Consider the following 57671-nt stretch of genomic DNA (forward strand, 5'->3'; position numbering starts at 1 on the left):
CAACCGCCTTACTCCCTCTATCAACCGCCTTACTCCCTCTATCAACCGCCTTACTCCCTCTATCAACCGCCTTGCTCCTTCTATCAACCGCCTTGCTCCTTCTATCAACCGCCTTGCTCCTTCTATCAACCGCCTTGCTCCTTCTATCAACCGCCTTGCTCCTTCTATCAACCGCCTTGCTCCTTCTATCAACCGCCTTGCTCCCTCTATCAGCCGCCTCGCTCTCTCTATCAACCGCCTTACTCTCTCTATCAACCGACCCAACTCTTCTATCAACCGCTTCTCCTCTTCTATCAGTGTTCATGTTAAAATAGGGGTGATGATGAAGCTAATAGAGGAGGGATCCACATGTTTATAGTGACAAACTGTATTAAAACAAAAAAGGGATTTGCCGAAAAGATGGCTCCGAGGTTCACTAAAGAAGGGCCTTTGCAAGAGATGAAAGGATTTAAAAAAGTGGAGGTTACTCTAACACAAAACCTACCTGAACATGATGAAATGAGAGTAAACATGTATTGGGAAAGTCTTGAGGATTTTGAAGCGTGGAAGAATAGTGACATATTTAAAGAGGCACACAAAGGTAGTAACTCTGACCAGAAAACAGAAGAATCCCCAATCATAGATAGTGAGGTTACCATATCTAAAGTAGCATCTGTACTTGAATCATTAAATTAATAACTCTAAGAAAACCTCTATTCGTTGTATTAGAGGTTTTTATTTTCGCTTAAGACCTCCTATGCTTCCTGTTTAAAACCAATATCCCTGGAAACAATAAATAGAAATAAATGCTGTTAGTTAAACGTGTGTTTATATATATGCCTTACTCTTTCTAAAAGCTCTTGACATAAAAAAACAAAGATAAATTAAGTATATTTTTGGAATTATGTTAATTTAGGGGAGTATATTGACTCTGTTTTTCTCCTTTGCTAGATTAAACTTTAGGCTCTATATGTAGTTAGCTTTTATAGCATTTATCAAAATTAATGATAATTACAATAACCAACACTGGATAAAACATTAAGCACTATTTTGAAGAAGTTTAGGAATAAAAGCAGTTCCTACTGATGAAAGTAATTTCTCAAATGTTAACTATCCCTAATTTTAGGGAGTTTTTTATTGCTTAGAGGGGATTGGAAACATGAAAAATCTGATAGTTATAATAGGTTCATTAATAATTGCTTTTGCTTTTAATTTCTTTCTGGTTCCTTATGAGATCCTCAGTAGTGGACTTAGTGGAATCGCCATATTACTAGGTTTAATCACTCCATTTGATATAGGAATGCTAAACTTTGTCCTTAACTTACCTGTTCTTATTTTAGGCTATATAAAGCTTGGAAGAGAGATCACATGGAATACGCTTATTTGTGTTTTATCGTTATCAGTCTTTTTATATATTTTGCCTGTAACCACTGTTACAGACAGCATTCTATTATCTGCAATATTTGGGGGAGTAATTGGTGGTGTAGGTATAGGATTGATTTTAAAATTCTCCGGCACTTCTGGGGGATTAGACATTATTGCTATCATTGTTTCTCGCTCCAGTAATATGAGTGTAGGACTTCTACTTACTGCGATGAACGGAATCATCGTCCTTTTCTCCGGATCTATTTTCAGTTGGGATTTAGCCCTTTATACCCTTTTATCTATCTTTATAACTGGCAAACTGATTGACACAATTCACACCAATCATATTAAATTGACGATGCAAATTATTACAACCCAAGGTGACCCAATACGTAAAGAGTTATTGGATTCCATTTATCGAGGAATCACCATTACAGATGGCTTTGGCGGCTACACTTTAGAGTCCAAACAAATACTAACGATGGTAGTTACTAGGTATGAAACAATAAAAGTAAAAGAAATTGTACGCAAACATGATGAAAAAGCTTTTATTAATATCTTTGAAACAGTAGAAGTAGACGGAGAGTTTGCTAAAAATTAAGGAGATATGCAATGAATAAAAAATATATCGTATTCTCTGGCTTTATGCTTTTTTCATTATTTTTTGGAGCAGGTAATCTTATTTTCCCTCCTATATTAGGATTGGAATCCGGGAGTAACTTTGTTCCTGCTATCATTGGCTTTCTGATTACAGGGGTTCTACTCCCATTCATGGCTGTGATATCGATCTCTCTTTCTGACAATGGATTAGTCTCTATCGGGAATAGAGTACATTCTATTTTCGGAATATTGTTCGCAATAGTCATTTATCTATCCATAGGTGCTTTCTATGGTATCCCCAGAGCTTCCAATGTGGCGTATGAACTAGGATTTATTCAAATTTTCCAAGTTGATAATGATTTTATGTTACTGCTATTTACGCTTATCTTCTTCTTAGTAACCTATGCGATTAGCTTAAATCCAAAGAAAATTATTGACCGAGTTGGGCAAATTTTAACTCCTATTTTGTTGGCTGTTTTGGCAATTCTATTTATTCAAGCCTTTTTCCAGTTCAGTAATCCTATTTCACAGCCGATTGAGAAATATAATTCATCTCCTTTTATTAATGGTTTCCTAGAAGGTTATTACACCATGGATGCAATAGCAGCACTAGCTTTCGGAATTGTTATTGTAAATGGGTTGAAAGATAAAGGAACAAAAAGTAAGACAAGCTTAATAAAAGGAACCATCGGAGCAGGTGTACTTGCAAGTATTAGCTTAATAATTGTGTATGTATCTTTAGGATGGATGGGAGTTGTCATCCCTAAAGAAATACCATTTACTAATGGAGCACAAATTCTAGTGAGTGCTTCCAGTATGCTTTTTGGTGGTGGAGGAAGCATGTTATTCGGGACCATTGTGATGCTGGCTTGTTTGACAACTAGTATCGGACTAACGAATGCTTGCTCGAGGTTCTTTCATCAAATATATCCAAACTATAGTTATCAAACTTATGTAGGCGTATTTGTTCTAATTGGTTTGCTTGTATCTAATTTAGGATTAGACCTCATTCTGGAAGTCGCAACACCCTTATTAGTTTTCATATATCCAATTTCAATTGTGTTAATCGTTCTTTCTTTATTCCAACCTTGGATAGGAGAGAGTAAAACAATGTATCGTATGTCTATATTATTTACTACATTTTTCGCAATTTATGAATTATTGCTAAGTATCGACATACAATCAGAGCTCTTATCAACTTGGTTGGGAGTTATGCCATTTTTTGATAAGGGATTAGGTTGGATTGTCCCTGCATTAATAGGTGCCCTTGCCGGGTATATTTTGGATTTATTTGCTCTTAGAAATCAAAACGTGAATAATACGATTGACTAAAAGAAATGTGGTTTAGCAAATCCCTGCTCAGCCACATTTCCTTTTGATAGGAACTTGGTAAGTTTTTTTCCATAACAAATTAAGAATTGCTATAAATTCACTTAAATTGAGTTTATAAATCATAAACTCACGTTAAAAAGATCGTTAATCTTTGTTAAAAACTGCATATTTTTTATTTATACAAGTGGAGCAGCTCGACAAAGCGGAGTGTATTTCCGTAGCGGGGTGTATGCACAATACTATGAATTCATATTATACGCAACTTATATCAACTCCAAATTGTTAAAAAGCAGTATTCCCTACGAAAATAATATTTATAAAAGCAATGGCCTAATAGAAAAGTAAGATCCACCAAGATATGAAAACGTTAACAATTTTGACACAGCCTTTTTTATAGAAGCGTGCTATACTATAGATGTAAGGAAGAGATAAACAAAAATCCTTACAGATTAACATTGCAGGAGACTCAACCATCCTAGTTAGTTCCGTTATAAACTAGGTAGAAATCGGAATTTGAACAAGAAGAAAGCAGGTGAGTCCACCAACAAACTTTCTGATTGACTCAAAGTAAACTGAATAAGAAGTGCATCCATCAAAAAGTACCATTGTCGGAGAAGTAAGTTGAAGAGTTATGAAAACTTTAAGATCCTTATTAAAATGAATAAATGCTAACAATCTTGCGAAACGAATTAGATAGTGAAAGACTACCTTAAACCTATATGGTCATAAGAATCTAGCCGTAACGAATCTAATTAAACGTAGGAGAAAACAATTATTCAAAACAAAGGAAACCTTAAATGTTAAGTAAAGATTCAATGCACTTCAAAGACATCAGGATATTTTGAAAGTGAGATGTATTTTTCAAAACTCAGGACCGATAAATTCTAAAGATGAGTCTTAAAATAAGAAAAACTTATGGTAAGAATCAACGTTCTGTTCACGGAGCTGACACACATCCTGAAACAGAAAACACTTCTACTGACAGTCAATAAGAACTGTAAACTTGAAAGGTTAATTTGAGAAGTGTAAACACAAACCCATCAATTGGTAGAAAATATTGCTTGATTGCTAAATATTCCCTACAAGGATGTGGTGGAATGGTTGGGTCCCCTGTGATGTTAAGTAGAGGATGTCCAGATATAACTGGATATCCTCTTTATTTGTCCTTTAACTCGGGACAGGTATAAAGGAGGATCAACACTTATTTTCTTTGCTCAATACTTCCCACAAATTCTTCCGCAGCTCGTGATAAGGGAACAGATTTCAAATGGACAATCCCTATATTTCGTCCGGGAATTTCGTCTTCTAATAATACTTCATACAAAGCGCCACTTTTCAAATGTTCTTCCGAAAACTCTCGGATAACACATGAAATCCCTAAATTCATTCTTGCAAAATCAGATACTAAATCATAGGATCCAAGCTCAAAAGCCGGTGAGACTTCATAACCCTTCTCATTCAAGAAACGTTCGACATACAAGCGTGAATTTGATTTTTTTTCTAAGAAAATAAGAGGTAGTTCCATCAACTGTTCAAAACGAATGGTATCTCTAGCAATATGTTTATACTTTTCGCCACAAACAAAAACATCATGAATTTCCTTACATGGTGTTACTTGGAGTTGTTCATCAACTATAGGCAGGTTGCAAATGCCGACATCTGCCGCTCCGGATTTAATAAAAGTGAGAATTTCTGATGTGGTACCGTTTAGTATCTTTAATTTGATTCTAGGGTACTTTGCATGAAAATCACCCAGATAAGGTAATAAAAAATAGCGTGATATAGTATCTCCAACTCCGATACGTAGTTCCCCATACTTTAGCATTTTAAAATCTGAAATTTTATCTTCTGCTGCATGAATAAGTCCTAGTGCTGAGTTAACATGATCATTTAATACTTTTCCTTCATTCGTCATGACGATGCCCTTTGGAGTACGATGAAAAAGCTTTACTTCTAATTCCTTCTCAAGCTTCAGAATCGCTTGACTAACTGCCGACTGTGTCATATATAGCTCTTCTGCTGCTGTGGAAAAACTTTTATTTTGACTGACTACATTAAAAACCCGATATAAATCTAATTTTCCAACCATATAACCCCTCCTTATATGAGGTATAAATAACATTAACTTTACTTATACCACGATAAAAAGGTATAGTAAACATGTAGAATACAAAAGTTATTAAATAGCTTATATACCATTGATTTATTACTAGAGGAGAGATACATTTGGAAAGAGTAGTTGGAACTACAGTACGAGGTCTTCGTGGACCAATTATTAATCAAGGTGATAACTTAGAAGAAATCGTTGTAAATACCGTATTAAATGCAGCTGAAATAGAAAATATTACCATAAGAGATCGTGATATCGTCACAATAACCGAATCCATTGTAGCACGTGCACAAGGCAACTATGCGACAGTTGATGACATTGCTACAGATGTAAAAGCCAAATTTGAAGAAGATACAGTTGGTGTCATATTCCCAATTCTTAGCCGTAATCGTTTCTCCGTTTGTCTACGAGGGATTGCAAGAGGGCTTAAAAAGGTTGTATTGATGTTAAGTTATCCTTCTGATGAAGTAGGAAACCATCTTGTCAATATTGATGAATTAGACGTAAAGGGTGTCAATCCTTGGACAGATGTTTTATCAGAAGACGAATTTAGGGAGCATTTCGGATATAATAAACATACGTTTACTGGTGTCGATTATATCGAATACTACAAAAGCATTATCGAGGCAGAAGGGGCAACGTGCGAAGTCATCTTCTCAAATAATCCTAAAACAATCTTAGATTATACCAAGAGTGTACTTACTTGTGATATCCACTCGCGATTCCGAACAAAACGTATTTTAACAAACAATGGCGCTGAAAAAGTATATGGCCTTGATGATATTCTCTCAGAGCCAATCAATAATGGCGGTTTTAATAAAGACTACGGACTACTTGGATCCAATAAAGCGACAGAAGAAAACGTCAAATTATTCCCAAATAATTGCCAGCCAATCGTTGATGGTATCCAAGAGAGACTAAAAGAAGCAACAGGTAAAATCGTTGAAGTAATGGTTTACGGTGATGGTGCATTTAAGGACCCTGTAGGAAAAATATGGGAGCTTGCAGATCCAGTTGTCTCACCAGCTTACACGGAGGGACTTGAAGGAACTCCGAACGAAGTAAAATTAAAATACTTAGCAGATAACAACTTCTCTCATCTTCAAGGGGATGAGTTAAACCAGGCAATCTCAGAATACATCGCAAATAAAAATGACGACTTAGTTGGTGCAATGGAAGCACAAGGTACAACTCCCCGTAAACTAACAGACTTAATTGGATCTTTATCTGATCTAACCTCAGGCAGTGGTGATAAAGGAACACCATTCGTTTACATTCAAGGCTATTTTGATAATTATACCAAATAGTTACTTTGGTAATTTCAAAGTCAAAAATGAGCATTGGGAATGACTATTCCTCCATGCTCATTTTTTTTGGATATCCTTAAAAGCAAAAGCGCGGTATGTTTAACGGCTATTTACGTGAAACTGATAATGGAGCTTGCGAACTTCTTCTGCTAGTTCAGGAACAGGTCCATCTATTGTAGTATCGCGGATCACATCTTGAATAGGCAGATTCCGAACGCGTGATGGAGTAACCCCCATTTCACTCAACCATTGTGCCAGCTGTTCAGACGAACTTGCATAAACAATCCGACCTAGACCAACCCAACCATGGGCCGCAGCGCACATCGGACAATGTTCACCAGAAGTATATACTGTTGCCTGGCTTCTTTCTTCAGGTGTCATGTTGTTAGCTGCCCATCGTGCTATAGAAAATTCTGGGTGTTGGGTATGATCACCACCTGCCACATGGTTATGGTCTTCAAAAAGCACCTCTCCATCGGTTGAAACAAGGACTGAACCAAATGGCTCGTCCCCTTTTTCCAGAGCATTTTTTGCTAATTCAACACATCGTCTCAAGTGCTTCAAATCCGAATCACTTACCATGATTGAATCCTCCTATTATTCTTATATTTTTTCACTATTCGATAAACCGTGTACGTAAGACTAATCTTTTAAAAAAGTCATCCAGTTTATAAAACAACTATAACATTTTTATCTATATAGAATGATGAAATTTTTTGTCGTATACTAGATAATTTAAAAGTGATAAAAAACCACACCTTTTCAGGTGCGGTTTCTATTTAAAGTACGTGAAATAGGACAAAAAGGAAAAGTTTCCTTGTTTATTTATTATTTGGTCTATATACAATAAGGTTTTCCTCGATTGGCGATCACCTCATACCTTTCATCCCATTAAAGCACTTTTGATAAGAAGCTTTTCGTTCTTTCGTTTTGCGGATTTTCAAATAGTTCATCTGGTGTACCTTCTTCTACGATATAACCTTCATCCATAAAGATAACACGATCAGCGACTTCTTTGGCGAATCCCATTTCGTGAGTCACGATAGCCATAGTCATCCCTTCCTCAGCCAAATCTTTCATAACCTGCAGCACTTCTCCTACCATTTCTGGATCGAGAGCGGAAGTTGGCTCATCAAACAACATTATTCGTGGTTCCATGGCTAACGCACGAGCCATAGCAACCCGTTGCTTTTGCCCACCAGATAGGTTATCCGGATATACATCTGCCTTGTCTGCTAATCCGACTTTATCCAGTAGTTGTGTTCCTAATTGATTGGCTTCAGATGTGGATTTACCTTTTAAACGCTTGGGCCCAAGTGTAATATTTTCCAATACCGTCATATGAGGAAATAAATTAAACTGTTGAAAAACCATTCCCATTCTTTGACGTAATTCATTAATATTTGTTTTCGGTGCGGTAAGATGATCTTCTTCAATATAAATATCTCCAGCAGTTGGTTCCTCTAACAGATTCATACAACGTAAGAGGGTACTTTTCCCTGAACCAGAAGGACCAATAACACAAACTACTTCTTGTGAGTGAACATCAATATTTATATCTTTAAGAACCTCTAATTTACCAAATGATTTTTTTAGATTATTGATCTCTATCATTTTCATGCTACATCTAATCTCCTTTCAAGCCAACGTGAGAATAAGCTTAATGAATAAATAATAATAAAATACAGAGCTCCAACAGCAAATAATATTTCAAACGCCCGGAAATTAGCTGCATAAATAGATTGTCCTGATAAGGTTAGCTCTGCTACTCCAATTGCGGAAAGGAGTGAAGTATCTTTAATACTTACAATAAATTGGTTAACAAATGCGGGAATCATGCGACGTATGGCTTGAGGTAAAATAATTAAACGCATCGTTTGGCTATATGAAAAACCTATTGTTCTTCCGGCTTCCATTTGTCCTTTATCAATGGAGTTTATTCCTGCACGGAAGATTTCTACTAAATAGGCTGCGGCATTCACTGTAATTGCAATGACACCCGCAGAAAACGCTGTAAGGTTAATATCTATTACACTAGGTAATCCGAAATAGATAAATAATATTTGAACGAGCAATGGTGTTCCACGAATAATATCAACAAAGGCAGTTGAAATTCCTCGTAAAATTTTACTCTTTGTTATACTAAATACTCCCAGAATCAGTCCTATAAACATTGCGAGTACAAGAGATATGACTGTTATTTCTAGTGTCATTCCCATCCCTTTTAACAGAGTGGGTAATCCTTCTATAATAATATTCATTGTATCTATCATGCTGACTTCCCTCTTTCTTTTTAGAAAAGGTGTGACAAATCATGTCACACCTTTTATTTAAATGCTAATTATTCTTCGGAAAAATATTGACTATAAAGTTCGTCAAACTCCCCACTATCTTTTAGCTCCTGAAGTCCAGTGTTCATTTTTTCTACTAGCCCTTCACTACCTTTAGAAATAGCAATACCGTAGTCCTCACTTGGGTACTTATCGCCAACTATACGAAGCTCGGAGTCCTCTCCATCTTGGTTGATTTTATAAGCAACACTAGGATAATCGTTGATGACGACATCTGCATTACCATTTTCTAATTCCATGTACATCGTAGCGTCATCTTGTAGTTTCGTAACTTCACCGTTATATTCTTCAGCAAGTTTGTTCGCTAGTTCTAAACTAGATGTTCCTTGTTTGGCAACGATTGTGCTTCCTTCTAAATCAGCTTCGCTTTCAAAAGCGCTATCTTTTAAAGTAACTAAAGATAAACCAGATTCAAAGTATGGATCAGAAAAATCTACTACCTCTAAACGATCGTCTCTTATTCCAATAGCAGACACAGCTGCATCTACTTGATTGGCTTGAAGTGCTGGGATAATACCATCAAACTTCATAATCTCCCAGTTAACGGTCATGTCTGCTTTCTCTGCAACCGCTTCAACTAATTCTACATCGAAACCAGTTAATTTCTCATCTACTTTATATTCAAATGGTGGATAGTCTTGCACTACCGCTACACTAATTTCCTCTTTTGATCCGTCAGAAGACTCACTAGTTACTTCATCTGTCCCACATCCTGCTAATGTGATTGCAATGATACCAACTAGAGCAATCATTACAATTTTGTAAACGAATGTGTTTTTCTTTTGCTGTTTATTCATTAAAAATAATCCCCCTGAAAATTTATTTATTTCTGAAACAACATTTTCAATTATATCGATATTTTTCGACATTTAAAAATCAGATAAAAGTCGGTATATGATGATATATGTATATTTTTTTAGATTAATCCTATTAACTAAGTGATTCTATAGATATCCTCATAGATAGTAGGATATACTGTCATATCCTCCGAGTTTGGTTATCTCAAAATTGTACACAAAATAAATAAAAGCCAAATTCCTCTTGAAATTTGGCTTTTATATATATTTATGACGTTTGAGATATGTTTTTTTAGACCATGTTTTTACGACTCTTCTTCTCATGCTTCGTGACATAGAGCATACCCGGAACCATCACAACAGCAACAACCACTAATACAATCGCCATTATACTCATGTTACCTACGTTCATTCCTGAAGCAAACGCCACACCATAAATACTTGAAGCAAGGATATTCCCTATAAATCTTGATGTCATGAGCAATCCAGACGCAATCCCGCTTTCCGACACACGTATAAAGGTATACAGCAAATTTTGTAGTCCGATGTTCTGTATTCCGTTACTAACCCCTGTAACTGCAAGTACAAGACCAATCCATACTAATGCAGCATTATCCTTCACCGTAAATAGCAAAACAACCCCCATGAAGCCAAGTAACACACTAATTAATAGTGGAATTCGATATCCTTTTCTTTCGATCCATCTCGTTGCAAGTGGTGTCATAATCATGGCAAAAATGGAGAGCGACAGCATCACGATTCCTGCCATTTGAGAGCTTGCACCTAACACACTTTGTATAAATGTCGGAAAGCTCAATAGCACAGCAAAAAATATGACAGTTGATAAAATATACTGACCAAAAATAAGGGCAACATTCAAGTTTTTCCGAAAGAAATTGACATTAATAAATGGTTCACTTTGTCTTTTCTCAAATATGTAGAATATAACCGTTAGTATGAACGCTATCATCAATACACCGATTTGAACACCTTTCTCAAGTCCAAGTAGAAAGACCATCCAAGTTGTAATAAATAAACTAAATAAAATAATTCCTAATATATCTAACTTATATGATGTACAAGTGTTTTTCCTATCTTTCGGGATAAATAGTATGGTTAATCCTATCGCAATTGCTAGTATTGGCAAGTTTACATAAAAGATAACTGGCCATCCTCCGAACTGAATGAGCATTCCACCTATAGTTGGCCCGAATGCGGCAGACGTTGTTGCAAAAACAGCTAATGTCCCAATTACACGATTTTGATTGTGTTGAATGGTATTACGGATAACCCCAACGCCTGCAGGAAAGAGTGCGGAGGTACCAACTGCTTGAATTCCACGCATCGCAAGTAACACAGGCATATTCGGGGATAGCGGTGCTAAAATGGATGATACCACAACAAGGACAAGACCAATTAAAAGAAGCAACTTCCGCCCATATATATCACTTAATTTACCAATCAACGGTGTAAAGATTGCACTAATAATAAAATAAGAAGCAATTAGCCATGAAATATCCGTTGAACTCAGTTGAAAGTCCTTTTGAATGGATGGTAAAGCCACAGTAATCATCGTTGTATTTAAAGGATTAAGGATTGTGCCCAACGCCACAGCTAGTATGATAAGTTTTTCATTTTTCCTCACAGTCATTATGATGTCTCCTCTAATTTTCTATTCCTTAATTTTAGCATATTTTAAAGTTGAAAAAGGGCAAAAAGTAAGACGCAAGAACAAATGTGCCTGCGCCAATCAAAAATTAGATTACTTATGATACGGTTCCCCCCGATTAATCTTAAACCCCCGATAAACCTGTTCCAACAAAATAAGCCTCATTAATTGATGTGGAAACGTCATCTTAGAGAAGGATATCGCCATGTCGCTGCGCTTCTGTACCTCATCACTTATGCCAAGAGATCCGCCAATAACAAAAGCAATTTTACTTTTCCCGTAGGTTGCAAGCTCATCAAGTTTTGCTGCTAGTTGCTCTGAACTAAGCATCTTTCCATTGATTTCAAGGGTAATGACATACGTATCCTGACTAATATGAGATAAGATACGAACGCCCTCTTTTCGTTTCACTTCCTGCATTTCTGCTTCACTCATATTTTCTGGCGCTTTTTCATCAGCAACTTCTTTTATTTCTACTTTTGCATAAGCAGATAACCGCTTTAAGTACTCTTGAATCCCTTGTTTTAAATACTTTTCTTTCAGTTTACCTACTGACACGATAGATATATTCATACCGTCCAATCCTTCCTTATAATTTAAAAGCCCCATTTTATTTAAAATGAGGCTCGTGCATGAATTCTATTTAATAATCTGCACTTTTTTTATCGTTCTACCTTCAATCTCCAAGATTTTAAAAGTTAAATTATCACGTTCTATAACTTCTCCATCTTTCGGGAAATAATTGAATTCTTTTATTAAATATGCAGCTAAAACATCCTCTTCTTCCGGAATTTCTGTGTGGAAGATGGAATTTAATCGGTGTAATGTTATTTTTCCATCACAAACTATTTCTGTTTCGGTTAAGGTTTCGACTAATGTATCATTGTCAAAATCCATCTCATCTTCTATTTCTAAGCCAATCATAGACTCAATAATATCTTCATGAGAAAGAATACCTTCCGTTCCACCGTATTCATCCAAGACAATGGCCATGTGCTTTTTCTCTTTTGTCATTTTAAGAAAGACCCACTCTACAGAATGAAACTCATAAACTAATAACGGATCGATATCACTGAATGCCTTTAAGGATTTATCCGGTTCCATTGACCACTGAATTAAATACTTGGAATGAAATACCCCAACAATGTTATCAATATCATCTTTATAAATAGGATATCTGGTAAAGGGATTTTGAATGACAACATCTCTTACCTCTTCATATGTTGCCGTGTTGGGTAAGGCTACTAAATCCACGCGTGGAGTTTTTAAGACATCTTTTACATTCAAATCCTGAAAGTCTAAAACTCCCTTTAAGCGTGAGGATTCGTCTCTCCGAAATGTTCCTTCTGAATTCGCAATATCAACCATTGTTCGAAACTCTTCTTTAGAGATGGAAACATCATTAGGCTGCCCTTTAGAAAGAGACTTGGTAATGTAACCAGTTAATCCATTTAAAACAAGAGTAATCGGCTTAAATATAATAACGAAAAATCGTATTGCTGGATAGACAACAGATGTAATTCGATCAGGAAATGCAGCAGATACGGTTTTAGGTATGACCTCAGCAAATATGATAATGGTAATTGTCAATATGGCAGAAGCGAGTCCCACATTAAATCCATATTCAATAGCTATAGTGGTTACTAATGTAGGTAGCAAAATATTAGCTATATTATTTCCAATAAGAATCGTCGTTATAAATTCACTTGGTTTTGATACTAAGTGTAGAATCTTCTCAGACTTTTTGTCCCCACTGTTTGCTTTAGTCTGTAACCGCATTTTATTGGTAGCTGTTAGTGCTGTTTCACTCCCTGAGAAAAATAGTGAAACAAATAATAAAAAGATGATCGCAATGATCACGAGATGGTTTCCTCCTTGTGTTACCTAGAAAAATTTATATTATATGCTGTTTCTATGATACAAAAGTTTAAGTTCTATAATTTAAGAATAGTATTCCTTTAGAATGTTTTAATTAAACAAGGATGACTATTATTCATCACCATAGGTTATTAATAAATAACCGTACAACATCCAGACCACCGATAAATGTACCTAAGGAGCTCCCTATATTGGCTAGTACCACTACCAACAAGACACGAGTTACCTTGTTTTTCCAAAAACCTTTTACACTAAAAACATCCTCAGATAAATTTTCAAATTCTCTTACTGTCGGTTTATTAATGTATGCTTGTACAAATCCAGCAAACCAGCCTGCGGCAATTAAAGGATTTAGAGAGGTGATTGGTGCTGCAATAAATGCTGTTAATACAGCAATGGGATGTCCTAATGCAATTAATGTTCCTAATGCTGAGAACGAACCATTCCACAATACCCAGCTAAACGTTTGCTGCCACCCTGCAGCAGGATTGGTAAAGAAAGTATAGGCAATCATGGCGATAATAAGGATTGGTATGGACCATCCAATAACCTTTGGCACTTTGGACTTTGGTGGCCGTTTTGTTAATTGTTTTAAATCATGTTTCTTCTCTATCTCTTTCGTAATACCAGGTACATGAGCAGCACCTAAAACAGCAACCACTTTATCACCTGGTGCTGTTTTTATTTTTTGAGATAAATATTGGTCACGCTCGTCTATTAATGGCTTCTTTAATCTCGGAAAATGCTCAGTGAATTCCTGCAGCATCGCATTAATGGTATCCTGCTGCTTCATTTTTTCTAATTCCTCTTCCGAAATTTCTTCTTTGCTAAAAATACTTGCAATAATTTGCGTTATTAGTAAGGCCTTTCCCTTTACACCTAAATTACCCCATATCCGGGAAAAGGTAATTTGAATATTTCGATCGGCAAGAACTAACTTTGCTCCAATTTCCTTTGCAGACTCGATTCCTTGTATCATTTCTTGGCCTGCATTAATCCCAAACTGCTTTGCCATCCGTTTTTGAAAAGAGGAAATAGCCAAATTCATTAACAATAAGGTAGCGCGTTTCCCTTTTATAACTTCAAATATGTCCATATCCTTCCAAGTATTTCCTTCTTGGATAGACTGATAACGTTGCTCATCAAGCTCTATACAAACAGAATCAGGGTTCTCTTTTTCAATCATTTCTTTTACTTGCTCAGCACTATGCTTAGATACGTGAGCAGTTCCAATTAGAATAATTTCCTTATTATTGAGATGTAACCGAGTAATATTCTCTTCCGACATATGTACCTTCCTTTATGAAAATAAACATATTTCTATTCTAAACTACATTGGTAAAAAATAATAATATTATTACTCTACAAAATGATAGGAATCTCTAATTAATCAGAGATTCCCTTATTACATAATTATAATATTGTTTTATATTTTTAAAGACTATAAAAATGCGTATTTTATTCAAGTCACTTTTCTTATTATCTGTCGTTTTTTGAAATTGTACAGTTGATAGAAACTCCTGATTTATTTAATTAAGAATAGTGCTTTATATCCGCTACGGAAATACACTACGCTTTCCGCGGGCGCTGCTGAGCCTACTCCGAGCTATCGCTCTCCGTAGCCACACCTAGGCTTTTCTTCCCGCAGGACAAGGAACGCTTCGGCAGGGTTACATCGCACGTAGAAAAAAGTGGTCTTCTTTTTTCAAGGAGTCTCCGTGCATTTCCTCCGCTGATTTGTGCTGTTCAACTTTCTTATATAATTGGGTATCTTTTAATAAATGAATAAATGATAATTCTTCTGATATTAGCCAAAAATGGTCACGATCCTAAAAACAGTGTTGATTGGAGCGGAGGGCAGTCGACTCCTGCGGGAAGAGAGGCCTAGATGAGACCCCGCAGTGCGATAGCACGAGGAGGCTCATCAGCCGCCCGCGGAAAGCGACTGCCCGGAGCGGAAATCAACAACGCACTACATTACACATTTATTTTTAATTAAGTTAATCAGGATTCTATACAAAATGTAAAGTAAGCAACAATCTTTTAGAAAAGGGCCTTACTCAAATTCGTACGAAGCAAGTACAGAAGCTATTGCATCTTGAATAGGTGCCATGGACCCATCAATATAATTGTTATTCAATATCGAAAAGATTAGTTTCTCCCCATCGGCGGAAGTAACATACCCTGAGAGGGTGTATACTCCTGTTAACGACCCTGTTTTTGCTTTCACATTCCCTTTTGTTGGTTCCTCTGTCATTCTATTTCTTAGGGTTCCTCCAACCATTCGATCTGATATTCCGGCTACTGGGAGAGCATATTCAAATTCACTGTACCAATCCTTTTCTTGAATCTTATACAGTAATTTGGTTAACTCACTTGCTGGTATATAATTCTTATGGGACATGCCTGATCCATCACGAAGCAGAATAGCGTCTTCACTAACACCGAAAGAGGTAATTACATCTTCCATAACCTCAAGCCCTTTATCCCAACTGCCTTCATCAAAAACAACTTTCCCCATTTCCTTCGTTAATACCTCTCCATGTCCATTATTACTTAGCTTCATAAATGGAAGAAGAAGCTCTGCTACAGGAATAGATTGTTTAGAAGTTAGTTCTTTTGCATTTTCGGGTGCTTGTCCAGAATTAATTTTAGCATTGCCGATAAACGTAACACCATTATTCTCTAAAGCCTTTTTAAAAACATCAAGAGCATAACCTGTTGGCTTCCAGACAGAAACCCATTTCTTCGTAGTTGAACCGTCTGCAGGCATTTGCCCTTCTACAATGATACGATTCGATCCATGTTCTCTTTCGATAGAAATTTGCTTTGTTTCCCCAGCCTTCACCATTTTTGTCTTATTAACAATCGTTACATAATCTGTTCTCGGAGTTACGGTTACTTCTGCCTGTTCACCTTCCCCTGGCTGGGATTCAACAATTACTGTTCCAGCATCATAATCATTATCAGGTGAAAGGGTTAATGCAGATACTTGCGCTCCTGTATAGAACGGCTCATCTGACCAGTTTAGATCTTGTGATAATCGAATATCATCATACCAGGAATCATCACCAATTAAATTCCCTTTTATCTTTGTAATCCCCTGATCTTTTAGGGTTTTCGCAAATTTTTCTAAATCTGCTTCAAGTAGCGTTGGATCTCCCTTTCCTTTTAGATAAAGATTTCCTTGCAGTACATTACCAGTCATTTTTCCATCTGTAAGTACTTCTGTTGTAAATTGATAATCAGGTCCCAGTGTTTCCAGTGCCGCGCTTGCTGTAAGTATTTTCATGTTGGAAGCAGGGTGCAAGCGAATGTCACCATGATTGGAATAAATCTCCTCCCCAGTATCTGCCTTTCGAACACTGACTCCGGTTATAGCACCGTCAAGCCGCTCATCCTCTAAAATCGTATCAATTTGCTCTTTTAACGGTAAAGAAGAATCAACCTCTGGTGTTTTTTCTTCGGATGCAATAACAAATAATTCTTCTTCTCCGCCAGTGTAATAGAACGACACAAGCAAGAAAATAACGACTAAAGGAAGAAATAGTCGCCTATAGTTTTTTCGATTCATCATATCACACACCCCTCTATTGTTTGAATATTTTAATTATATATAATTATTTCGAAACAAGGAAGAAGCAGATGAAAAATCATCCTGAATACCTAAATCTATGGTTCTATACAAATAATAGCTTTATCATTTTACCCTGTCCTTATATCTATGTATTACTGGACAGAATTTTTTAATTATTTTGTGTTACATTATGATATGATGATAATAGTTTATTGGGGGAAGGAGGATATAAAGTAGATGGATGTTGTATTTCGTACAGAACAAGGGACTTTTAATTTTCGGGTGGCTGGAGTCTATATAGAGAATAATCATATCCTTATCCATAAAGATGTGAATGACACTTCATGGTCATTACCTGGTGGAAGGGTTAAAATTTCTGAGGTTTCAATAGAAAGTTTGAAAAGAGAATTCCAGGAAGAATTAAACTGGGACATACAAGTTAGCCAGCTACACTGGATTGTAGAGAATTTCTTTACATACCATAGTGCTAACTTTCATGAAATCGGATTTTATTACCGCGTGAAAGCGGTGGGGGAAAAATTCCACAAAGAACCCTTTTTTGGCAAAGAAGGGAATCGTTTACTATACCAATGGGTTTCAATAGATGAAATTCAAAACATCGAATTAATGCCAACATTTTTAAGTTCCGCTCTGAAGCATATACCAGAGCATACAGTACATTTTGTCACAGAAAAATATGATTAGTTCATCATCGATCCGTTTCTTCGAATTCAATTGAGATTACTTCTTCCGTTTCTGAATGAAATGTAATATCAATATAAACACCGAATTCCCTGTCTTCTTTTTTTAACCATAATTTAAATTTTTCAACTGAATTTTCACCTTGTGATTCCTTGCCAATATAGAGATAATCAATAATTTCAGCATTCGAATAACGTTTTTTCGTTTCTTGCATCGCTAATTTTCCCCATTTTGCATAGGAAGGAACTCCTTCTTCTTGGGCGACGATCTGGTTTGGTGATGTAACCATATAACTTGATATAAATAAAAGCGTAATAACTATGGACCATAATAATTTTTTCACGGTACAACCCTCCTATATATATAATTTGTCATTTAGTGTGTTACTATTCATTTTACTGGTTTTGCTAACTATCCAGGGAAATATAGAAAGGATGAGTTCAATGACAACCATTTGTTTTATTCGACACGGAGAAACTGATTGGAATTCTGTGGGTCGTTTACAAGGGAGAGCAGATATTCCCCTGAATCATAATGGCAGGAAACAAGCAAACCTATGTGGCAGTTTCTTAAAAAATACCGAATATGATCTTCTTATTACTAGTCCTTTAAAAAGAGCAAAAGAAACGGCTGATATTATCAATAGTCATTTAAACCTTCCGTTTATAGTAATGGATAACTTTATTGAACGATCATTTGGTGACGCTGAAGGTATGACCTATGAAGAGAGACGCAATAAATACCCAGAAACACATATTCCTAATCAGGAAGAACAGTCTATTTTTTTAGAAAGAATTATGAAGGCTTTAGAAGAGGTTAATCAAGCTTATCCCAACAAACGTATTTTACTTATTAGCCATGGTGCAGTTATTAATGCCATCCTTTCCACCTTATCGGAAGGAAAAATTGGAACGAAAAAGACACCACTAATGAATGGGTGTTTAAGTAATATCCACTATGTTAATGAACAATGGAAGATAAAAGACTATAACCAAAATCATCATTTGGAATAAATAAACGAATTATAGTTTTTCTCAATTATTTTTACATTTCCCGGGGAATATCGACAATATTCCCCACTATCTTGTTGTTTTTTTAGAATTTATTAGATTTTCAGAAATATCAACAGGTTATTAACAGATGTGGAAAACTAATGTCCCCCTCCATAAAAAATAGGATTTCTTGTTACCCACTAATCAGCAGTTTGAACAAGAAATCCCTATATTAACTCATTTGTACACTATGTAAATGAGCGAATAAACCATTTTTCTCTAACAATTCCTCATGACTTCCTTCTTCTTCTATTCCATCCTTCGTTACAACCATGATACGATCTGCATTCTTTATGGTCGCTAAGCGGTGAGCGATTACCAAAGTGGTACGATCTTTTGCCAATTCATTTAAAGCTTGTTGAATAATTGTCTCCGTTTCCGTATCTAATGCAGAGGTGGCTTCATCTAAAATTAAAATAGGTGGATTCTTTAAAAACATCCTTGCAATTGCTATTCGCTGTTTCTGACCACCTGATAATTTAAGACCTCGTTCTCCCACTTGTGTTTCATACCCATTAGGTAGTTCATTAATAAATTCTTCCATATGTGCTTGTTTAGCAGCTAACTGAATTTCTTCATCTGTGGCTTCCAGTTTTCCATAGGCGATATTCTCTCTTAATGTCCCGGTAAATAAAAACACATCCTGCTGAACAACTCCAATTTGGCTGCGAAGTGCTTCTTTTTTCATATCACGTATATCGATACCGTCTATAGAAATACACCCTTTATCTACATCATAAAATCTTGGTATTAGTGAGGATATAGTTGTCTTTCCCGCACCAGATGGCCCTACAAATGCTACCGTTTCACCGGCATGAATATCAAAATTAATTCCCGTTAACACATGTCCTTGTTCTCTCTCATAGCCAAATGTTACATCTTGAAAAGAAATATCTCCTTGCAGATGTTTAATTTCTATCGCATTTTGTCGATCCTCCACGTCAGGAGAAACATCCAGTAATTCTGTAAATCGTTTAAAACCAGCCATGCCTTTTGGATACATTTCCAATAAAGCAGTAATCTTATTTATAGGATTGGTTAATACATTAACAAATAGTATAAAACTAACTAATTCGCCATATGTCATTAGATTATTAAATGTTAGCCATGCGCCAGAAACCAATACGATTAAAGTAATTAAACGCATCAATAGATACACATTCGAATGAACAATTGCCATTGTTTTATAAGCGCCTATCTTTGCTTTTCGAAAGCTATTATTGTCTTTTGTGAATCGTTCCATTTCAAATTTCTCATTAGTAAAAGATTGAACGACACGCACTCCCGATACGGCATCCTCCACACGAGCATTCACACCAGCTATATCTTCATACATGTTTTTCCAGGATTTATTCATACGGATATTTCCAAATGTTATAAGAAAAATTAGAATTGGAATAGCAATGAGAATGACCATTGATAAGACCGGATTTATCATAAACATAATAATAAATGCCCCTGTAAACGTCATAACAGAAATAAAGAAATCTTCGGGACCGTGATGAGCAAGTTCTCCTAAATCAAATAAATCATTGGTAATACGGCTCATGATATGTCCTGTCTTTGTATTATCAAAGAACTTAAATGATTGCTTTTGTACGTGAAAAAATAATTCTTTTCGCATATCTGTTTCAATATTGACTCCCAGTTTATGCCCAATATAGGTAACAACATATTGCAGATACGTACTTAAAATATATACAAGTAATAGCAATACACCTACTGTAAGAATGATATTCCAATCATCCCCTTGAAGCAGGTCATCAATAAACCACTGTACTGCCAACGGAAAGGCAAGCTCTAAAATAGCCACAATAACCGCTGCAACGAAATCTACTATAAACAGACGCTTATGCGGCTTGTAGTAGGAGAAAAACCTTCGAATCACCATAATCACCTTCCTTTCGATACAAGGCCTGTTTTAGCCTAAAGGAAATTATATGTCTAAATCTGTTAATTGGCAAATGTAGAATTTTAAAATACGGTTCTCTGAATTCATAGTAATGTGCTTAACCTCGCTGCGGAAATACACTACGCTTAGTTCCTGCTGTTCTGTTTAAGGAACAACCGCACTAAATGTATCATTATGAAGTACAACTTAAAAATATCTAGAGCACTAACATAGCGGAGGCAGAATACGGAGACTCCTACGGGAATAGCACGTGTCCGAAGACCCCGCAGCGAGGGAACTACTTGATTAAGCTTCTTGGCCCTTGCGCCGAGGAAGCCTACTTCGGAGCGATACTAGTAGACGCAGGCGCAGTTATGGTCTTTCCGCGAGGAGGCTGAGGCCGTGCCCGTGGAAAGCGTAGTATTCTGCTGTAGCGAATGACAGCAGAATACATTCATAAGTGTAAGCGAGAGCTAATTATTCTTAATTAAATATATAAACAAATTCTATCAAATCCAACTTAATGTAAAAAGAAACAAAACTTACGATAACATAACTATTAGTAGTAATTATATATTACAAAAAGGTTAAAGTTTTTTTAACTGCTTGTCAATCTTGTCCAAAGCCCTGCATATGTATTATATAAGCTATAAAAATAGGAGGGGCCGTTATGATTTTACAAACGAACAAATGGATATGTTTTGCGATTGGTTATGTCTTTATCATCTCAGGTATTGCAAAATTGGTTATTAGCGATTTCAGGGTGATTTTTTCAAACTTAGGATTTCCTTATCCTGAACTCATTTTATTTATTGTTGCGATTATAGAAATAACGTGTGGCACTTTAATAGCAGCAAGAATTTATTTAAAACAAGCGATTCCTGCTCTCATTGTTATTATGCTTGGGGCAATCTTACTTACAAAACTGCCAATTTTATCAAGTGGCGATTTTTTATCTTTTGCCTTTGAAGCACGGTTAGATTTTGTTATGCTTATTCTTCTGTTAATGAGTTGGAAGTATAAATAATATTTTTCAACAATCATAAGCCTATACCTGTTGATAATTAGTTAATAACAGGCAGATTTCTCCACAAAACCTAACTTTATCCACAATTCTATCAACATATGCACAAGTGTTCGTAGTTATATTGTGAGCGAACGTATTTTCTATACCATATATTGTAATTATCTACAACTTTATCCACAGGTTGTGCATAAAGTCTATGCATAGAAAAAAAGCTATCTTCACCCTTGAAGATAGCTTTACCTCACCTATTGAGATCCTAATTTTATTGTTGTTTCTTGTAAGTCGCCTTTTCGATAATACGTAACCTTTACTTGATCTCCTATTTCCTTTTCTTGATATAATATTTTACGTAAGTCAATCATATTCATAACTGGTTCATCATCCAATTCAACAATAACATCTAACCGCTGTATACCTGCTTGATCAGCTGGAGAAAATGGCTCTACACTCCAAACATAGGCGCCACCCATAACATCATTAGGAAGATTTAAGGTATTTTCCCACTCTGTTTGCGGTACTTCATCTAAAGAGTATATCTCAACACCTAGATAGGGACGAATCATTTCACCTTTTTCTTCTAATTCAGCAATAACTGGCAAAGCAAAATCGATAGGAATGGAAAGGCCTATACCTTCTACCGCTTCCTGGTTCACTTTCATGGAGTTAATACCAATCAATTGTCCGTAAATGTTAATTAAAGCACCACCACTATTGCCTGGATTAATCGCTGCATCGGTTTGAATAACTTCCGCTTGCCAATCTGCACGTCCGTCCTGGTCAAAATCTTGTGGTATTGTACGTTCCGTTCCACTAATGACACCTTGTGTAACTGTACTGGAAAACATATGGCCTAATGGATTCCCTATTGCAATAGCTGGTTCTCCTACTTTAATATCTCCTGATGAACCTATCTCAACTACTTTTTCCACATGCGAACTATCCATACGGAGAACTGCTAGGTCAGTAAAGATATCACTACCTATAATATCTGCTGGAATGGCCTTCTCATTATATAGAATAACTTCTACTTCATCCGCACCTTCTATAACATGATGATTGGTAACAACGAAGGCTGTGTCATCTTCTACTTTATATATAACACCAGAACCAGTTCCCGCTTCGGTGTTATTTTGCTGCTGTTCCCAATAATCCGCACTCTTCATTAAATTCGTTACCCCAACTACTGCTGGGGTTACTTCCTCTACTACCTCCGTAATTTGCGTAGATACATCTACATTTACGGAAGTGTTTATAATTTGTCCACTACCGTTTTGACTTTTGTCCATATTAACTTTGTTTATATTATTGACGTTATTTTTATTGCTATAATCACTTTGCATAAACGCCGGAATAACTTCTGCTACAAAAAACACACCAATCCCTACTCCAATTAGCATTGGAATAAGCCAACGAAGTCCCCGTCGCTTTTGTTTTCGATGTGGATTAGGTGGGTATCCTTTATTATAATAGCCCATTAATTTCCCCTCATTTTAAGTATTTTACATTTTGTAGTATTACCTAAAAGAAGGAAAAATTACTCATAAGATAAGGCTATTTTTATAAGCCAGTTTTTTAATAGCGTGTAGCTATTGCATAGACATGTTGAAGTTGAGGCTAATTGGGTGGTATTAACCTACTTCATATAATGGTGTTGGCTCTTCTGGATCTGTATCATGCAGCTCTATTTCAATTCCTCTTTCACGAAGCACATTATCAACCGACATTCTAGCTAAGTCCTTCATATTATTATCCAAACTCAGGTGTGCAAGATAAATACGTTTTGTTTTATTACTAATTATATCTGCTAAGGCAAGTCCACTATCTTCATTTGATACGTGCCCAGAGTCCCCCAAAATACGTCGTTTTACACTCCATGGATATCTACCCATTCGCAGCATTTCTACATCATGATTAGCTTCGAATATATATGCATCCGCATCTTCTACTGTTTTCTTTATTCTTTCTGATACATATCCAAGGTCAGTGACTAATGCTACCTTTTTGCCTCCATGACGGAAAGTATAAAACATTGGCTCTATAGCATCATGCGAAACACCAAATGACTCCACATCCATATCACCAAATGTCTTTACTTCTTCCATATTAAAGAGGAACTTTTGATCAGTAGATATTTTTCCAATAGATTTATCCATTGCTTTCCATGTTTTTTCGTTTGCATAGATTGGTAGATTATATTTACGAGCAAAAATCCCTAGTCCCTTTATATGATCGCTATGTTCATGAGTGACAAGGATTCCTGAGAGCTCTGCTGGATCAATGTTTATTTTACTAAATAAATTGGTAAGCTTTTTACCACTTAATCCAGCATCAACTAACACCTTCTCCTGTTCTGATTCAATATAAAACGCATTCCCTGTACTTCCTGAAGCTAGTACACTAAAACGTAAGGTCATTCATCTTCACTCCGATTTTCCGTTTGTTGAATGAGAGTAGTTAAATCATCCAATAGTGGTTTAAAAATTTCCCCATCCTCATCATCTAATAGCCTAATTCTTGAAATAGTCTCTGTTGCAATTGAATCGATAAAAGACATGTCACTGGAAAAGACAAAACCTTCAATTGCATTGACAAAATAACTCCGTTCGCCATTTATAGTGATATTCCAGGTAGGAGCAAATACTTGCTCTCCTTCTTCTATGAAACGGGAGTAGTAACCAATATTTATATCCGTTACCTCTTCATTAGGTACCAAAATATTTCGATCAAACAGTAATTCTATTGCTTGAATCGGCTGTTTTAACTGTCTTGAACCAGACCCTTGGGATTCTGATTCTCCTAACATGGTTTGTGTATAGTATTCCATTTCATTGTTGTCATTTAAATATACCATCAACAAACCAGGTCCATGTTCATTAAAATATACAGGTCTTCCATCAATTTGCTGGAAAAAAACTAAGATATTTAATTCTTTATTCCAACCCCAATAAACAAACTCCTCAGGAAAAGACACTTCACTTTTTACTAAATTACTTACTTCTTCGGATGAAGCATCCTCTGAAATAGGAACAGGTTCTTTGAGTCTTGAAATAATAAAATTGTTCTTTAATACGTTAATATTCTGATCCTCACGTTTGGTCAACCTTTCGACTTCAACCTCATTAAATTTCTTTTGTGAAGCTAGAATATAGGTTTCCTCTGTTATTTCCATATCCAAATTTGGTTCAATAGTGATGTTCTCTGCAGCCAATCGTTCCTCAATTGAAGCATCTTGATCACTTAGCATCCCGTAATCATCATTGTTTTGCTTATCGATAAACTGCACAAGCAAATAGATGTTAAGGATTAGGAAACTGAGGATAAATAGTGTTTTTATATGCCCCCATTGCATCCTCTAGTCCCCTCCTTGTAAATTAATTTCTTCCTCGTATGGGTTGATTGCAATCCAATCACTACCGTAAAGAATAAACCAACTTGGATCGAAAACTGCAAGTCTCTCACTGCTCTTATAATTTAATTGATATCCTAATTGAATATCTTTAATATTTTCCAATTCATAGTTTGAATCAGAAGTTAAATAATAAATGATATCTTCTCCTGAAGATAACTCAACTGTATTTTCATTAAGGAAATTATCATTATCTATACGAAATAGCGGGCGCTGATACTCAATTAATCGCTGTCCCCATATTTGCTCTAACGTACTAAATTGCCCAAAGACTGGATAGGAAAGATAATGCATCTGATAGCTAATATAATTGTAGTTTACATTTATATCCATTAGTTTATAATCATCCGTCCAACCACTATAACTATTTATGTGTGCAATACTCTTATTGAGTAAATCCTCTGCAAATAATGGCTCAGCAATATCTCCAGCAGGACTAACAAATTCCATTAATGCCCCACCTTGTGTCACGCGCAATTGACTACTGTCTGTAAAATAGGTTATCCCACGATTGGAAGAAGTTGATTGCCGGACAATCGAAGGGTCTTGGAATAATACATCTACTAAATCATTAGGCTCAATAGGACTAACTGTTTTTGTTTGCCGTGATAAACTCACTTTATCTTTTGGGATATATATATCTGAAGCACCCTCGTTAAATAAAGCTAATTCCATTAAGTCAACTGGATCTATATAGGATTGCAGTAATTCATAGAAGTTTTTTTCCTCAATTACAGCAGTAGCTTTAGCTCTGCCATCTATGGATAAAAATTCTACACTAACTGTTTGCGAATCTTCATTCAGACTATAGTATACTTCCTCAAATGACCAAGTAGGAAGGTCGACATTTGAAGTATTCAGTTTAAAAATGCCATCCATCACTTCCATTGGTAATGGTGTAGGAAATCGCAGTTCCATATCATAATCACTGGGACTATCCGCTTCGACTGTTGTATCTTCTGTGGTAAAATCATTTAAACCCCAATCTTTTATCTCTTGGAAAAAACTACTGCAATCATGTGGGTTAGAAAATCCATAGTGATGATTACCAATATGGAAAATCGCTTGATTCGGTTCAATAAGTGTCCAAATAAATTCTTCTGAACCATTTAAACTAGTAGCATTAGCTGGACTATTATTTAGTGATTTATAATTTGGCTGATAATTCCACATTCCAAATGTAAGGAGTAAACTGGTCGCAATTAAAACAATTAAAATAACAGTTTTTACAGTTTCAAATTTCATTGTTTAACCCTCCGCTTCTGATTCATCAGCGGAAGTGTAAAGAGAATCGTTGTCCCCTTACCTTCTTTGCTTTTCGCCCATATTTTTCCGTGGTGTGCTTCCACCAGCTCTTTGGTAATTGCCAAACCTAATCCCGTTCCACCTAATTTTCTCGTCCGTGCTTTGTCCGCACGATAAAAACGTTCAAAAATCTTCTCTAATTTATCATAGGCAATACCAATTCCTTCATCCTGGACGCTTATTAGTAAGTAATGACGTTTATTTTCTACTTTAAGACGGATTACTCCGCCCTCCGGTGAATATTTAATAGCATTAGAAATGATATTATCTAATACTTGCGTCATTTTATCTTTATCAATCCAAACATGATAGCGCCCTTTTGGCAACTCCCGCTTAAATGTTATCTGCTCTGGAAGGTTCATTTCTAATCTATCAATGACTTGATGAAAATAGCTAATAAACTCTGCACGCTCTTTATGCATCGGATACTCCTCTGCATCTAGTTTTGACAATTGCAGTAAATCATTTACCATCCGAATCATTCTATCCGTTTCATTTTGAGCAACACTTAAGAAACGAGGTGCAATTTCCTTATTTTCCCAAGCGCCATCTGTTAGAGCTTCAATATAACTTTTCATAGTAGTGAGCGGAGTTCGTAATTCATGAGAAACATTAGAGACAAATTCCCTTCGCTCCTGTTCTACTTTTTCTTGTTCTGTTACATCACTAAGAACAGCGATAAAACCAGTAATCTCATCCTCATCATCATAAACCGTAGAAAAGTTTGCACGAATTAGAAATGGTTCATCATCTTCACTAAAATCAATAATCAAGGAACCACTGTCCTGTAAGTCTGTTATATCTACAATACGATCTTCTAGCTGTAATACATCCAATAGATAATCCCCAATAATATCATCTGGATTCTGACCTATTAACCGACCAGCTGCATCATTTGAAAGGGTAATGATACCAGAATTGTCTATAGATATAACTCCATCTGACATATTGGACAAGACAGAACTTAACTTACGTCTTTCTTCTTCTATGGTTGCATAGGAGTGTTTTAACCTGCTATTGAGCTCATTGAAAGTACCTGCAAGATGTCCAATTTCATCTTTACCGTAGACATTTACCTTTTTGCTAAAATCACCTTTAGCCATGATTTGAGCTTGTCTTCGCATTTCCATAATCGGCTTGGTTATGGAACGGGCAACCAAAATACCTAAGAAAGCTGAAATACTAATAGCCAAAATGGACCCTTGGATAAAAATGTCATTAATATCACTTATTTGATCATAAACATTTTGAATCAGTGCCTTTACATAAATAATACCAACTACATTATCCTGACTATCGTAAAGTGGTACTGCTTTTACATAAACTCTTTCCATGGACTCATCCATTACTATATCTTCATCAAATGTATTGAAGAATAAGGCATTCTCAATGATAGGCATTCTTGATTTTTTTCCAACGTCTCGTTGATAGGCAGGGTCATTGGTTCCTAATATTCTTCCCTGACTATTAATAACTTGGATACTTGTAACAGCAGTATCAATATTAATATCGTCCACAATTTGTTGAATTTCTTGCTGTAAGGTCAGTTCTTCTCCGTCTTCATTACGCTCCTTATTAAATGCCTGTTCCAAATTATAACTAAGTAATTCCATACGATCACTAATAGAGTTTGTAAAACTTGCTTCAAGGTCATCTTGTAATTCTTTCATAAAGAAAGTACCTATTACTTGCATAGCAAGTAATAGGAGAAGAATATATATGATAATTAACTTGAATTGTATGGAACGGAAGAATCCGACTTTATTCATAATGATTACTCCTGATCAGGGTTTCGTAAATAATAACCCACACCTCGACGGGTTACAATCCAAGTTGGGTTACTTGGGTTTTCCTCAATTTTCTCACGAAGTCTTCGAACGGTTACGTCTACCGTACGAACATCTCCAAAATAGTCATAACCCCAAACGGTTTCTAATAAGTGTTCCCTTGTCATGACTTGTCCAATATGACGAGATAAATAATGCAATAACTCAAATTCCCTGTGCGTAAGTTCAATTTGAACCCCATCGCGGGAAACAACATAAGCATCCGGATGAATCGTTAAATTTCCTATTTCTATATCGGATGATTCCTTCGTAGGCTCATCAGGTACTTGTTGCCTACGGAGGTTCGCCTTAACCCTAGCGATTAATTCCCGATTACTAAATGGCTTGGTCACATAGTCATCCGCTCCGAGTTCAAGTCCTAAAACCTTATCTATTTCAGAATCCTTTGCGGTCAACATAATTATTGGCATTGTCTGTGTCTTTCTTACTTCCCTTAATACTTCATTTCCATCTTTATTTGGCAACATAATATCTAATAAAATTAAATCAGGTTTTTCACTTTCCGCTAATTTGATGGCTTCATCCCCATCATGAGCACATACCACCTGATACCCTTCTTTTTCTAGGTTGAATTTCAATATATCTGCAATTGGTTGTTCGTCATCTACTACTAGTATTTTTTGACTCAATTTTGTCACTTCCTTTTACCATTGCTTTTTTTATTTTATCTTAATTTACACCATATGTCTTGGTTCGAATCATCTTTCTACTTATTATACTTCAAGCTATCTCTCTATTATAACATATTAAAAATCTAAGGATTAGCCAAGTTTTTCTGTAAGTTCTGTAATTTTAAATTCGGTTGATATCTGCTTCGTTCGTAGATATACCGCTAATCTTCGTTGATTTCTTATCATTCTTTGTTGATATGGATGCTTGTTTCGTTGATATGTCCTTGAAGTTTGTCGATATGTGCTTCATTCGTCCATATATACCACTACCTTTGTTGATATAACTACTAACAGCATCAATCTTCCTTCTAATTGGCTAGTAGTTAAAAGGCGATTTCCGTATAATTTTGTTGGTTTTTAATGTCGTAGTAGTTGATAAAAACTCCTAATTTATTTAATTCAGAATAGTAGTTAGCTCTCGCTTTCACTTATGAATGTTTTCTGCAGGCATTCGCTCCGGCAGAATACTTCGTTTTCCGTAGCGGAGACAAAGCAGTATTTTGAATAAAAGATTAGGACTCTATACAAAATGTGAAAAAAAGTCATATTACAAAAAGCAACAATTCTCTTAGAAAAGAGCCAAAAAGAAAGACCAACTCTTCAAGAGTCAGTCTTATGATTGCTTTTAATAGACGTAATCTAGTGGGTTTTTTAGTGATCCATTCTTGTAGACTTCAAAGTGCAAATGAACTCCAGTTGAATTTCCTGTAGATCCCATCACACCAATTTTATGCCCTTTTTCTACTGTTTGACCAGCCTTCACATCGATCGATGCTAAGTGTGCGTAGATTGTTTTCATTCCATTATTATGATTAATTACAACTTTATTTCCATAACCACCATTATTATATCCCGCAGATTCTACTACTCCATTATCCGCAGCTAAGATATTGCGATTACTAGGTCCTGCAATATCAATTCCTTTGTGTGTTCTTCCCCAGCGCTCGCCAACTTTACTGGAAACATATCCGCCAACTGTTGGATCGGTAAGCTCTCCTGTACCACGTGAAGGAATAACCTTCGTACCTTTAATAATAACTTTTTCAACTGATTTTTCTTTTACAGATTCAGCCACTATTTCTTTTGTCTTTTCAGATCCATTTACTTTTTCAATTGAGTATTGAACCTCTTTTTTTCCATCTTTACCATCTTGTTTTACTTTTTGTTCACCTTTATATAAATCATCTGATTCGATAATTTCTGTTTCATAATCGATCGTTTCCTCAACTAACTTAACTTCCTTTACGATAACATCTACAAATGGTTCATAATCCATCACTTGGATGTCTTGGCCAATCTGAATTAAGGAGTCCTCTTTGAGGTCAGGGTTAATCTGTAGTAACTTATCAATTGATAAATTATAATTATCAGCTATCTCACTAAGAACCTCTCCATTATCTACTGTATGAATTTTCTTCTCTAGTGTACCTTTCTCTAATGAAGTTAACCCCTCATCTTTTGACAGTAAATCTTCTGGAAGTGCCTTTGCTTTAGTTACTGTAATATCCTCTGTGAATACAACGTCTGTTACAATTGTCTCACCTAATTCCAAGGTATCTTCTCTTACATCTTCTGTAGGTGTCTCTTCTCTATCATTTGATTGTTGCTTTTCTTTTTCCATTTTTTCAAGATCGGATTCGTCCACATATTTTAATTTATATGCTTTTATTACTTTATCAATAGTCTCCTGATCGTTAAAAAATCCAACAGTTTTATTTCCAATTTTTAATTCTATTGCCTCTGCCATAATAGAAGTTTCTTCTTCAATTTTATTAGCTACTTTTTCATTTTCATAAGTCGGATTAAAAACCTTTTCTGAAATAAAATCAATATCTTCCCCAATGGTTAACTTTAGATTCTCCGATTCTTCGTTACTTTCTTCTATCTTTTCTTTAACTGCTTCTTTAATAATAGCCTCATCACTAACTTTTCCAATATGTTCGCCATCTATATATACATGATATATAGTCTCTAAATCTTCATCTGCGGCATGTGCAGTAGTAACAGTAAATCCTAATGCTAAACATGTTGTTAATGTTATTTTTTGAAGAAGGCTAAATTTCTTTACTTTTTTCTTTGAATATTTAACATTTATATTATCCAATACCATAACGAGAGTTACTCCTTTAAATTTAAACATCGATTGTTACATTTTTATCCTCTATTAATCTATCATAGGTATTTAGAATTAGAAACCTTTTGTCGAATTTTGTAATGAAACTGTATTATAGATTACAGATGATAACATTTTTTATCTTTTGGGTTATGAAGATTATAATGAATAGGAGTATATACTACGAAAACCGCCTAAATAAAAGAGAAGCATCTGATTAACTACAGACACTTCTCTTTTATTACATGAAAAACTCGTGAAATACATTATCTTATAGGATCTTTTTGTAGTTTTGTTGCTTTTCTAAATGTCATAGTTGACAGAGATTCATGATATATTTAATTTAGAGTAGTACTTTACATAAGCTATGGAAATACACCCCGCTATATGTATAAAAAGCAAGCAATAAACCCATCCAGCCTCTTCTCTTATGAACTATATACACTTCTTACTACATTAGTTTGTGTTCGATCTGGTCCTACAGAAAAGATGGAAAGTGGAATCTCCGTAAGTTGAGCAATTCTTTCTAAGTAATGACGGGCATTGACAGGTAGTTCTTGTAAGGTTCTTACATTAGTTATATCTTCTTTCCATCCAGGCATTTCTTCATAAATTGGTTCACAATCAGCCAAAACTTTTAAACTTGCAGGGAATTCTTTTAAAATCTTTCCTTTATAACGATACGCAATACAAATTTTCAGATTTTCAATTCCTGTTAAGACATCTAATGAATTTAGTGACAGATCGGTTATACCACTAACACGACGAGCATGTCTTACTACTACACTATCAAACCACCCAACACGGCGTGGTCTGCCTGTAGTGGTTCCATATTCACGTCCAATTTCACGTATCTGGTTACCTATCTCATTATGAAGTTCTGTCGGAAATGGCCCATCTCCTACACGTGTTGTATAAGCTTTGGAAACACCTACGACATGATTGATTTTTGTTGGGCCCACACCTGATCCTATCGTTACTCCACCGGCAATTGGATTAGAAGAAGTAACAAATGGATAAGTACCTTGATCAATATCAAGCATTACGCCTTGTGCACCTTCAAATAAAACACGACGTCCATTATCTAATGCATCATTTAAAACAACAGATGTATCACACACATACGGTGCCATTCTTTGACCATACTCAAAGTATTCTTCTAAGATATCATCTACATCTATCTTTTCTTCTTCATAAACTTTTTCAAATAAACGATTTTTTTCTTGCAAGTTTTGTTCTACTTTTTCACGAAATACATCCTTGTCTAATAAATCAGCCACGCGAATCCCTATCCGAGCTGCTTTATCCATATATGCTGGCCCGATTCCTTTTTTCGTTGTCCCAATTCGATTTATACCTTTTGCTTTTTCCTGTAAAATATCTAATTGAAGATGATAAGGCAGAATTACATGTGCTCGATTGCTAATACGGAGATTTTCTGTTGTAATGTTACATTCGTGGAGATATTCAACTTCTTCAATAAAAGCTTTCGGGTCAATAACCATCCCATTTCCCAAGACACAAATCTTTTCTTTTAAAAAAATACCAGATGGAATTAAGTGAAGTTTATACGTAACTTCATCAAACTTAATTGTATGACCTGCATTATTTCCACCCTGATATCGTGCGACTACTTCTGCATTTTGTGATAGAAAGTCAGTAATTTTCCCTTTCCCTTCATCACCCCACTGTGTTCCAACTACCACTACCGAGGACATAGCAATACCTCCACTAATTTATATTTAGAAAACGAAAACTCCAGGAAAAATGCACCAAACTAAATGTTTGTATTTTTTCTTTATTAAGTTAATTTTATCAGTGAATCAAAATGAGGTCAATCCAAAACACGAACGTTGAATGCATGATTAGTCTTATTTGTACGCTAATTATACTGGAAATGAATTTTTTATTGTCGTATACATAGAGACAGGTCCGATAGATATACGGTGATCGGTCATCTCTTCTATAAACTTCATAATTAAGTAACCGTGCTTCGCTTCCACTAAAGAAAGTAAAATATAAAAAGCACTATCAGTAAGCTCACCCATTTCTAACGAATCATCTCTTGGCATTTCAACCCTCCTATATATCATTTAATGAGATAATTGTATACTTTATTGTTATGATTTGAGTCATACAATGGTAAAATATGGGTACACTATACAAATACTTGAAGGAGGTAAAACAGATGAGTCGTAATAGATGGATTGCACTTATAATCGCAATTGTATTACTTTTCATTTCTGTTGGTTCCCAGGCAATATCTAGTGCTCTTTCCACAGATTTTGATGAAATGATGAACTTTAATGGGAATCAATTTGCAGAAGAAGTTATAGAAGAAGGTTCTGCAATGAATAAAATTGCAGTCATTCGTTTAAATGGGGTTATTCAAGATACTTCTACTAACGCATTTAACACCACTGTATATAATCATAATCGTTTCTTAAAAATGATTGAGGAAGCGGGAGAAAATTCAACAGTCAGTGGGATTATCTTACGTGTCAATACACCTGGTGGAGGTGTTGTTGAAAGTGCTGAAATCCACGATAAAATAAAAGAGATTCAAGAGGAATACGGAAAGCCTGTATATGTATCGATGGGGAACACTGCTGCCTCAGGAGGCTATTATATTTCTGCTCCTGCGGATAAGATAGTTGCTCACCCAGCCACATTAACCGGTTCTATTGGTGTAATTATGGAAAGTATTAATTTTGCTGAATTAGCCGAACAATTAGGAATTGACTTTAACACGATAAAAAGTGGTGAATTTAAAGATATTATGTCTGCATCACGTGAAATGACAGAGGATGAACGCGATATTCTGCAAACGATGATTGATGAACTGTACGGGGATTTTGTTCAAGTTATTGTGGAAGGAAGAGAAATGTCTGATCAAAGAGTCAGAGAACTTGGTGACGGACGCGTTTATACTGGTTCACAAGCACATGAATTAGGACTTGTTGATGAATTAGGAACCCTTGACGATACAATTGACATGATAAAGGAAGAGTTAAATCTAGAAAGTGCACAGGTTATCGAATATAAGAATGGTTTGGAAATATACCAATTCATAGGGTTGAACTTAAAAAATGCTTTCTCTTCTGACTCTGAGTTAGACGGCATTGTCAACCTTTTGCGTCAGTCAAACGCACCACGTGCCATGTATTTATATTCTGAGTGAGGAGGAATTAATATGAGTGATGATGCAATAAATTATCCGTCCTTAACGGAAGAACAGAGTACAGAGCGATATGCTGGATTTTGGATGAGATTTTGGGCATACTTAGCTGATTTAATTGTAATATTTAGCATTAGCGGTTTATTACTTAGTCCACTTCATTTTGTCAATGAAGGATCTGCCATTGAAATTGGCTTTTGGACCTTATCAGGTATACTGAACACCCTTATTTTTTACCTTTACTTCGTCTTCATGACAAAGTACTTTAACCAAACTTTAGGTAAAATGATTTTTGGACTAAAAGTTGTTAGAAGTGATGGGAAAGATTTATCTTGGAGTGATCTGATTTTTAGAGAAGTAATTGGCCGATTCTTCCACCGGGTATTTGCACTTACCTTTTTACTATATTTAATTGTTGCATTTACAAAAGAAAAACAAGGACTTCATGATATAGTTGCAAACACACGAGTTGTACATGTGCATTAAAAAGGCAAATTTGGACCTTTAAACAAAGGCTCTTTTCGTATAGTTTGTTGCTTTTTGAAGTTTTACCGTTGATAGAAACTGTTTATATATTTAATCAAGAATACTGCTTAGTCTTCGCTACGGAAATACACTACGCTTTCCGCGGGCGGCTGGTGAGCCTCCTCGTGCTGTCGTGTCTTTAGGGGTCTCACCGATGCCTCTCATCCCGCAGGACAAGGAACGCTTCGGCAGCGAAACATCGCACGCAGTAAAAAGTGGTCTTCTTTTTTCAAGGAGTCTCCGTGTATTTCCTCCGCTATGTTGCCTGCTCTACTTGTATAAACAAAAAATATGCTGTTTTTATGAATAATAACGGTATTATACGTAATTTCATGAGCTATAAACTCAAATAATCTGAGCATCTATCTAGCGGAGGCAGAATACGGAGACTCCTCGAAAATGAAAGAGCACATTTTCTTCGTGCGATGCTTCGTTGACGTAGCCTTCCTTGTCCTGCGGGAATAGCACGTGTCCAGACCTGAGCAGCGAGGGAACTCTTTGATTAAGCTTCTTTGGCCCTTGCGCCGAGGAAGCCTACTTCGAAGCATTACTAGTAGACGCAGGCGCAGTATGCTTTTTCCGCGAGGAGGCTGAGGCCGTTCCCGCGGAAAGATGTGCCTAAACAAAAGATGCCCATACATTGTAAAGTCGTTTTCCACGTTCCCAATTCTAAATAAAACAAACGAGGCTGGGATAAAGAAACCTCATTTAACATACTCCCAGGCTCGTTTTTTATTGAAGTATAAAAAGAGCGTACATGCTTAAAATAGTACCAAATCTTTTTCCTCACGGGGGGACAAAAATGACATCAGACCCACGTTTATCTGCGCCAATTTTTAATCATTTACGTGGTAACTTAGAAAAGTTATCCCAAGAAATTCATCAAATGATCCAGTCTTTTGATATTAAAGAATCTGGAATATTAAATGAATTCGACGAGATACATCATTTGTTTCACGAAGTTCAAATTAATGCAGCATCCTATTACTTAAGGTCATATCTTGCCCCATATACCAATCATTTCAGCGCTCTATCGACTGCCATTCAGCATTTGTCAGAAAGGAATCACGGTGCATTAATTGTCATTGAACGAAATGATGAACTAAACACTTTTATTCATTCTGGTGTACTTATTCATGCAAATTTGTCTTCAGCACTTTTAGAATCTATCTTTTACTCAGGAAATCCATTACATGATGGTGCTGTTTTAATACGTAATCATGAAATTATCTCTGCGGCTAATATTCTGCCTGTTTCAGATAGAAAGAGCAATGTGAAAAAATTAGGTACGAGACATCGAGCAGCACTAGGTATTTCAGAGCTTACAGATGCATTGGTACTTGTTGTATCAGAGGAAACAGGAAGAGCTACCTTCGCTTTAGACGGAAATTTATATCCAATCATGGCTAAAGGCTTGCATTGAAGAAGATGGGAGATAGCTACAGTGTTTAAAACAGGAGACGAATAACGCATAAAATAAGTGGAGTCTATTTCCGGTGAGGGGTTATGATCAATAGTTCGGATTTTGATAATTAAAACTTATCTTTATATAACAAGAGGCTGGGACAAAAGTATTTTCTCAAAGGAAAAACCGAACATGTTTGGTGCGTAAATACCGCTCCGGAAATATACTTCGCTAAGTAGCACATTGTTCGTTTCCTGAGTTAAAAACTTTAGTTATGTCCCAGCCTCTTCACTTTAACCAAGGCTCTTTTCTTTATGCCTTGTTTTACTAATGACTGCACTAACTTAAAATTAAAATAAAGGTTATATTTTATTTAATGCTACGCAAACGCACTATACTTTCTATCAATTCCAACCTAGTTAAATAGCAACAAATGTATAGAAATGAGCCTAAACTTGATTCTTTTACTGCATTGGCACTGGTGGTATATCACTAGATTCATAGCGGTGATCTAAGTCTACGAACTTGTTATACTCTTTGACAAAGGCCAATTCCACTGTACCAACTGGACCATTACGTTGTTTTGCAAGGATGATTTCGATAATATTTTGTTTCTCTGATTCCTGATCATAGTAGTCATCACGATATAAGAATCCAACAATATCAGCATCCTGCTCAATACTTCCCGATTCACGTAAATCAGACATCATTGGGCGTTTATCCTGACGTGATTCTACACCACGTGATAGCTGAGAAAGTGCAATTAATGGGACATTTAATTCTCGTGCAAGTCCTTTTAGGGAACGGGATATCTCCGAAACTTCCTGTTGACGGTTCTCTTTGGAATTGGCACTTCCTTGAATTAACTGTAAGTAATCAATTAATATCATACCTAGTCCATGTTCTTGTTTTAATCGTCTGCACTTAGACCTGATTTCACTTACTCGAATACCTGGTGAATCATCAATATAAATACCAGCATTAGATAAGGAACCCATCGCCATCGTTAGTTTTCCCCAGTCTTCGGATTGAAGTTGCCCGTTACGAAGACGCTGAGCATCAATATTACCTTCTGCACAAAGCATACGTTGTACAAGCTGATCAGCACCCATCTCCAAGCTAAATATTGCTACATTTTCATTTGTATTTACCGCTACACTCTGTGCGACATTTAGTGCAAATGCTGTTTTACCAACTGATGGACGTGCAGCTACAATAATTAAATCATTTCGCTGAAACCCAGAAGTGATTTTATCCAAGTCTCGAAACCCAGTAGGTATACCAGTTACATCTCCATTTTGTTGATGAAGTTGTTCAATATTATCATATACATCTATCAATACATCTTTAATAGATTTAAATGCCCCTGAATTTTTTCGTCCGGAAACTTCTAAAATACCTTTCTCGGCTTCATTTAGAACATCTGCTACTTCATCTTCTTTTTCAAAACTAGAAGTAACAATATCAGTTGCTGTTCGAATAAGACGTCTAAGAACGGATTTTTCCTCTACAATTTTGCAATAGTACTCAATATTAGCAGCTGTAGGGACACTTTCTGCTAGTTGCGTAAGATATGCTACTCCGCCAACTTCATCAAGCTGCTTAGCATCGCTTAAAAAGGAGGTTACAGTAACTACATCAATAGGTTCTCCTCGGTCTGCTAGTTTCATCATCGCAGCAAAAATACGTTGATGTCCAGCACGGTAGAAGTCTTCAGCAAGTAGTATTTCTGAAGCAGCAGAAAATGCTTCTGGTTCTAAAAAGATCGCACCTATTACCGATTGTTCTGCTTCCATATTATGAGGTGGTATCCGCTCATTCCATGTTTCACTCATTCGTTTATTCGCCCCTTTAGATTTCTGAGAAGTGATTTGTTAAGAAGAAAGATTACCTGAAGGAAAATGTTTATATCAATCTTTGAAATGAGTTTAAGAGTAGAAAAAATCGGCTATAACACCGATTTTTCTTTATCAATATCAATTACTGGATAGGATCAGATCCCATCCTACTAAAATAATCTGTTGCAAATAACATAGTGAAGGTTCAACGTTACCATTCTTTTCGGACTCAATACTGCTTGTCTAATGTTACACCAAATTTAGCAACGTTAAACTTACTACTGTCTTTTCTATTGTTCTACTACATGAACTTTGATTGTGCCAGTTACTTCCGGGTGAAGTTTTACTGGTACATTTGTATATCCCAATGCACGAATAGGCTGTTCTAATTCAATCTTTCGTTTATCAATTTTATGACCATAATTTTTATTTAGTACTTCAGCAATTTGTTTGCTAGTAATAGAACCAAATAAACGTCCCCCATCTCCAGATTTAGCCTTTAGCTCAACTGTGAGATTAGCTAACTTTTCCTTTAAATCAAGTGCATCATCTTTTTCCTTTTGTTCCAGTGCTGCATCCTTCTTTTTCTTTGCTTCCAATGCTTTTAAATTACCTGGGGTAGCTTCTTCAGCTAGGTTATTTTTTAAAAGATAATTACGTGCGTAACCATCTGATACATTTTTCACATCACCTTTTTTACCTTTTCCTTTTACGTCTTTAATAAATATAACTCTCATTCTGATTCTCTCCCTTCAAAATACTCTACTATTATGTCTTTTAGTAAGTTGCATGCATCCTCTATGGTTGTATCTTCAATTTGAGTAGCAGCATTTGTTAAGTGACCGCCACCGTTCATTTTCTCCATTATCACCTGAACATTGACTTCTCCTAGAGATCTAGCACTTATTCCTATTCTACCATCTTCACGCTCTGAAATAACGAAAGAAGCATTTACACCAGTCATAGTCAGTAAAGTATCTGCTGCTTGGGCAATAAGCACAGGTCCATAACTGACACCTGATTCAGCTGTTGATATAGCGATAGAGTCTCTAAAAATTTCTGCACGTTCAATTAACTTACTGCGTTTAATATATAAATCAATATCTTCCTTCATATATTGCTGAACTAATACAGTATCTGCACCTTTTGAACGTAAATAGGATGCTGCATCAAATGTCCTGGAACCTGTTCGTAAGGTAAAACTCTTCGTATCAACAATAATACCGGCCAGCAGTGCAGTAGCCTCTAGCATTTTTAATTTCATTCCTTTTGGCTGATACTCTAATAATTCGGTTACTAATTCAGCTGTCGATGAAGCATAGGGTTCCATGTAAACCAACGTCGGATTCTCAATAAAATCTTCTCCACGACGGTGATGATCAATAATCACTTTATAATCTGTTTTATTTAATAAACTAGCATCTGCTACCATCGATGGCTTATGGGTGTCCACTACAACTACTAAACTGCGACTGGTCATTATCTCTTCGGCCTCAAATGGTTCAATGAAATGTTGCCATAGCTTTTCATCTGCTTTTAATGCTTCGATTAGACGATATACACCTGTGTCAACATCATCAGGATCAAACACGATATAGCCATCTATATTGTTTGTTTTAGCAATGTTCAATATTCCGATAGCTGCACCAATAGAATCCATATCAGGTGATTTATGTCCCATTATAATTACGTTATCACTTGCTTTAACAAGCTCCGTTAACGCATGAGATATAACACGTGCTCTTACTCGTGTCCGTTTTTCCATTGGGTTTGTTTTTCCCCCATAAAAACGAACCTTTCCTGAATCGTCCTTAATGGCAACCTGATCACCACCACGACCCAATGCCAGATCTAAACATGACTGGGCTAGTTCCCCTAAGTCAGGTAAATCTAAATCGCCTGTTCCTACTCCAATACTTAGTGTCACAGGGTTGTTCTGTTCACCAATTAATTCACGTACTTCGTCTAAGATATCAAATTTAGCCTTCTCAAGCTTCTGAAGGATTTGTTTTGTACCAACTGCCAGAAACCTTTCCTGTGAAGTTCGTTTTAAATATAAACCATACTCACTCGCCCAGTTGTTTAAGACAGATGTTACTTCAGAGTTCAATTGGCTTTTTGCCGTATCATCCATGTTTTGGGTTATTTCTTCATAATTGTCTAAGAAAATAAACGCTAATATCGTCTGATCATTTTGATATCGTGTTTCTAACTCTACCTGTGACGTACGATTAAGAAAGTATAACAACCGTTCTTCTTTACGTATTTTAACTAAGAATTTGAATTCATCTAAATCAATCCAAATTTCCTCTTTATTTTCCTTTATCATTGGGATGAGCTTTTCAGAAAGCAAATTCAATGATTCTCCAACAATAGTATCTTCTTCACTAAATCGATTCATATATGGATTGGCCCATTCGATTTGATAATCATCGTTATACAAAATGATACCAAAAGGAACCTCCAAAAGGGCTTCTTCTCCCACTTTTTTTATCCTGTGAGATATTGTAGAAATATACGCTTCTGTTTCATCCTGAAGCATTCTCTCGGTACGAATGGAATAATAAAATGAAGCAACTAAAAGTACCGTCATCCCTATTCCTAAAACCCACTCATAATACCATATGAATAACAGCAGAATAATGGATAAAAGATATATTACCCATAAATGCCTGCTGAGTGTAGGTTTTTTCTGAATATCCGACATAGTTTTCAGCTCCTAATGACTCCTGAATTACAAGTGTACAAAACCATTATTAAAAATTTTGTACAATCTCTTTATGGCAATCAATTTATTTATTTCGAATGAGTCGTTCCCTTAGTTTAAAACCAATATCTATAATCCCTACTATTGGCATGAGATTTAGAAATAGAAGTGGGAACAACACAGTTAATACAATACTAAAAATTGGAATTGCCTTAGATAACTTTTTATGATGAGCAAAAAAGAATATAAAGGAGAAACCTTGAATCGTCAACAAGATACTAATAATAACTTGTACATTCTGTATGACTAGATAGACTGTACCCGATGGATCTAAATCCATAAAAGAAAACAATAAAGCAATTAAATATATCCATATAATGGATGACGGAATCCGCAATGTTCGAAACGGTGGAAAGTGTAAATCTTCCTTTTCTATCTTATTTATAACTTTATAACTAATCCATTGACTAACTAATGCCATTAATAAAGCAGTTATAATAATAAAAACAGGAAGTAAATTCATCAGATAATTGATTTGGGTTTTAAAGGTTTCCTCAAAATCCTCGATTTCACCTGCTACACCGAACTCATCTGCAATTGATGTGCTGAGTTCAATCGATTCATTTGCCATGGTTTGGAATTCCTCAACTAAGTTTACTTGTAATAGAACCTGACTAAATACAAAAACAAAAAGCAGACCAATTACGAAACCAAAAGTCCCTCTGGCTAAAGTTTCATAAGCTGAAAGATTTTTATAGATAGAACTCCCAATTAATATACCAGCAATCCCCATTAGTATAGGAAAGGTTATTGAAAAGATAGATAAAAATATCATTGATACAACAACTGAAACAGCTAAAAGAAGGAGTGATGGCTTCCAGTTATATTTAGAAGCATACATAATAAAAGGCAGTGGCAATAAGAATACACTGACAATTGATACTCCTGGTATAAAGACAGTTAAAAATAATAACACCATAAAAATGGCGATCATTAACGCGCCTTGTGTTAATTTCTTGGATTGATTCATAAAACACCTCGACTAATCTTCTATAAATAAGTATGACTAATGATACAATATATTACATAATAACATGAAATTCATAGAATTTGTTGTCGAATAAAAGGTATACTCAAATAGTTCCTAATATACCTATACCGTATGTTTTTTTAACTATTTACCATTATAACTGAAATACACCTGAAAGATAAATGTTACTTTTTGCTAAAGGGGGAAGAAATATCATTCGTTCCGATAAATATGATGCGATTTTATTTAAGTTTTCTAATATAATTAAAGACAAAGCAATTTACTTTATATAATAAGGATGAATATAATGATTTTTTGGAACGTCTTTTTAAATAGCATACGTTTACCTAATAAGAAGGCTCTATTTAATTTGAATCGTAATGGTTTAGACATCGCTCTCATTTATACATTAATATTACTATTATTTGTTTCCCTACCATCATTAGTAGATCGATTGCTAAATGCTAGTGGGATTAGTGCAGATATGAATATTCTTTTTACACTTATATATTTTTTCATATTTTATTATCTCCCATTAGCGATAATTGTATTTATAAATCTATCTATTATAGCCTATATAGGCAAAGTAATTACACGATTGATGAATCGCAAACTGCATTATTCAATTTTATGGAAAATGAGTGCTTTTACTGTAACCATTCCGTTCTTACTGTATACAGTAATTGCATTTGTATTACCTGTAAATGATATCTATTTATTCTTTTCTTTTATTTATACAATCGGGTTATTAATCAAAATGATTTCCATTTATCCAAAAAGGAGAAATCGGAGTAAGTCATGAGGTTTTAGAGGTTGATGAAGATTATAACTATAATTCAGCATTTTTATCATCATAGCATATTAATAGAGAATTAGATACCGTCTACTTTTTAACGTTTTCATTAGTTTTGCACTTACCAATATTAACCTTTGAAAGAATTCATAATTTGTGGTTCGGGGCGTGTATCGACTATAGAATCACTTAAGAATAGTGTAGTTCTCGCTTACACGAATCAATAGTTTGTTTTATGTTGTCATCCGCTACGGAAATTGGAGTGTATTTCCGTAGCGGATATATAGCACTATTCTTAATTAAAGTAATCAACAGTCTATACAAAATGTAAAGTATAGTCATGTTAAAAGCAGCAATCTTTTAGAAAAGAGCCTTTCATTAAATCACTCTTAGTATCAAATCCATTTCAAAAATCTTTACTATCTGTAAATAACAAAACGCCTCTAATCAAGCTATATACTTGATTAGAGGCGTATTTATTATTACTCAGACACATATGGCAATAAAGCCATTTGACGAGAACGTTTGATTGCTTTTGTTAGTTTACGTTGATATTTTGCAGAAGTTCCAGTTACACGACGAGGAAGAATTTTTCCACGTTCAGAAATGAAACGTCTTAATAGATCAACATCTTTGTAGTCGATGTGTGTAATACCATTTGCAGTGAAGTAACACACCTTACGACGCTTTGCACGACCACGACGAGCTGCCATTAGAAACCCTCCTTACATCCATTTATTTAGTTCTAAAAAACGGTTTTAGAACGGTAAATCATCATCTGATATATCAATTGGTTCCCCATTATTTTTAAATGGGTCCTCTGATTGTTGATTTTGGTTCTGATTTGGTTGAAATTGATTTTGATTAGGTTGGAACTGGTTCTGGTTTTGGTTTTGTTGGAATCCTGATGTGTTTGCTCCTCCAGAAGAAGCACCTTTTGATTCTAAAAATTGTATGCTTTCAGCCACAACTTCCGTTACATAAACCATTTTACCATCTTGTCCTTCATATGAACGAGTTTGCACACGGCCATCTACACCTATCAAGTTACCTTTTTTCATATAATTTGCTAGGTTTTCTGCCTGTCTACGCCATACGACACCATTGATAAAATCAGCTTCTCGATTTCCTTGTTGGTTCGTAAAAGGCCGATTAACAGCAATGTTAAAGTTAGCTACTGCTACTCCAGATGGTGTATAGCGCAAATCAGGATCCCTCGTTAATCTGCCTACTAATACGACACGATTTAACATCAGAACCACTCCTTATTATTGATCATCTTCTCGAACTGCCATATGACGAATAATATCATCACTAAATTTAGCTAGGCGATCAAATTCATTAACTGCTTTTTCGTCACCGCTGAAATTAATAACAACATAATATCCATCACGATAGTCATTGATTTCATATGCTAGGCGTTTTTTGCCTTTTTCATCAACTTTTTCAATCTCCGCCCCATTATCAGTTAAAATAGTATTGAAGCGCTCAACTAAACTCTTTTGAGCTTCCTCTTCCATGTCTGGGCGGATGATATACATGATTTCGTATTTTCTCATCCGTTACACCTCCTTTTGGTCTTAGCGGCCCTTGGAGAACAATCTGTAAATCCCCTTAAGAGCAAGGAGCAATTTTTATCTAATTACTCACAATGATGTATTATACCAAATCTTTTCTAAAAAAACAAGCAGTCGAGAGATCCTAATTTTTATACATATACATACTTTGATTAGCACTGGAATACCTAGTACCTAGTTTATCTTAAACATTAAAACGGAAATGAATAACATCGCCATCTTTAACAATATACTCTTTACCTTCCAAACGTACTTTTCCTTTTTCACGTGCATGTCCCATTGAACCAGCTTCCACAAGGTCATCATATGAAACGGTTTCTGCACGAATAAAACCTCGTTCGAAATCAGTGTGGATTATACCTGCTGCTTGTGGTGCTTTTATCCCTTTTTGGAATGTCCAAGCCCGAACTTCCTGTTCCCCAGCAGTAAAATATGTTGCCAAACCTAACAAGCTATAAGAAGCTTTAATCAATTGATCAAGTCCTGATTCCTTAATTCCTAACTCTTCCAAGAACATAGCTTTTTCATCCTGATCTAACTCAGATATTTCTTCTTCAATTTTTGCACAAATAACAATCACTTCTGCATTTTCTTTTGCTGCATAGTCTCTAACTTTTTGAATATTTGCATTAGAATCAACATTACCGATTTCATCTTCACTAACATTAGCTACATATAAAGTTGGTTTGCTTGTTAATAAATGCAAACCTTTTACGATCTTCCAATGCTCCTCACTAAATTCCAAAGCACGTGCTGGCTTTTCATCCTCCAGGTTTGCTTTTAATTTGGAAAGAACATCATACTCTGCTACTGCATCTTTATCTTTTTGTCTGGCTAGTTTTTCTACACGTTGAAAACGTTTGTTAACCGTCTCTAGATCTGCCAATATTAGCTCTAGATTAATTACTTCAATATCATCTATTGGATCAACTTTCCCAGATACGTGTGTAATATTTTCATCCTCAAAACAACGTACCACCTGACAGATTGCGTCTACTTGCCGAATATGAGAGAGGAATTGATTACCTAACCCTTCCCCTTTGCTGGCTCCTTTTACAATACCTGCAATATCTGTAAATTCGAATGTAGTTGGTACTGTTTTCTTCGGTTTTACTAACTCGGTTAGTTTATTTAAACGATCATCTGGAACTTCTACTATACCAACGTTAGGATCGATAGTAGCAAAAGGATAGTTTGCTGCCTCTGCACCTGCTTGTGTTATTGCATTAAATAATGTAGATTTTCCTACGTTAGGTAGTCCTACAATTCCTGCTGTTAAAGCCATTAAAATTCCACTCCTTAAGGATTCTTTCATCAGAACGCGTTCGATATGTTAATTATAGTTATTAGTAGAAAAAAAGACAAATAAACAAAAAACAAAAATAGGTACTATAATCATACCTATTTTTGCCTTTTTACCCTATTATTTTTCATTTTTCTATGTTTATCTGATGCTATTTTACCATTTTAGGTTTTTTTTCGCTATTATGAAAGTAATATTTTCTTATTTTGTCTCTGCCTTCTCTAATACCTTTTTCATTTTCTTAGTGAATTCTCTTCTTGGGAGCATGACACTATGATTACAGCCTAAGCATTTAATTCGAATATCCATACCCATTCGAATAATTTTCCATCGATTTTCTCCACATGGGTGAGGTTTTTTCATTTGAACAACATCATTTAATTCGAATTGTTTATCTACCATTTGGCCATTCTCCTTTTTCTAAGTTTTTACTTCTTTTCTCTTTTTCTTTCATCATTATATCTAAAATTGGAAAACTTGGCTATTACAATTTTGAGCTTTCATCTCTTATTACAAAAGGCTCTTTTCGTATAGTTTGTTGCTTTTGAAGATTTACAGTTGCTAGAAACTCTGAATATATTTAATTAATAATAAATAACTAATGGAGTGGTTCGTTAACACCGCTACGGAAATACACTCCGCTTTCCGCGGGGAGCTGCCGAAGACCCCGCAGCGAGGGAACTACTTGTTTAAGCTTCTTGGCCCTTGCGCCGAGGAAGCCTACTTCGGAGCGTTACTAGTAGACGCAGGCGCAGTTCTGGTTTTTCCGCGGGGAGGCTGAGGCCGTTCCCCCGGAAAGCGAAGTATTCTGCCGCAGCGAATAATCGCACAAATCAAACATAAATGTGAGCGAGAGCTACACTATTCTGAATTAAATATATTTGCTCTTTATACAAATTGCAAAGTAAAAAATAGTAACAATATTTTGAAATGAGCCTTAGGATAATAGCTCATTATTATTTTTCTAACTTATTCCATAAAGGAAATATTAGCAGTCGCGTTAAAACATATAAATTCAATATTCCGTATATAGGATAGATAAGACTTATTAGTTGAGAAAAGCCAATTGTAGTTAATGGGATCATTAATAATAAAGTTATGACTACTAAAAATACAAAAGATTGATTAAAGTATTCTTGAATTCGTGTTACTATTCCTAATACGCCTGCTGCTGCTGTTGTAAATATTGCAAACCATAACATTATAGACATAAAAATTAATATCTCAAATGGGTAGTGTTTTAGAATTGCAAATAACGGAATTTCATATAGAAGTATTTCATCTGCTATTTGTATTAAACTATTATTATATATAAACGAAATTCCTCCTAAGATAAGACCGCTTCCCCAGCTGGCAATAAGTATTTCTGATTTTGATTTTACTTTATCTCCTATTGCCCCTAAAACAGCAATTAATGGTAATATATTTAAAGCCGTAAATGGAAAGGCTGCAGTCCAATTCCTTTGCTCATGCCAATGAGAAAACAGTTCCAGTTCCTGATCAATCGTAAAAAGTAAAAGGATAAAAATTAAGCCACCTAAAAGAACAGGCAATATAAGCTGATTCATTGATAACAAACCATTAATATTTTTCATGAAAAGTAATACCAAAGCTATGACAATGATTGCTATCCCCCACCATTTAGAAAAATTAAATGCTTGTCCTGTTGCTCCACTCCCAGCAATCATAACAACAGTGGTTGAAAACAAGTAGAAAAATATCATAACATCATAAAACTTGGATAAACGTTTGCCTACAATATCCCTTAATACAGGCAAATAATGAGTTGATTCATGTTTATGACTCACATACATAATTACCATACAGCAAATAGAAAAGAATACGGCAAATAAGAGTATAGCCAGTCCACTTTCATGACCAAAAAATTGCCATAATTCCCTTCCTGATGCATATCCAGCACCAATTGTTGTACCAATGATTAAAAACATCCATTTCAGACCAGCTCTCAGCATTTTATTTCCTCCAATATTTCAATATTGTATGTATAGATCATTAAAAAAATCCGTATACTATACCAATATGATTTTGGAGGATAAGCTATGAGTCTAAAGAGTCGATTTGGTAATTTAAATGAAAATTTTCGCATGCTATATAATGATCCAGAACTAAAAGACAAAATGCTAAAGAAAATTATTTCATGGATGCCAGAAATACCTCGAGAGTATGTTATTGTTTGTATTGGTACGGACCGATCTACAGGCGATGCATTAGGTCCATTGACTGGGTCATTTTTAGAAGATCTAAAACTCAAACATATGTCTGTTTATGGGACACTGCATCATCCTGTGCATGCAACAAATTTAGAAGAAACAATTAAAACTATTATGAAAAACCATAGAAATCCTTATATCATTGCAATTGACGCCTGTTTAGGCAAAAATAGTTCAATTGGACATCTAATTGCAGCAAAAGGACCATTGAAACCTGGAGCTGCTTTGAATAAATCACTTCCTAAGGTTGGGGATATGCATATTTCTGCAGTCGTTAATATTGGTGGATTTATGGAGTATTCCGTGCTACAGAATACTAGATTATCTGTAGTTATGGATATGGCAAAACAATTAGCATACATATTAAATGATGTAGATCAATGTCTAAAATACAACTACTCTATGTCTGCAATTGTTTTAAAAAATAATACCGAGGGAGAAAAACGTACAATTTAGTATAAATGTGTCGTTTTTCTTCTATCTAACACAAAAAAACGAGCCAATCTTTGACTCGTTAATGCTTGTTATTTTGTTTCTGAGTCTACCTCAGTCTTTTTTACTTTCTTATAAACATTATCTAATTTCGAAAATGCCCATTGCAATGCTAACCCTTGAAGAATAACTCCCATAATGGACGTTGCTGTCAAAGACCATATAGAAAAAGACTGGGTGATGACAAATATCTCACGTCCAAAAAACAATAAATGACCAAATGTAACATATAATGCATCCATAATTGTAACAATAGAACTTTCAATATTCATTATTACTATGGATTCAAAAAATAACATTATAATAATGGAAGATATGACAACAGTCATGGACCTATAAGACAGTCTATCAATATAGGGAGACACATAATACTTGGTAATAGTCTTAATTCGGAATAAATAAATAAGTCTTACTATCCTAGCCACTTGGAATAGATGATCAAATGGTATGATTGCAATTACTAAAAATGGATTCTGTTTTAAGAAAGACCACTTACTTTCTGCCATATATAGTCTACTAAAAAAATCTATGGTAAAGACTGCCCATACCACCCAGTTAATTGTTGTATTAACACTGTCCTCTGTCCATATACTAATGATAGTAAGCATTACTAAGAGAATCATAATGATCTCATATGCTATTTTTATATATTTTTGCATTCGTAACCCCCACTATCTTTCCACTATATATCATCATTAGTACAAGATGAAGGATTAGCAATAGTAGTAAGAAATTAAAATGGTCTTATTTTAAAAAAGCTGATAAATATAATAGATTACTACTACTGTTATAATAGATGGCAATAAATTACCAATCCGTATGTTTGTAATTTTTAACATATTTAAGCCAATAGCAACAATAAGTAAACCACCTACAGCTGTAACTTCAACAATTAGTTCATTTAAAATATTCGCTGGAACTAAACGATCTATTTGTGTAGCAAACAAGGCGATTGAACCTTGATATAATATAACTGGAACAACAGAGAATATCACCCCAAAACCTAATGTAGTTGTTAGTACAAGGCCAGTAAATCCATCTAGTATTCCTTTTGTTATAAGAACTTCATGATCGCCCCTAATCCCACTATCTAGCGCACCAATAATCCCCATAGCACCAATGCAAAAAATTAATGTAGCGGTTATAAACCCTTGTGATACACTAAATTTATCATTCTTCGTAGTAAATTTACTTCCAAGCCATTTACCCACTTGGTTTAACCCTTCCTCCAAACGGATCAGTTCGCCTATTATTGCTCCGGTAAGTAAGCTTAGTAAGACAATGATGATTTGATTTGTTGAAAATGCCATCTGTAAACCTATTAATATGACAGCTAAGCCAATCCCGTGCATAACAGTTTCTTTGAATCTCTCTGGTATCTTGGTAAAAAATAACCCTATAATACTTCCTATTATTATTAATAATCCATTTACGATTGTTCCTAATAAAGCCATTTCCACATCCCCAATAACTTTTAATTTTTCTACTTCTATAAGAATAACAAAAAACGTTCCACGTGGAACATTTTTTTAGAATCTTTTCAAACCGTTTTTTTATATGCCTTTTCTAGCATCGTTTATCACTATAGATTTGTGAAAAAAAGCATAATCGCTAATTGTGTATCATCAACTGCTGCAGAACCCATGCGGTACTTTCGAATTCCCCCGTTAATTTTGGTGACTTTTATAATTCCGGACTTTTCAGAAAATAAGTTTTAATGGTGACGGATATGTACACTTCTCTAAAAAACATCGTACAATGTAACAAATCATACCTAAGTTCCCTATTTTAAATTCAACCATAATAACTAGAATTCAATTAGGAAGAATAATTCTTAGTTAAAATTGTTCCACGTGAAACAATTTATTCTTGTGTAGCTTTTTATAAAAGCTCTTTCCGTATCCTTTATTACTTTTTAACGTCGTAGTTAATTTGAAAGTGTGGCGTAACCAAATCGATTAAGAAAAAGGTTTATCTTTGAAAACCGTATACAATGCTTTCAACAATTATTAGATTGGATTTCCAAACTTCAAAGAACAGGAGGAGGTAATGCACGAAGACTCCTTGAAAAAAGGAAATCACTTTTTTCTGCGTGCGATGTAATCCTGCCAAAGCCTTCCTTGTCCTTGCGGGATGAGAGGCATCGATGAGACCCTTAAAGACGCGACAGCACGAGGAGGCTCATCAACCGACTGCATAAAGCGTAGCGAAGATTAAGCAGTATTCTGAATTAAAGATATCCAAAGTTTATTTAAAATAAAAAATAGACTGATGTATCATACACCAGTCTAAACTATTAGTCTTCTAATAGTTCAATAATACGCTCAAGATCATCATCGGTATAAAACTCAATTTCAATTTTCCCTTTTCGTTTTCCACGTTGAATGGAAACTGCTGTACCTAATCGACTTCTTAATAATGATTCTCTTTCCGTAATAAAAATATCCTTCTTTGGTTTCTCTTTCTTTTTAACTGTTTTCTCATTTAAACTGGAAATTAATTTTTCTACTTGCCTAACATTAAGTTTTTCACTTCTAATTTTATTTACAAGCGGAGTTAATCTTTCTTTATCTTTTAAACCTACTAATGCTCTTCCATGCCCCATTGACAGTTCTCCATTATTAATATATGCAAGAACATGTTCAGGCAAGGATAACAAGCGTACCATATTTGCAATGTGTGACCTGCTTTTACCTAGCCTTTCCGCTAGTACCTCTTGAGTAACTGCTAACTTATCCATTAAATTAGCATATGCTTGCGCTTCTTCGATCGGGGTTAAATCTTCGCGTTGTAAATTCTCAAGCAAAGCGATTTCCATCATTTTTTCTTCTGAAAAATCATCTGCACTTTTTACTACTGCAGGAACTGTTTTGAGGCCCGCTTCTTTAGCAGCACGAAAACGCCTCTCCCCTACCACTATTTCATAACCTTTAATATTGCTTTTTCTTACAATCAGTGGTTGTAGGATTCCATGTTTAAGAATAGACTCTTTTAATTCTTCAATTGCTTCTGTATGAAAAGTCTTTCTAGGCTGATATGGATTCGGTCTGCATTCTGTGACAGCAACTTCTTGTATAGATTCTTCACTTTCAAGTTCAGGGAATATCGCTTCAAAACCTTTACCCAACCCTCTCGCCACTGGCCATCACTTCCTTCGCTAATTCAAGATAGACTTCAGCACCTTTGGACCTTGGGTCATATGTAATAATTGGCTGACCATGACTAGGTGCCTCCCCCAGTCTTACATTTCTAGGAATAATAGATTGATAGACTTTATCTTGGAAATACTTTTTCACTTCTTCAATTACTTGGATGCCTAAATTTGTACGTGCATCTAACATCGTTAATAATACTCCTTCTATCATTAACGACTTATTCAAATGTTTTTGTACTAAGCGAATTGTATTCAATAACTGACTTAGACCTTCAAGAGCATAGTATTCACACTGTACTGGGATGATAACTGTGTCAGAAGCAGTTAATGCATTTAATGTGAGCAAACCTAATGACGGTGGACAATCAATGATGATGTAATCATATTCTTCCTTCATGGTTTCCAGTGCCTTTTTTAAACGAATCTCTCTAGAAATAATTGGCACAAGCTCAATTTCTGCTCCAGCTAGCTGAATGGTGGCTGGTATTAAATCTAAATTATCTACATTAGATGATATAACAACATTTTCTGCTTCCATATCATCTACAAGTACATTATAAATACAATGGCTTACATCAGCCTTATTAACCCCTACCCCACTCGTTGCATTACCTTGTGGATCTGTATCGACTAAAAGCACTTTATTACCTAAGGATGCAAGACAAGCACTTAAATTTACGGATGAAGTTGTTTTTCCTACGCCACCTTTTTGATTGGCAATAGACATTATTTTTCCCATGTTGACACCTTCCTAAAACTATATACTTACTATTTTATCATTCTTTTCCTGAAAGCGACTATTTAATTTGCATATTTTTAGTAAAACTCTTATTTGTACATCCCTAAAAAAAAGAATGTTATAAATTCATACCCATCTACATGCTGTTATAGCTATGCAATATTTTTCAAATAGAAGGAAAGATTTAGAACACACCATTCAAGTACATTCGTGTTAATTTTTCTGGTATTTGTTACTAAATTTAGGCTCTTTTCTTTAGTTTTTTTCTTATTAACTATGTCGGAGTCGATGGAAATTATTGATCTATTTAATTAAGAATAGTGTAGCTCTCGCTCGCACTTATGATTAACTTGTGCGAAAACTCGCTCCGGCAGAATACTTCGCTTTCCGCGGGCACGGCCTCAGCCTCCTCGCGGAAAAAGCGCCGCTGCGGGGTCTTCAGACTCGTGCTTTTCCCGCAGGTGTCTTCGTATTCTGCCTCCGCTATGTTACATAAGCTGGATATTCTTATAGCTAAAGCCCATAATGTCACGTTTTGGGATAGCTGTTCCTCATAAAAAATCTTTCCAGATAAAATCAAGTAGAGCAGACACTTAGCGGAGGAAATACACGGAGACTCCTGCGGGAAGAAGAGCATCGATGAGACTGCTGAGTGCGTCAGCACGAAGGAGGCTCATCAGCTCCCCGCGGAAAGCGAAGTGTATTTCCGTAGCGGGTGCTAAGCACTATTCTGAATTAAAGATATCAACAGTCTATATAAATTGCGACATTAAAAAGAAACAAAATCTCGTAAATAGCTAACTACTTTAATCATGATTTCCCTATATAAATACCCATCTTATTTTATCGTTAAGATGGGCTAGAAGTATAATTATATTATTATTACAGATTATTTCTTTTTAGGAATTTTAACTGTGATTTGATAGTAATCATCATATTCTTTTTCATCAGATTCTACGTCAACACCTGTTTTAGTTACCATTGTCAATGATTGTCGTATCGTATTCATAGCAATACGAATGTCTTTATTTATACCTTTTAATTTTGGTCGTTTCTTTTTATTTTCTTTAGGTTCCTGCATTTTCGCAATTCGTTCTTCCGTCTGTTTCACATTAAGTTCGTTTTCAATAATTGTTTGTAATACTTCAATTTGCGTTTGCGGGTCCTTTAACTTAATCAACGCTCGTGCATGACGTTCTGTAATAGCTTTATTTAACAGTGCCTCTTGTACTTCCTCAGGAAGCTTTAACAAGCGCAGTTTATTCGCAATAGTTGATTGATTTTTTCCAAGCCTCTGCGCTAATGCCTCTTGCGTTAAAGAATGCATTTCTAATAGTTTTGCGTAGGCAAAAGCTTCTTCTATTACTGTTAACTCCTCCCGTTGCAAATTCTCTATCAATGCAACAGAAGCAGTTTCTGTATCTGTCATTTCTCGAATAATAGCAGAGATTGTATCCGAACCTAATGACTGAACAGCACGCCATCTCCGTTCCCCTGCTATAATTTCGTATTTATTTTCTTCTAACTTCCGTAAGACAATTGGTTGAATCATCCCGTGAGTATGAATTGTTTGTGCAAGTTCTTGTATTTTTTCTTCACTAAAAATAGATCTTGGTTGAAAACGGTTTGGAATAATGTTTTTTACAGGTATCTGTACTACTTCATCCGGATGGTAAGTTTCTGTTTCTTTTGTTTCATTGGATGTTTTATCACCTAAACCAAAGATTCGATTAAAAGGATGCACCACAATTTGACACCACCTTTAAATTCTATAAAACTAAACTATTATATATATTTATGAAATTGTTCCACGTGAAACAATTTATTTTTCTATGTATCTGTTAAAAATAGCCAATAATAAAAAAGCTACAGTATCGCATACTGTGCAAAAAAATACCATAATATGTTTCTCATATTTATTCTACCATATAAAGTGTCATAGTAGTATTAATAAATTTCACCCACCGTTAGAAAAATTAGAGCCTGCCTCGCTTTTGAGCTAGTTTACTACTTCCTGATTCTTAATTAACAGATTGGATGAATAATAGAATCCCATCCAATCTGTTATTCCGTACTAAGGTATTGCGTAAACTTATAAAGGACTTTTATTTGGTGTACCTGGTTTCCTCGGATATTTATTAGGTGTTTTTCTATTCTTACTGATTATGATAATACTTCGCTCACTTTCTTCATTAGGTAAAGCAAATGTTTCTGTTCTTTTTACTTCCCCACCTAAAACTTCAATAGCAACCTTAGCATCATGTAACTCTTCATCCGCTTGAGCACCTTTCATAGCGATGAATGTCCCACTTTTTTTCACTAAAGGTAGGCATAATTCATTTAAAACAGACATACGCGCCACAGCTCTAGCTGTTACAATATCGAATGTTTCTCTGAACTCTTTATTTTTGCCAAATGATTCAGCACGATCATGATAAAATGCAACATTAGTTAAATCTAGCTTAAGGGCTAATTGATTTAAAAATGCTATTCTTTTTTGTAAAGAGTCAACTATTGTTACTTTTATATTTGGAAAACAAATTTTCAAAGGAATACTAGGAAATCCAGCACCAGCACCCACATCACAAATGGTTATATTTTCAGTGAAATCGTAGTAAAAAGCTGCTGATATAGAATCATAAAAATGTTTTAAGTAAACTTCCTGCTTTTCAGTAAGTGCAGTAAGGTTTATTTTTTCATTCCATTCAACAAGCACTTTATAGTAAATTTCAAATTGTTCCATCTGTCTGTCCGATAGTTCGATACCTTTATCTTTTAAAGCGGCTTGGAATTGTTCAGGGTTCATGGTAGAAAAACTCCTTATTATTATATTAACCATTATGTATCGTCCATTAATCGTCAAACGATTAATGGATGCTTATCATTTTTTGAACTTCTCTCATAACAATTAGGTTGTTATTGCAAGGGAGATTTACATGACACTAATTAGCTAATCGTGCAATATTACCTTGTTCAATATATACAAGTAAAATAGAAATATCGGCAGGGTTTACCCCAGATATTCTTGATGCTTGGCCAAGTGACAATGGGCGAATTTTTTTCAATTTCTGTCTTGCTTCCGTAGCTATCCCACTTATGGCATCATAATCGATGTCTTCAGGGACCTTCTTATCTTCCATTTTAAGCATCCTATTTACTTGTTCGACAGCCTTTTTAATATATCCCTCATACTTAATTTGAATACCTACTTGTTCTTTAATCTCATCATTTAACGCATCGTTAGGTTCAATCATACGTTCGATGGCTTCATAGCCTAGTTCTGGTCTTTTCATCAGGTCATAAGCTTTTGTTGCTTCTTTTAGTGGGGTTGCTCCAGCTTCGTCCATGATTTGTTTTACAGTTTCATTTGATTTAATCATGATTTTACTTAAACGTTGCTTCTCTTCTTCGATTAACTGTTTTTTCTCAAGGAATTTTTGATAACGTTCTTCAGATATTAACCCTATTTCGTAACCCATATCGGTTAACCGTAAATCAGCATTATCGTGTCGTAATAGCAGACGATACTCTGCACGTGAAGTGAGTAAACGATATGGTTCATTCGTTCCTTTCGTTACTAGGTCGTCAATCAACACACCAATATAACCTTGAGAACGATCGAGTATTACTGATTCTTTCCCCTGCACTTTCCGAACAGCATTAATTCCAGCCATTATTCCCTGACCCGCCGCTTCTTCATAACCAGAAGTACCATTAATTTGGCCTGCAGTAAATAAACCAGAGATTGCTTTAGTCTCCAATGTCGGCCATAACTGTGTTGGTACTACCGCATCATATTCTATCGCATAACCAGGTCGCATAATTTCAGCTTTTTCTAAACCTGGTACTGATTTAATCATTTCGTGTTGAATTGATTCCGGCAGTGATGTAGATAATCCTTGTACATATACTTCCTCTGTATCTCTACCTTCTGGCTCAAGAAATATTTGATGACGCGGCTTATCATTAAAACGGACAATCTTATCTTCTATAGATGGACAATATCTTGGCCCAGTTCCTCGCTTCATACCAGAGTACATAGCGGAGAGCCCCAAATTATCATTAATTACTTCATGAGTAAATTCATTTGTATAGGTTAACCAACATGGTACCTGATCGATCGCCTGCTCAGCAGATTCATAAGAAAATAATCTTGGATTTTCATCCCCTGGTTGAATTTCCGTTTTTGAATAATCAATCGTATGGCTATTCACGCGTGGAGGTGTACCTGTTTTAAATCTCACCAGCTCTAGACCAAGCTTTTCAAGATTTTGTGATAGCTTAACGGATGGACGCTGATTATTTGGTCCACTTTCATATTCCAAATCACCCATTAGCACTTTCCCACGCATATAAGTACCTGTTGTTACAATTATTGCCTCTCCATAATAAGCAGCTTTTGACTCTGTAACAACTCCTTTGCAAATACCATCTTCAACAATAAGTTCCTCTACCATCCCTTGACGAATAGTAATATTCTCTTCATTTTCAATTAACTTCTTCATTTCTCTACTATATAGTGCTTTATCTGCTTGTGCTCTTAACGCTTGTACAGCTGGACCTTTACCAGTATTTAACATTCTCATTTGAATATATGTTTTATCAATTATTTGCCCCATCACACCGCCAAGTGCATCCACTTCTCGAACTACAATTCCTTTTGCAGGACCACCAATGGATGGATTACATGGCATGAAGGCAATCATATCTAAATTTAAGGTGAGCATTAATGTTTTTGCTCCCATACGTGCTGCCGCTACGCCAGCTTCTACCCCAGCATGTCCAGCGCCAACTACGATGACATCATAATGTCCGGCGTTATATGTCATATTTTTTCATCCTTTCATCATAAAGGTTAGATTGTTTAATTTGATTCTATTGCAGGAATTAAATGAGAGTGCGACACAGTGGCAATCTTAGAAAGTGTTCCTGCTTATCCTAATTCCCCGTCGCACACTATAGATACTGCTCCTGAAATAGAAGATTTTAACTTAGGCAGTTTATTATTTCCCTAAGCAAAATTGTGAAAATAACTGATCAATTAGGCTATCACTTGCTGTATCGCCTATGATTTCCCCTAGAAATTCCCACGTTCTAGTTACATCAATCTGTACTATATCCATCGGCATACCAAGTTCAATACCTTCCATAGCGTCCTCTAATGCTTGTTTGGCTTGATTGAGAAGCTGAATATGTCTTACATTCGACACATAGGTTAAGTCGCCTGAATCAATATCTCCAGAAAAGAAGGTATTTGCTATTGCCTTCTCTAATTCATCAACACCTTCTTCTTGTAATAAGGAAGTTGTAATAATTGGTCTGTCTTCAGCTAGTTCGTTCACTCTGTCTAGATCTAATTTTTGTTCTAAATCTGTTTTATTTACAATGACAATGTATTCAAGGCCCTTCACTGCTTCAAATAATTTGACGTCTTCTTTGTTTAATTCATCATTATAATTCAAAACAAATAATATTAAATCTGATTCTTTTAATACTTGCCTTGATCGTTCTACTCCAATTTTTTCTACTATATCTTCTGTCTCTCGAATTCCGGCTGTGTCGACTAATCGTAGCGGCACCCCTCTAACATTTACATACTCTTCTATAATATCTCGTGTTGTTCCAGGTATCTCTGTTACAATCGCTTTGTTTTCTTGTACAAGTGTATTCATTAAGGAAGATTTTCCAACATTAGGTCTCCCAATTATTGCGGTTCCTAT

The 57671-nt window shown here is 35.4% G+C and carries 53 protein-coding genes (1 of these 53 running past the window's edge); 12 read left to right on the forward strand and 41 right to left on the reverse strand.

All coding sequences use genetic code 11. The features are described 5' to 3' along the window. A partial coding sequence (locus D8M06_RS11010) for a hypothetical protein (RefSeq protein WP_206613288.1) occupies nt 1-276 on the reverse strand: 276 nt, incomplete at its 3' end. A 72-nt stretch (nt 277-348) separates the two neighbouring features. Between D8M06_RS11010 and D8M06_RS11015 the strand changes: the two genes are divergently transcribed. The 3 genes from D8M06_RS11015 (at nt 349) to brnQ (ending at nt 3276) form a co-directional block, all read left to right on the forward strand. After that, nucleotides 349-675 (forward strand): heme oxygenase, encoded by a 327-nt coding sequence (locus D8M06_RS11015; RefSeq protein ID WP_121204463.1) that lies wholly within the window; start codon nt 349-351, stop codon nt 673-675. Nucleotides 676-1138: 463 nt separating this feature from the next. Next, entirely contained in the window at nt 1139-1945 is an 807-nt protein-coding gene (locus tag D8M06_RS11020) for a YitT family protein (protein ID WP_121204464.1), read from the forward strand. A gap of 11 nt (nt 1946-1956) precedes the next feature. After that, complete coding sequence (brnQ, locus tag D8M06_RS11025; protein WP_121204465.1) at nt 1957-3276, forward strand: branched-chain amino acid transport system II carrier protein; 1320 nt, start codon at nt 1957-1959, stop codon at nt 3274-3276. Nucleotides 3277-4477: 1201 nt separating this feature from the next. Here brnQ and D8M06_RS11030 read toward each other — a convergent pair. Then, entirely contained in the window at nt 4478-5365 is an 888-nt protein-coding gene (locus D8M06_RS11030) for a LysR family transcriptional regulator (protein ID WP_121204466.1), read from the reverse strand. 137 nt (nt 5366-5502) lie between these two features. Here D8M06_RS11030 and D8M06_RS11035 point away from each other — a divergent pair, with 137 nt between their 5' ends. Further along, on the forward strand, nt 5503-6693 hold the full coding sequence (locus D8M06_RS11035) for a coenzyme F420-0:L-glutamate ligase (RefSeq protein WP_121204467.1): 1191 nt from the start codon (nt 5503-5505) through the stop codon (nt 6691-6693). 99 nt (nt 6694-6792) lie between these two features. On the opposite strand, the gene D8M06_RS11040 is transcribed toward D8M06_RS11035, so the two are convergent. The 9 genes from D8M06_RS11040 to dacB all read right to left on the reverse strand — a co-directional run bounded on the left by D8M06_RS11040 (nt 6793) and on the right by dacB (nt 16962). Next, on the reverse strand, nt 6793-7275 hold the full coding sequence (locus tag D8M06_RS11040) for a nucleoside deaminase (protein ID WP_121204468.1): 483 nt from the start codon (nt 7273-7275) through the stop codon (nt 6793-6795). 309 nt (nt 7276-7584) lie between these two features. Continuing rightward, entirely contained in the window at nt 7585-8307 is a 723-nt protein-coding gene (locus tag D8M06_RS11045) for an amino acid ABC transporter ATP-binding protein (protein ID WP_121204587.1), read from the reverse strand. A 2-nt stretch (nt 8308-8309) separates the two neighbouring features. Continuing rightward, nucleotides 8310-8966: an amino acid ABC transporter permease gene (locus D8M06_RS11050; protein ID WP_121204469.1), complete on the reverse strand. Its 657-nt coding sequence runs from the start codon at nt 8964-8966 to the stop codon at nt 8310-8312. Nucleotides 8967-9034: 68 nt separating this feature from the next. Beyond that, the gene (locus D8M06_RS11055; RefSeq protein ID WP_158591782.1) at nt 9035-9841 is read right to left on the reverse strand and encodes a transporter substrate-binding domain-containing protein; all 807 of its coding nucleotides are present in this window, start codon (nt 9839-9841) and stop codon (nt 9035-9037) included. Nucleotides 9842-10133: 292 nt separating this feature from the next. Then, entirely contained in the window at nt 10134-11492 is a 1359-nt protein-coding gene (locus D8M06_RS11060; protein ID WP_121204471.1) for an MFS transporter, read from the reverse strand. 111 nt (nt 11493-11603) lie between these two features. Next, complete coding sequence (gene rlmH, locus D8M06_RS11065; RefSeq protein ID WP_121204472.1) at nt 11604-12083, reverse strand: 23S rRNA (pseudouridine(1915)-N(3))-methyltransferase RlmH; 480 nt, start codon at nt 12081-12083, stop codon at nt 11604-11606. A 66-nt stretch (nt 12084-12149) separates the two neighbouring features. After that, complete coding sequence (locus D8M06_RS11070) at nt 12150-13370, reverse strand: hemolysin family protein (protein ID WP_121204473.1); 1221 nt, start codon at nt 13368-13370, stop codon at nt 12150-12152. 136 nt (nt 13371-13506) lie between these two features. Then, nucleotides 13507-14676, reverse strand: coding sequence for a TraB/GumN family protein (locus tag D8M06_RS11075; protein ID WP_121204474.1), 1170 nt, complete (start codon nt 14674-14676; stop codon nt 13507-13509). A gap of 768 nt (nt 14677-15444) precedes the next feature. Then, complete coding sequence (gene dacB / locus D8M06_RS11080) at nt 15445-16962, reverse strand: D-alanyl-D-alanine carboxypeptidase/D-alanyl-D-alanine endopeptidase (RefSeq protein WP_121204588.1); 1518 nt, start codon at nt 16960-16962, stop codon at nt 15445-15447. 240 nt (nt 16963-17202) lie between these two features. On the opposite strand from dacB, the gene D8M06_RS11085 reads away from it, so the two are divergent. Further along, nucleotides 17203-17670, forward strand: a complete 468-nt coding sequence (locus D8M06_RS11085) for an NUDIX hydrolase (RefSeq protein ID WP_121204475.1) — start codon at nt 17203-17205, stop codon at nt 17668-17670. Between the two features lie 4 nt (nt 17671-17674). Here the strand turns inward: D8M06_RS11085 and D8M06_RS11090 are convergent, their stop codons facing one another. Further along, nucleotides 17675-18010: a DUF3889 domain-containing protein gene (locus D8M06_RS11090; RefSeq protein ID WP_241558937.1), complete on the reverse strand. Its 336-nt coding sequence runs from the start codon at nt 18008-18010 to the stop codon at nt 17675-17677. Nucleotides 18011-18110: 100 nt separating this feature from the next. Here D8M06_RS11090 and D8M06_RS11095 point away from each other — a divergent pair, with 100 nt between their 5' ends. Further along, entirely contained in the window at nt 18111-18680 is a 570-nt protein-coding gene (locus D8M06_RS11095; RefSeq protein WP_121204476.1) for a histidine phosphatase family protein, read from the forward strand. Nucleotides 18681-18891: 211 nt separating this feature from the next. Here D8M06_RS11095 and D8M06_RS11100 read toward each other — a convergent pair whose 3' ends face one another. After that, nucleotides 18892-20607: an ABC transporter ATP-binding protein gene (locus D8M06_RS11100; protein ID WP_121204590.1), complete on the reverse strand. Its 1716-nt coding sequence runs from the start codon at nt 20605-20607 to the stop codon at nt 18892-18894. Between the two features lie 673 nt (nt 20608-21280). On the opposite strand from D8M06_RS11100, the gene D8M06_RS11105 reads away from it, so the two are divergent. Continuing rightward, nucleotides 21281-21637: a DoxX family protein gene (locus D8M06_RS11105; protein WP_121204477.1), complete on the forward strand. Its 357-nt coding sequence runs from the start codon at nt 21281-21283 to the stop codon at nt 21635-21637. 245 nt (nt 21638-21882) lie between these two features. Here the strand turns inward: D8M06_RS11105 and D8M06_RS11110 are convergent, their stop codons facing one another. The 10 genes from D8M06_RS11110 to D8M06_RS11150 form a co-directional block, all read right to left on the reverse strand. After that, the gene (locus D8M06_RS11110) at nt 21883-23112 is read right to left on the reverse strand and encodes a S1C family serine protease (RefSeq protein ID WP_121204478.1); all 1230 of its coding nucleotides are present in this window, start codon (nt 23110-23112) and stop codon (nt 21883-21885) included. 153 nt (nt 23113-23265) lie between these two features. Continuing rightward, complete coding sequence (locus tag D8M06_RS11115) at nt 23266-24051, reverse strand: MBL fold metallo-hydrolase (protein WP_121204479.1); 786 nt, start codon at nt 24049-24051, stop codon at nt 23266-23268. Beyond that, a complete protein-coding gene (locus tag D8M06_RS11120; RefSeq protein WP_121204480.1) occupies nt 24048-24986 on the reverse strand; it encodes a two-component system regulatory protein YycI in 939 nt (312 codons plus the stop codon). The genes D8M06_RS11115 and D8M06_RS11120 overlap by 4 nt, the downstream gene beginning before the upstream one ends. A gap of 3 nt (nt 24987-24989) precedes the next feature. After that, complete coding sequence (locus D8M06_RS11125) at nt 24990-26288, reverse strand: YycH family regulatory protein (RefSeq protein WP_121204481.1); 1299 nt, start codon at nt 26286-26288, stop codon at nt 24990-24992. Next, nucleotides 26285-28117: a cell wall metabolism sensor histidine kinase WalK gene (walK, locus tag D8M06_RS11130; RefSeq protein ID WP_121204482.1), complete on the reverse strand. Its 1833-nt coding sequence runs from the start codon at nt 28115-28117 to the stop codon at nt 26285-26287. Before walK ends, D8M06_RS11125 begins: the two co-directional genes overlap by 4 nt. A gap of 5 nt (nt 28118-28122) precedes the next feature. Beyond that, nucleotides 28123-28824: a response regulator YycF gene (yycF, locus tag D8M06_RS11135; protein WP_121204483.1), complete on the reverse strand. Its 702-nt coding sequence runs from the start codon at nt 28822-28824 to the stop codon at nt 28123-28125. Between the two features lie 163 nt (nt 28825-28987). Continuing rightward, a complete protein-coding gene (locus D8M06_RS20285; RefSeq protein WP_277749480.1) occupies nt 28988-29116 on the reverse strand; it encodes a hypothetical protein in 129 nt (42 codons plus the stop codon). Nucleotides 29117-29491: 375 nt separating this feature from the next. Then, the gene (locus D8M06_RS11140) at nt 29492-30976 is read right to left on the reverse strand and encodes a M23 family metallopeptidase (RefSeq protein ID WP_121204484.1); all 1485 of its coding nucleotides are present in this window, start codon (nt 30974-30976) and stop codon (nt 29492-29494) included. Between the two features lie 431 nt (nt 30977-31407). After that, nucleotides 31408-32697, reverse strand: a complete 1290-nt coding sequence (locus tag D8M06_RS11145) for an adenylosuccinate synthase (protein WP_121204485.1) — start codon at nt 32695-32697, stop codon at nt 31408-31410. 168 nt (nt 32698-32865) lie between these two features. Further along, nucleotides 32866-33051 (reverse strand): hypothetical protein, encoded by a 186-nt coding sequence (locus D8M06_RS11150; protein WP_338322974.1) that lies wholly within the window; start codon nt 33049-33051, stop codon nt 32866-32868. 116 nt (nt 33052-33167) lie between these two features. On the opposite strand from D8M06_RS11150, the gene sppA reads away from it, so the two are divergent. The 3 genes from sppA to cdaS all read left to right on the forward strand — a co-directional run bounded on the left by sppA (nt 33168) and on the right by cdaS (nt 36105). After that, nucleotides 33168-34160, forward strand: coding sequence for a signal peptide peptidase SppA (gene sppA / locus D8M06_RS11155; protein WP_121204486.1), 993 nt, complete (start codon nt 33168-33170; stop codon nt 34158-34160). A 12-nt stretch (nt 34161-34172) separates the two neighbouring features. Continuing rightward, complete coding sequence (locus D8M06_RS11160; protein WP_121204487.1) at nt 34173-34643, forward strand: RDD family protein; 471 nt, start codon at nt 34173-34175, stop codon at nt 34641-34643. Between the two features lie 841 nt (nt 34644-35484). Further along, complete coding sequence (cdaS, locus tag D8M06_RS11170; protein ID WP_121204489.1) at nt 35485-36105, forward strand: sporulation-specific diadenylate cyclase CdaS; 621 nt, start codon at nt 35485-35487, stop codon at nt 36103-36105. Between the two features lie 446 nt (nt 36106-36551). On the opposite strand, the gene dnaB is transcribed toward cdaS, so the two are convergent. The 4 genes from dnaB to D8M06_RS11190 all read right to left on the reverse strand — a co-directional run bounded on the left by dnaB (nt 36552) and on the right by D8M06_RS11190 (nt 41662). Next, entirely contained in the window at nt 36552-37922 is a 1371-nt protein-coding gene (gene dnaB / locus D8M06_RS11175) for a replicative DNA helicase (protein WP_121204490.1), read from the reverse strand. Between the two features lie 293 nt (nt 37923-38215). Next, nucleotides 38216-38662, reverse strand: a complete 447-nt coding sequence (rplI, locus tag D8M06_RS11180; RefSeq protein ID WP_121204491.1) for a 50S ribosomal protein L9 — start codon at nt 38660-38662, stop codon at nt 38216-38218. After that, the gene (locus D8M06_RS11185) at nt 38659-40632 is read right to left on the reverse strand and encodes a DHH family phosphoesterase (protein WP_121204492.1); all 1974 of its coding nucleotides are present in this window, start codon (nt 40630-40632) and stop codon (nt 38659-38661) included. Before D8M06_RS11185 ends, rplI begins: the two co-directional genes overlap by 4 nt. Before the next feature lie 85 nt (nt 40633-40717). Continuing rightward, a complete protein-coding gene (locus D8M06_RS11190) occupies nt 40718-41662 on the reverse strand; it encodes a YybS family protein (protein WP_121204493.1) in 945 nt (314 codons plus the stop codon). A gap of 307 nt (nt 41663-41969) precedes the next feature. Here D8M06_RS11190 and D8M06_RS11195 point away from each other — a divergent pair, with 307 nt between their 5' ends. Next, nucleotides 41970-42464 (forward strand): DUF1189 family protein, encoded by a 495-nt coding sequence (locus tag D8M06_RS11195; protein ID WP_121204494.1) that lies wholly within the window; start codon nt 41970-41972, stop codon nt 42462-42464. A gap of 473 nt (nt 42465-42937) precedes the next feature. Here the strand turns inward: D8M06_RS11195 and rpsR are convergent, their stop codons facing one another. The 6 genes from rpsR to D8M06_RS11225 form a co-directional block, all read right to left on the reverse strand. Beyond that, on the reverse strand, nt 42938-43168 hold the full coding sequence (rpsR, locus tag D8M06_RS11200) for a 30S ribosomal protein S18 (protein WP_121204495.1): 231 nt from the start codon (nt 43166-43168) through the stop codon (nt 42938-42940). A 45-nt stretch (nt 43169-43213) separates the two neighbouring features. Next, a complete protein-coding gene (gene ssb / locus D8M06_RS11205; protein ID WP_121204496.1) occupies nt 43214-43708 on the reverse strand; it encodes a single-stranded DNA-binding protein in 495 nt (164 codons plus the stop codon). Nucleotides 43709-43723: 15 nt separating this feature from the next. Further along, entirely contained in the window at nt 43724-44014 is a 291-nt protein-coding gene (gene rpsF / locus D8M06_RS11210) for a 30S ribosomal protein S6 (RefSeq protein ID WP_121204497.1), read from the reverse strand. A 202-nt stretch (nt 44015-44216) separates the two neighbouring features. Continuing rightward, nucleotides 44217-45317 carry a redox-regulated ATPase YchF gene (ychF, locus tag D8M06_RS11215; protein WP_121204498.1) on the reverse strand — a complete coding sequence of 367 codons (1101 nt, stop codon included), beginning with the start codon at nt 45315-45317 and terminating at the stop codon, nt 44217-44219. A gap of 219 nt (nt 45318-45536) precedes the next feature. Continuing rightward, nucleotides 45537-45737: a DUF951 domain-containing protein gene (locus D8M06_RS11220; RefSeq protein WP_121204499.1), complete on the reverse strand. Its 201-nt coding sequence runs from the start codon at nt 45735-45737 to the stop codon at nt 45537-45539. 554 nt (nt 45738-46291) lie between these two features. Further along, nucleotides 46292-47308 (reverse strand): YkvI family membrane protein, encoded by a 1017-nt coding sequence (locus D8M06_RS11225; RefSeq protein ID WP_121204500.1) that lies wholly within the window; start codon nt 47306-47308, stop codon nt 46292-46294. Nucleotides 47309-47395: 87 nt separating this feature from the next. Between D8M06_RS11225 and yyaC the strand changes: the two genes are divergently transcribed. Beyond that, nucleotides 47396-48022 carry a spore protease YyaC gene (gene yyaC / locus D8M06_RS11230; RefSeq protein WP_121204501.1) on the forward strand — a complete coding sequence of 209 codons (627 nt, stop codon included), beginning with the start codon at nt 47396-47398 and terminating at the stop codon, nt 48020-48022. Between the two features lie 68 nt (nt 48023-48090). On the opposite strand, the gene D8M06_RS11235 is transcribed toward yyaC, so the two are convergent. From D8M06_RS11235 to mnmE, 8 genes are all read right to left on the reverse strand, one after another. Then, entirely contained in the window at nt 48091-48717 is a 627-nt protein-coding gene (locus D8M06_RS11235) for a transporter (RefSeq protein ID WP_121204502.1), read from the reverse strand. A gap of 90 nt (nt 48718-48807) precedes the next feature. Next, entirely contained in the window at nt 48808-49512 is a 705-nt protein-coding gene (locus D8M06_RS11240) for a DUF554 domain-containing protein (protein ID WP_121204503.1), read from the reverse strand. A gap of 842 nt (nt 49513-50354) precedes the next feature. Continuing rightward, the gene (locus D8M06_RS11245) at nt 50355-51197 is read right to left on the reverse strand and encodes a ParB/RepB/Spo0J family partition protein (protein WP_121204504.1); all 843 of its coding nucleotides are present in this window, start codon (nt 51195-51197) and stop codon (nt 50355-50357) included. Beyond that, a complete protein-coding gene (locus D8M06_RS11250; protein ID WP_121204505.1) occupies nt 51178-51951 on the reverse strand; it encodes a ParA family protein in 774 nt (257 codons plus the stop codon). The genes D8M06_RS11245 and D8M06_RS11250 overlap by 20 nt, the downstream gene beginning before the upstream one ends. An 889-nt stretch (nt 51952-52840) precedes the next feature. Continuing rightward, entirely contained in the window at nt 52841-53698 is an 858-nt protein-coding gene (noc, locus tag D8M06_RS11255) for a nucleoid occlusion protein (RefSeq protein WP_121204506.1), read from the reverse strand. Nucleotides 53699-54043: 345 nt separating this feature from the next. Beyond that, entirely contained in the window at nt 54044-54757 is a 714-nt protein-coding gene (gene rsmG / locus D8M06_RS11260) for a 16S rRNA (guanine(527)-N(7))-methyltransferase RsmG (RefSeq protein WP_121204507.1), read from the reverse strand. A gap of 136 nt (nt 54758-54893) precedes the next feature. Beyond that, the gene (mnmG, locus tag D8M06_RS11265) at nt 54894-56780 is read right to left on the reverse strand and encodes a tRNA uridine-5-carboxymethylaminomethyl(34) synthesis enzyme MnmG (protein WP_121204508.1); all 1887 of its coding nucleotides are present in this window, start codon (nt 56778-56780) and stop codon (nt 54894-54896) included. A 174-nt stretch (nt 56781-56954) separates the two neighbouring features. Beyond that, nucleotides 56955-57671, reverse strand: partial view of a tRNA uridine-5-carboxymethylaminomethyl(34) synthesis GTPase MnmE gene (mnmE, locus tag D8M06_RS11270; protein ID WP_121204591.1) — the 3' portion only. Its footprint extends 660 nt past the window's final position; 717 of the gene's 1377 nt are visible here — the last part of the coding sequence; its start codon lies beyond the right edge, outside the window — the gene reads right to left on this strand; it ends in the stop codon at nt 56955-56957.

This window comes from Oceanobacillus halophilus (genome assembly GCF_003628505.1).
GTDB classification, from domain to species: Bacteria; Bacillota; Bacilli; order Bacillales; family Amphibacillaceae; genus Oceanobacillus; species Oceanobacillus halophilus.

Bases quoted from the DNA above. Each gene is read 5' to 3' on its own strand.
- D8M06_RS11015 (WP_121204463.1), top strand. From the start codon at position 349: ATGTTTATAGTGACAAACTGTATTAAAACAAAAAAGGGATTTGCCGAA.
- D8M06_RS11020 (WP_121204464.1), top strand. From the start codon at position 1,139: ATGAAAAATCTGATAGTTATAATAGGTTCATTAATAATTGCTTTTGCT.
- brnQ (WP_121204465.1), top strand. From the start codon at position 1,957: ATGAATAAAAAATATATCGTATTCTCTGGCTTTATGCTTTTTTCATTA.
- D8M06_RS11030 (WP_121204466.1), bottom strand. From the start codon at position 5,365: ATGGTTGGAAAATTAGATTTATATCGGGTTTTTAATGTAGTCAGTCAA.
- D8M06_RS11040 (WP_121204468.1), bottom strand. From the start codon at position 7,275: ATGGTAAGTGATTCGGATTTGAAGCACTTGAGACGATGTGTTGAATTA.
- D8M06_RS11045 (WP_121204587.1), bottom strand. From the start codon at position 8,307: ATGATAGAGATCAATAATCTAAAAAAATCATTTGGTAAATTAGAGGTT.
- D8M06_RS11050 (WP_121204469.1), bottom strand. From the start codon at position 8,966: ATGATAGATACAATGAATATTATTATAGAAGGATTACCCACTCTGTTA.
- D8M06_RS11055 (WP_158591782.1), bottom strand. From the start codon at position 9,841: ATGAATAAACAGCAAAAGAAAAACACATTCGTTTACAAAATTGTAATG.
- D8M06_RS11060 (WP_121204471.1), bottom strand. From the start codon at position 11,492: ATGACTGTGAGGAAAAATGAAAAACTTATCATACTAGCTGTGGCGTTG.
- rlmH (WP_121204472.1), bottom strand. From the start codon at position 12,083: ATGAATATATCTATCGTGTCAGTAGGTAAACTGAAAGAAAAGTATTTA.
- D8M06_RS11075 (WP_121204474.1), bottom strand. From the start codon at position 14,676: ATGTCGGAAGAGAATATTACTCGGTTACATCTCAATAATAAGGAAATT.
- dacB (WP_121204588.1), bottom strand. From the start codon at position 16,962: ATGAATCGAAAAAACTATAGGCGACTATTTCTTCCTTTAGTCGTTATT.
- D8M06_RS11085 (WP_121204475.1), top strand. From the start codon at position 17,203: ATGGATGTTGTATTTCGTACAGAACAAGGGACTTTTAATTTTCGGGTG.
- D8M06_RS11095 (WP_121204476.1), top strand. From the start codon at position 18,111: ATGACAACCATTTGTTTTATTCGACACGGAGAAACTGATTGGAATTCT.
- D8M06_RS11105 (WP_121204477.1), top strand. From the start codon at position 21,281: ATGATTTTACAAACGAACAAATGGATATGTTTTGCGATTGGTTATGTC.
- D8M06_RS11110 (WP_121204478.1), bottom strand. From the start codon at position 23,112: ATGGGCTATTATAATAAAGGATACCCACCTAATCCACATCGAAAACAA.
- D8M06_RS11115 (WP_121204479.1), bottom strand. From the start codon at position 24,051: ATGACCTTACGTTTTAGTGTACTAGCTTCAGGAAGTACAGGGAATGCG.
- D8M06_RS11120 (WP_121204480.1), bottom strand. From the start codon at position 24,986: ATGCAATGGGGGCATATAAAAACACTATTTATCCTCAGTTTCCTAATC.
- D8M06_RS11125 (WP_121204481.1), bottom strand. From the start codon at position 26,288: ATGAAATTTGAAACTGTAAAAACTGTTATTTTAATTGTTTTAATTGCG.
- walK (WP_121204482.1), bottom strand. From the start codon at position 28,117: ATGAATAAAGTCGGATTCTTCCGTTCCATACAATTCAAGTTAATTATC.
- D8M06_RS20285 (WP_277749480.1), bottom strand. From the start codon at position 29,116: ATGAAGCACATATCGACAAACTTCAAGGACATATCAACGAAACAAGCA.
- D8M06_RS11140 (WP_121204484.1), bottom strand. From the start codon at position 30,976: ATGGTATTGGATAATATAAATGTTAAATATTCAAAGAAAAAAGTAAAG.
- D8M06_RS11145 (WP_121204485.1), bottom strand. From the start codon at position 32,697: ATGTCCTCGGTAGTGGTAGTTGGAACACAGTGGGGTGATGAAGGGAAA.
- D8M06_RS11150 (WP_338322974.1), bottom strand. From the start codon at position 33,051: ATGCCAAGAGATGATTCGTTAGAAATGGGTGAGCTTACTGATAGTGCT.
- sppA (WP_121204486.1), top strand. From the start codon at position 33,168: ATGAGTCGTAATAGATGGATTGCACTTATAATCGCAATTGTATTACTT.
- D8M06_RS11160 (WP_121204487.1), top strand. From the start codon at position 34,173: ATGAGTGATGATGCAATAAATTATCCGTCCTTAACGGAAGAACAGAGT.
- cdaS (WP_121204489.1), top strand. From the start codon at position 35,485: ATGACATCAGACCCACGTTTATCTGCGCCAATTTTTAATCATTTACGT.
- dnaB (WP_121204490.1), bottom strand. From the start codon at position 37,922: ATGAGTGAAACATGGAATGAGCGGATACCACCTCATAATATGGAAGCA.
- rplI (WP_121204491.1), bottom strand. From the start codon at position 38,662: ATGAGAGTTATATTTATTAAAGACGTAAAAGGAAAAGGTAAAAAAGGT.
- D8M06_RS11185 (WP_121204492.1), bottom strand. From the start codon at position 40,632: ATGTCGGATATTCAGAAAAAACCTACACTCAGCAGGCATTTATGGGTA.
- D8M06_RS11190 (WP_121204493.1), bottom strand. From the start codon at position 41,662: ATGAATCAATCCAAGAAATTAACACAAGGCGCGTTAATGATCGCCATT.
- D8M06_RS11195 (WP_121204494.1), top strand. From the start codon at position 41,970: ATGATTTTTTGGAACGTCTTTTTAAATAGCATACGTTTACCTAATAAG.
- rpsR (WP_121204495.1), bottom strand. From the start codon at position 43,168: ATGGCAGCTCGTCGTGGTCGTGCAAAGCGTCGTAAGGTGTGTTACTTC.
- ssb (WP_121204496.1), bottom strand. From the start codon at position 43,708: ATGTTAAATCGTGTCGTATTAGTAGGCAGATTAACGAGGGATCCTGAT.
- rpsF (WP_121204497.1), bottom strand. From the start codon at position 44,014: ATGAGAAAATACGAAATCATGTATATCATCCGCCCAGACATGGAAGAG.
- ychF (WP_121204498.1), bottom strand. From the start codon at position 45,317: ATGGCTTTAACAGCAGGAATTGTAGGACTACCTAACGTAGGAAAATCT.
- D8M06_RS11220 (WP_121204499.1), bottom strand. From the start codon at position 45,737: ATGGTAGATAAACAATTCGAATTAAATGATGTTGTTCAAATGAAAAAA.
- D8M06_RS11225 (WP_121204500.1), bottom strand. From the start codon at position 47,308: ATGCTGAGAGCTGGTCTGAAATGGATGTTTTTAATCATTGGTACAACA.
- yyaC (WP_121204501.1), top strand. From the start codon at position 47,396: ATGAGTCTAAAGAGTCGATTTGGTAATTTAAATGAAAATTTTCGCATG.
- D8M06_RS11235 (WP_121204502.1), bottom strand. From the start codon at position 48,717: ATGCAAAAATATATAAAAATAGCATATGAGATCATTATGATTCTCTTA.
- D8M06_RS11240 (WP_121204503.1), bottom strand. From the start codon at position 49,512: ATGGCTTTATTAGGAACAATCGTAAATGGATTATTAATAATAATAGGA.
- D8M06_RS11250 (WP_121204505.1), bottom strand. From the start codon at position 51,951: ATGGGAAAAATAATGTCTATTGCCAATCAAAAAGGTGGCGTAGGAAAA.
- rsmG (WP_121204507.1), bottom strand. From the start codon at position 54,757: ATGAACCCTGAACAATTCCAAGCCGCTTTAAAAGATAAAGGTATCGAA.
- mnmG (WP_121204508.1), bottom strand. From the start codon at position 56,780: ATGACATATAACGCCGGACATTATGATGTCATCGTAGTTGGCGCTGGA.